A 56,386-nucleotide genomic window follows, 5' to 3' on the forward strand; every position below is an offset into this window, starting at 1 on the left:
AGGATGTGCTGGTGGGGCTGGAGGCTCTGGAGAGTTACAGCACGTTGTCGCTGGATGCGCAGTTGCCGGGGTCGGATGACGGGTATTCGCTGGCGGACACGCTGGGGCGCAGTGAGCCGGGGTTCGATCATGTGATCTACCGGGAGTCGGTCAAGCCGCGGTTGGAGCGGCTGCCGGAGCGGGAGCGCCGCATTCTGTACATGCGGTTCTTCTGCGACATGACGCAGACGAGGATCGCTGATCAGCTGGGTATCTCGCAGATGCATGTCTCGCGTCTGATCAGCCGGACGTGTGAGCGGATCCAGCAGGAGGTCGACGCCGGCACGGACCGCGAAGACGACACCGGCGAACGCCGGCCCGAACTCACCGCCGCCTGACCCCGGCAACGGCACCGTCGGGCCCGGCGGCCCGTCACATCCCCGGTTTCGGGGTGATGTGGCGGGCCGCACGCACGGGAGACGCCCCTGCACAGCGGGAGAAGCGGGCGATGACACCCCGACAGCCCGCATGCGTCTCACGGGCCCGGCCAGATCTCCGGGCCGCCACCGCCAGGGCACCCCTGATGTTCACGAAGCCCTCCGGAACTGCACACATGCGGCCGTTTCCGTTCTGCCCGCCCGGGCAGCCGACCGCATGTGGAAGACCAGCAACCGCCCGGCGCCTACGACCGCCCCCCGGCCCCCCAGAGCCAGGCCCTCCGCTCCGCGACGCCGCTCACGCCGCCGGACGAGCGGGGGACGGCTCAGGCGGCAGAGTCGGCAGAAGCGGCAGAGGGGTCCTTCTGCCGCGGGTTCACCGAACTCGCGGAGCACGCCGCCGTCTCCACCTCCGGCAGCTGCGCGGCCGCCGTCACGCTGACCGATCCCGCGGGCGGCCCTCTGGCGGAGGCCCCTGGCGGGCGGGCCTCCGCCGTCACGCACCCCGAGGTCTCCGAACTGGTCGCCGTCCAGTGGGAGTCCGAGGAAGGACCGGTGCCCGCCGCGCTGGAGAGCGGCCGGCCCGTGCTCGTCCGCGACGTGCGGCACGAGACGCGGTGGCCCCGCTACCGGGCCATGGCACTGCAGCGGGGCCTGCGCGCGTGCGCGACGCTTCCCTTCCGCCACGAGGGCGCCGTGCTGACCGTGTCCGTCTACGCCTTCCACCCCGACGGGCTGACCGGGGTCGTCGAGGAGAAGCGCGCGGAGCTCGCCGGCCTGGCCGAGAAGGTCGTGCGCAGCCGCGGGCAGGGCGCGCAGTAGCCACAGCCGGACGACCACACCCCTCCATCGAGCGCCTACGTGTCGTCACACGCCGCCCTCCGAACTCTGCGAAGGTGGACGCACTGTGTATTTGTCCTATTTTATTCTCTGAGGGTGGCAGCGGCGGCACGACGGCGGAGGCGTGAGCGATGGAGGGCAGCGACGGCTACCGGCGAACACGGTCCGCCACCGCCGTCGCCGCCTGCGGCTACTGGCACCGCCGCGGCATGGAGACCCGTCCCGGCCAGGTCGTCGCCGCCCCCGGGGCCGAACTTCTGCTCCTCGCGGTGCTGGCCGCCACGGGCCCCGGCACCGTCCTGACGCCGAGGCCCTGCGAGACCTGGTACGCACGGCCCGCCCGGCTGCTCGGCCGTCCCGTGCGCACCGTGCCCGTGCCCGTCGAGTGCGGGGGAGTGCCCGACCCGGTGGCCCTGCGGGAGACGGCCGGCCGTGTGCGGGCCGAGGAACCCGAACCGCCCCGCGTGCTGGTGCTGTCCGTGGCGGACGACTGCACCGGCACCGCCGTGCCCCCCGAACTGCTGCACGAGGTGGTCGAAGCCGCGGGTGACGAGCGGCTGCTGGTCGTCAGCGACGAGACGTGGCGCGAGACGGCGCACGCGCCGCACAGCACGGTCGTCGTCAGCCCCGCCGAAATGGTCCAGGGCGGCCGGGAGACCGACGAGGTCGTCGTGCTCGCGGAACTGGGGGAGACGCTGCTGCCCCACGGCCCGGCCGCCGGGATCGCCCGCTTCCCCGACAGCGGACGCGGGCAGGGCCTCGCCGAGGCCGTACGAGGGGTGCTCACGTCGCTGCTGACGGGGCCGGCCGGTCCGGACGACACCGCCGTCGCCGACGCTCTCACCGAACCCGAGTCGCTGCGGGCACGCCGGGTGAGCACCGCGCGCGCCCACGGCTCGGTCCTCGCCGGACTGCACCGCGTCCTCACCGGGGCCGGAGCGCTGTGCCGCCCGCCGCGGGTGGGGCGCCACCTCTATGCGGACTTCGAGCCGGTGCGGGCCTCTCTCGAAGCTCACGGCATCCGGGACTCGCCCGGTCTGGAGGCACAACTGGTGCGGATGTTCGGGCCGTTCGCGTGCGGCGGGCACCGCTTCGGCGACGATCCGAAAGCGCTGCGGGTGCGGCTGGCCGGCGGCCTCGTCGCAGATCCGGACCTGCCCGCACCGGCATCGGCCGCGGGCGGCCGGGCACTCGAGTCCGTGGAATCGGCCCTTACCGAACTGACGGCCCTGCGGGGGTGACTGTGGAAGCGGACCGGACGCTGAGCGAACAGGAGACGGAGACAGCCACGAAGGCGCCCCCGCATGCGCCGTCCGCGCCCGCCCCGCCGGCACCCGCGAAGGCTCCGGCGCTGGTTCCCGTCGGGGCCAGGAGGCTCTGGCCACGGACCTTCGCCAACCGGCTGACCGCACCGCTTCCCGGCGTGCAGGCCCTGCTCCGCGTCGCACGAGAAAGGTCGATGCGTCCGGCGCCCGAGACCCTCGGCGACGTCGCGCGGCTTCCGTACGCACCGGGCCCGCTGCCCGCGGCACGGCCCGGGACCCTCGCCGTGACGTGGGTGGGGCACGCGAGCTGGGTCGTGCGCATCGGCGGTCTGACGGTGCTGACCGACCCGGTGTGGTCACGCCGCATCCTCGGCACGCCCGCCAGGGTCACGCCTCCCGGCCTGCCGTGGGCGGACCTGCCGCGCGTCGACGCCGTGGTCATCTCGCACAACCACTACGACCACCTCGACGCCCCCACACTGCGCCGGCTCCCGCGCCGCACCCACCTGTTCGTCCCCGCGGGGCTGGGCCGCTGGTGCCGCAGAAAGGGCTTCACCAGCGTGACGGAGCTGGACTGGTGGGAGGCGGCGGAGCTGCCCGCGAGCGACGGCGGCAGGGTCCGCTTCGAGTTCGTCCCCGCGCACCACTGGTCACGCAGGACGCTGACGGACACCTGCCGTTCCCTCTGGGGCGGCTGGGTGCTCACACGTCTGCGCGCCCGACGGGGGGAGCGCATGGGCAGGCGCGTCTACTTCGCGGGGGACACCGGCTACGGACCCTGGTTCACGCAGATCGGCCGCCGCTGCCCCGGGATCGACGTGGCGCTGCTCCCCGTCGGGGCGTACGAACCGCGGTGGATGCTCCGCCCGGTGCACACCTCGCCGGAGGAAGCGGTGCGGGCCTGCGCGGACGTGGGGGCGCGGGCGATGGCGCCGATGCACTACGGCGCGTTCCTGCTCTCGGCGGAGCCGCCGCTGCAGCCGCTGCAGCGCGTGCGTGCGGCGTGGGCCGCGGAGGGACGGGCGCGCGGCGATCTGTGGGACCTTCCCGTCGGGGCGTCGCGCGCCCTGGAGGAGCAGGAGGAGTAGACGTCCACGGCGGAGGAGGGCCCGGCCGCCGGCCGCCGGGTGGCTGGCCGTCGTGCCGTTCTCGGGAGCCCCGGTCGGCAGCGCCCGGCGGTCCCTCGCGGACGGTGCTCAACTCGCCCGGAACCGCCGCCACACCGCCGGGGCGACGCTGATGATCACGGTGAGGGCGACCGCCGCCGCGATCCCCTCCCACGGTTCGGGGAAGACGGAGCCGCTGAGGAGCCCGATGAGCTGGTAGACCACGGTCCAGGCGAGGCAGGCGGGGAAGTTGCCGTGCACGAATTCGCGCGTGGGCATCCGCGCGAGCAGACAGGCCACCATGACGGGTATGCGTCCCGCGGGTATCAGCCGGGAGACGATCAGCACGGGCACCTCGTGATCGCGGAGCTTGTCCTGGGCCTGGCCGAGCCGTTCCGGAGGCGCGTGCCGCCGCAGCCGCTCCAGCCAGCGCGATCCGCTCTGCGAATCCACGCCGCGCCGTCCGAGCGAGTACAGGGTGAGATCCCCGAGGAACGCGGCGGCGGCACCCGTCACGAACACCAGCGCGAGGCCGGCAACCGGAACGCTCTGATGGAGGGCCAGGACCGCGGCGAGGCTGACGAGCGAGCCCGTCGGCACCACCGGCACCAGCGAGCCGAGCAGCACCAGCACGAACAGAGCGGGGTAGGTGACGGCCTGCTCCGCGGACTCCCCGGGTACGACGGTGCCCCCTGCGGAACCCGCCCCCGCGAGTATGTGCGGAAAGGACATCAGGCCGACTCCAGCGTCATGCTCTCACCGTGCCCGAGCCGGTGGACCGTGACGCCGGGTGCCAGCATGCCCGCCTTGCGTACGAACTCGTCGCCGGGCGCGTGGAATTCGTGCGGCCGCACCGCGTCCATGCCGATCGGCCAGTACGTGCCGTAGTGCACCGGCACCGCCGTGCGCGGGCGCAGACGCACCAGGGCCTCGGCGGCACGCCCGGCGTCCAGGTGCTCCGGGCCCAGCCGGGGGCCCCAGCCGCCGACGGGCAGCAGCGCCACGTCGACGGTGCCGACCGACCGGGCCATGCCGTCGAAGAGGCCGGTGTCGCCGGCGAAGTACGTGCGGGCGGCTCCCTCCACCACGTATCCGAGCGCGGGCGCGCGGTGCGGCCCGTACGGCAGGCGGCGCCCGTCGTGCGCAGCCGGGACCGCGCGCACCGTCACATCCCGCACGGCGACGCGTTCCCCGGGCCCCACCTCCTCCAGGCGCAGCACGGACGCCAGCCTTCGCAGCCGCGGCACGGCGCGAAGGGCCCCGCGGGGCACGACGACGCGTGTGCCGGGCGTCAGCAGCGCCAGTGAGCCGAGGTGCAGATGGTCGGCGTGGAGATGTGAGACGAGCACCACGTCGGCGTGGGCGGCGGACCGCGGCGGCAGACTGCCGCGCCGTCTGCGCAGATGGGCCATGCGCCGCACCAGCAGCGGATCGGTGAGAACCGTCACCCCGGAGTCCCGCACCGTGGCGGTGGCGTGCCCCCACCATGTGACTTCCACCGGCACCTGTGTTCCTCCTCGTTGCTGGCCGCGTACTCCGAGCCTATGCGCCGGCGCACAGGGACGGGTCGGGCGCTGTGTCACGAGCCGGGCGCAACGTGGAGAATCGGAGAATATCCCGCGCATCGGGTGGGTTTCTCGTGTCTGTGGATGTGCGAGCGGAGCCGGGAGAGTTGGGAGGCGGTATGCGGGTGCGGATCTTTCCGCCCGCCCTGCTGGGGGGAACCCCTTGGCGCTGGCGGTCCTCCGGGGCCGCCGTGCTGCGGGTGCTGGCCGTGTGGCTGGTGAGCACTCTGACGCTGCTGGCGCTCGCCGGCATCCTGCCCGATTTCCGGCTGCAGTCACCCGGCGGCGACAGCGCCACGTTCATCGCCACGACCGCCGCCATAGGAGCCGGGGTCTTCGGCCTGCTCTCCGTGCTGGTGTGGCCGGTGCTGGTGCGGGCCCTGCTGCTGGTGCCGGCCCTCGTCCTGGGCACGCTCGTCTTCTTCCTCAACGGCTCACTGCTGTGGCTCGCGCTCTCCCTCGTCCCGTACGGACGCGGCTCGGCCGAGCCGGGCACCGCGGTGGTCGTGGCCGCGGTGATGTCCGCCGCCTCCTCGGCCACCGGCACGGCCCTGGCCGTGCGCGACGACGGTGCCTACCGCCGCCGTCTGGCCCGCCTCGCCGGGCGCAGGCGCCGCCGGGAGGGCCTGGGCCCGGCGCCGCGCACACCCGGCACCGTCTTCCTGCAACTCGACGGCGTCGGACACGACTTGCTGCGCGAAGCCGTGAGCGGACCGCCGAGCGGGCCCCCGCTGATGCCGGCCGTCGCCGAGATGTACGCCTGCACTCACCGCCTGACGCGCTGGCGCACCGACTGGCCGTCCCAGACCGGGGCCAGCCAGCTCGGCATCCTCCACGGCACCAACAAGGACGTGCCCGCCTTCCGCTGGTACGAGAAGGACTCCGGGGAGGTGCTGGTCAGCAACCGCCCGTCCGGAGCCGCCGAACTCCAGCGCCGCGCCGTCGAGGAGACCGGCGACCGCGGCCTGCTCGCCCTCGACGGCGCCAGCCGCGGCAACCTCTTCAGCGGCGGCGCCGGCCAGGTCGCGCTGGTGGTCTCGGTGGCCGCCCGCCGCGGCCGTGAGAACCGGTCCCGCGCGGGCTACTTCGCGTACTTCTCCGACCCGGCCAACGCCACCCGCACCGCCGTGTCCTTCGTCGCCGAGGTGGTGCGGGAGCTCGTCCAGGCGACGCGGTCGCGGCTGCGCGGCGACCGGCCGCGGGTGCCGCGGGGCGGCCTGTACCCGCTCATCCGGGCGTTCGCCACGGTCGTCCAGCGCGACGTGGTGGTCGCCGCCGTGCTCGGTGACGTCTTCAGCGGACGCACCGCCGTCTTCGCCGATCTGGTGGGCTACGACGAGGTCGCCCACCACTCCGGGCCGCGCGGCGGCGACGCCCGGCAGGTGCTGCGCCGGCTGGACAGGTCCGTGGCACTGATCGCCAAGGCGGCGCGCCGCGCGCCGCGCCCGTACCGCATCGTGCTGCTCTCCGACCACGGGCAGAGCGCCGGGGAGACCTTCCGTGCGACCTACGGCCTCACCCTGGAGGACCTCGTACGGGCGGGCTGCGGGCTGCCCGTCTCCCGCCGCGTGGGGCGTACACCCAGCGGGGCGGAGGCGCGCGCCGCCGCGCGCGCCGCGCTGCACAGACCGGAGGACGGGGCGCAGGACGAGGAGCGCAAACCGTCCAGGAACGAGGGCCCGGTGGTGCTGGCCTCCGGCAACCTGGGGCTCGTCTCCTTCCCCGACGTGCCCGGACGGATGTCGAGGGAGCAGGTGGACAAGCGGCACCCGGCGCTGCTGCGTACGCTCGCCGACCATCCCGGCATCGGCTTCCTGCTGGTGCACAGCGACCGGCACGGCCCGGTCGTGCTCGGCGGCGGCGGAGCCGAACACCGCCTGGAGACCGGTGAGATCACCGGCGGCGCGGACCCGCTGGCCCCGTTCGGGCCGGGCGCCGCGGAGGCCGTGCGGCGCAGTGCGGGGTTCCGCAACGTGCCCGACATCGTGATCAATTCGGTGGTCGATCCGGGCACCGGCGCCGTCCACGCCTTCGAGCAGCAGATCGGCTCGCACGGCGGCCTCGGAGGGGAGCAGAACGAGGCGTTCCTGCTCTGGCCGCGCGAGCTGTCCGCGCCGACGGATGGAGAGGAACTGGCCGGTGCGGAGAGGGTCCACCTCGTCCTGCGCCGCTGGCTGAACGAGGCCGCGGGCCCCCCGGTGCCGGCGACGCGCCCAGGGGGCGCGATCGAGGAGACCGGCCGGGAACTCCCGCACTCCCGCCCGCCGGCGGCCCGCCCCGCCTGACCGCGAGCAGGCCCACGGCCGGGCAGGGGAGCGGCACTTCAGCCGCGCAGCGGCCTGCCCACGTCGTGCAGATGCCTCAGCGCCTCGCGCCACGACTCGATCAGGCCCGTCTCGTGGTAGTCGATGCCCAGCTCGGCGCAGTGGTCGCGGACGATGACGCGGGCACGGCGCAGATGAGGTGAGGGCATGCTCGGGAAGAGGTGGTGCTCGATCTGGTGGTTGAGCCCGCCCAGCATCACGTCGGTCAGCGGGCCGCCCCGCACGTTGCGCGAGGTGAGGACCTGCCGCCGCAGGAAGTCCGGCCGGTCCGCCCCGGTTAGCATCGGCATGCCCTTGTGGTTGGGGGCGAATATCGACCCGAGGTAGACGCCGAAGACGGCCTGGTGGAGGAAGAGGAAGGCGAACGCCGTGCTGGGCGGCAGGACGAGGAAGAGCGCCGAGAGGTACGCCCCGAAGTGCGCGAAGAGCAGCGAACCCTCCAGCACGCGCCGCTTCATGTGCCTCTCGCGCAGCGCACGGACGCCGGCGACGTGCAGGTTGAACCCTTCGAGGGTGAGCAGCGGGAAGAACAGCCACGCCTGGTGGCGCCCGATGAGGCGGGGCAGTCCCTCGGCGCCGCGTGCCTGGCGCCGGGACCACACGAGGATGTCCGGACGGACGTCCGGGTCGAGCTCCTCGTGGTTGGGGTTGGCGTGGTGGCGCGTGTGCTTGTTCATCCACCAGCCGTAGGACATGCCGATGCCGAGGTTGCCGACGATACGACCGCCGATCTCGCTCGGCCGGCGCCGGCTGAAGACCTGACGGTGTGCGAGGTCGTGCGCGGCCAGGGCGAGCTGGCCGAAGACCAGCCCGAGGAAGCCGGCCACCGCGAGCTGCCACCAGCTCTCGCCCAGCGCGAAGAAGGCCGTCCAGCCGCCCGCGGCGGCCAGGCCGACCAGTGTCAGCCGGAGCGTGTAGTAGCCGGGGCGGCGCCGCATCAGTCCCGCCTCGTCGATCCGCGCGTACAGCCGCGCGAAGTCACTGCCGCGCGCGTGTGGTCCGTCCTCGTGCCCGCGCCGCGGAGCTGCCGTCCCTGTCGTCGTGCGTGCCGCGGTGTCCGTCGTGGTCCTCGTTCTGGGTGCTGCCGGTGTCGTCATGCACCGAAGCCTCCCGGCGCGGGGGTGGGTGCCGACAGCCGCGCAGCCCGCCTCTCACCAGGGGTGTCCGCCGCAGCAGCGGGGTGTCGCCAGGTGCACCCCCGGCGCGGGGGCGGGCCCGTGGCGCAGCCGGAGCCGGCCGTGACGGAGCGGCGGTCTCAGAAGTCCTGAGAGGACTCGTGGGCGGCGTAGGTTCCGCCGCGAACCGACCGCAGGTGGAAGTGGCGGACCAGCCGGATGACGGGCCTCACCAGCAGCTCCACGCTGCCGAATACGAAACACCAGGTGCCCGTCCTCTCCCAGCGCTCGGAGAAGAACATGAAGCTGCCGACGAGGAACCACACCGCGATGAAGATGTCGTTGACGATGCTCGCCACTTCGTACCGCTGCCGCAGCATCACCTCCGCGCCTTTCAGGCGGATCGTCAGTGGCTCTTTGCTCTCGCCGCGATGAGACCGTCTAGGGCTCGGATCGGACACCCTGGTCCTCCTGTCACGTCACGCTTCCCGGGAACCGTGCGTCCAGCTCAGCAGCTTGGCGGCGGTCCAGGTGTTGATGACGCGCTCCGCGGGCACGCCGCACTCCGCCGCACGGACGCACCCGTTGATCTGCCAGTCGAGCTGGCCGGGCGCGTGGGCGTCGGTGTCGATGGAGAAGTGGACTCCCGCGTCGACGGCCTGACGCAGCAGACGGCGCGGCGGATCGAGCCTTTCCGGACGGCAGTTGATCTCGACGGCGGTGCCCGACTCGGCGCACGCCGCGAAGACGGCCTCCGCGTCGAACCGGGACTCCGGGCGGCTGGAGCGCAGCCGGCCCGTGCAGTGGCCCAGCACGTCCACGAGCGGATGGCGCACGGCGGCGACCATGCGGCGCGTCATCTCCGCAGCGGGCATCCGCAGTTTCGAATGCACGGAAGCCACGACGACATCGAGCCGGGCCAGCAGATCCTCCTCCTGGTCGAGAGACCCGTCCAGGAGGATGTCGCACTCGATGCCGGTCAGCAGCCTGAACGGGGCGATCTGCTCGTTGACTTCCGCCACCACGTCCAGCTGCTCCCGGAGACGGTCGGCGGACAGGCCCCGCGCCACCGTCAGACGGGGCGAATGGTCCGTCAGCGCAGCCCATTCGTGGCCGAGCCCGGCGGCGGTACGGGCCATCGTCGCGATGGGGCTGCCGCCGTCGGACCAGTCGGAGTGCATGTGGCAGTCGCCCCGCAGAGCCGAACGCAGGCTCCGCGCCTCGTCGGTGACCGGGGCGTCGTCCACGGTCGTCGCCTCCGGCCGGGACTCCTCCTCGCTCTCCAGCTTCGCCAGATAGCCCGGGACCTCGCCGCCCAGCGCCTCCCTGACGACCTGCGCGGTCTTGGGCCCCACCCCTTTGAGGGACTCGAGCTGCCCCGCGGCCGCTCGCCGCTGCACCTCCTGCGCTCCCAGGCCGGCCAGCACCTCGGACGCGTTGCGGAAGGCCCGCACCCGGTAGGTGGGGGCCAGCGCGCGTTCCAGCAGGAAAGCGATCCGGTCCAGTGCCGTGATGGGGTCCACCGGGTGCCCTCCTGTGCGTGTCGTCCTGCCGGGCCCCGTCCGCGCCGTCGGCGTGTGCCCGCGGGGCCCCGCGTCGCCGTCCTCATCTTCCACGGTGCCGCACTTCGGCGGGCAGGGGCGCGCGCCCGGAGGGGGAACGAGAGCCGGACCGCTGACGACGGACCGGGAGCCGGTGCCGGGCCCGGGAGCGGACCCGGACCGGCCGCCGGGGTCAGCCCGTCCGCTCCAGCCGGGCGACGCCGATGTGCGCGTCGGCCATGCCGTAGAAGACGTAACGGACGCCGCCGATCTCCTCGACCGCCGTGGGGAAGACGACGTTGGGGACGGTGCCGGAGCGCTCCTCCTCCGTCTCGGGGGCCATCATCGGCTCGTCGGAACGGGCCAGCACCTTCGACGGGTCGGCGGGGTCGAGGATCATCGCCCCGGCCGCGTAACTGACGTGCTGCTGCTGGTCCATGAAGGCCTTGTCCAATTTCCCGGACACCCCGTGGTGGATGAGCAGCCAGCCTTCGTCGACGCGGAGCGGGGCGGGGCCGGCGCCGATCTTCAGCGCTTCCCAGGGGTGTTCGGACAGGGCGACCAGGCGGTGCTGCCGGGGGCGCACCAGGGCGCGGATGTCCTGTTCGGCCTCGGCGGCCGGGACGTAGGAGATCCAGATGCCGGGGCGTTCGTCGGTGACGCCGGCGGGCAGGTGGGTGCCCTCGCCGGGACGGAACCAGCCCAGGTCCCACATGGGGCGGTGCAGCATCGCGTATGCGGGCTCGCCGTCCGGGCCGGGGACGGGTTCGGGGAAGTGGACGACGTCCTTGTTGGGGAAGAGGTTGAGGTCGGTGTCGAGGCCGGGCTGGTACTCGAACCGGAGCGGGCCGATGCGGTGCCACTCCCGCAGGTCCGTGGAGACCGCGAGGGCCGCCCTCGGGCCGAGCGGGCCGTATGCGACGTACGACATCACGTGGTGCCCGAGGCTCGCTATCCACGTCACGCGCGGGTCCTCCACGCCCGCGTTGTTCATGCCGCGCTCCCAGCCCTCGTCGGGTGCCAGCACGACGCCGCGACGGTCGACGCCGGTGGGCACGCCGTCCGTCAGCGTCACCTCGGCGAGACCGACGCGCGAGACGTTGCCCTCGGCGACGAGGCGGGGGAGCAGATACAGGGTGCCGTCCTCGGTACGTCCGGACGCGGGGTTGAGCACGCCCTCGGCCTCCATCGGGTCGCCCGGGGACGGCGACATCACAACGCCCTCGCGCACGAGGCGGTAAGGGATGTGGGAGGAGGAGGGGGCGGCGGTCGAGCAGTCGAGCACGGTGGGATCAGCCCTTTGTCGCGGAGTGGATGTGTGCGGTCTCGCGCCGGCCGGCGGTGCGGGCCGGAGGCGCGGCCGCACCGGCGGCCGGCCCCATCGAGGCACGCGGCAGCAACTCGGCCGGTGCCAGCTCGACGTCGTCGGCGCGGCCCGCCGCGATGACCTCGTCGAGCGCGCGGGCCGCCGCGGCACCCCAGCCCAGGGCGTCGGCGCGTGCGGAGGCCAGCGGGGGGTGGGTGTAGGCGGCGAGAGGAGTGTCGTCGTAGCCGACGACGGAGAGGTCCTCCGGTACGGCCAGGCCCAGTTGGTGCGCGACGGCGAGGCCCGCGGTCGCCGACAGATCGTTCGCGTAGACGATCGCCGTGGGCCGCTCGCCCTCGCCGAGAGCGATCAGTTCGCGGGTCGCGGCCGCCCCGCCGTCGGCGGTGAACCCGCCGGGCAGGACGGGCCCCGGGGTGAGCCCTGCCGCCCGTACGGCCTGCTCCCACGACTCCCGCCGGCGCCGCGCGTGCCGGAACTCCTCGGGGCCCGCCACGTGTGCGATGCGGCGGTGTCCCAGCTCGGCAAGGCGCTCGACCGCCGCGGCGAACGCGGGCCTGTCGTCGAGGCTCACCGAGCACAGCCCCTGTGCGCAGTCGGGGTCGCCCACCACCACGGCGGGAAGGCGGAGTCCGGTGACCAGGGCGGGGCGGGTGTCGTCGACACGCATGTCCGTCAGCAGTACGCCGTCGACGCGGCGGTCCGCCGCGAGGCGGTGGTACACGGCTGCCTCGTCGCCGGGGCTCGTCACGTGCAGTACGAGGGAGTCGCCGCGGGGTGAGAGCACCGACTCGACTCCCGCGATGAAGGCGGGGAAGAAGGGGTCGGCGCCGATCGCGTCGGTGTCCCGCGTCAGTACGAGGCCCAGCGCGCCGGCCCTGCCCTTCGAGAGGGCCTGCGCGGGCCGGCTGGGGCGCCAGCCCAGTTCGGCGGCGGCCGCCAGGATGCGCGACTTGGTCGCCTTGGCCAGTCCGGGGCGGCCGTTGAGCGCGAAGGAGACGGCGCTGGGGGAGACCCCGGCGAGCCGCGCCACGTCCGCGATGGTGGGACGTCTCTCCCGTTCTGCTGCCATGCGTCAACCCTGTTCATCGAGGGGTGTGTTGGGGTTCGGCCGTGAATGCGGCGCATCGGATGCCATCGGATGGTTGAACCGCTTTAACAACTGCGCGATGCGAGCACTCAACCGGAACCCTGCGCCGGGTGTCAACAAGTGCGCCGGTGACGAATCCCGCCCGCGGCCTGCGGCCTTACCCGGGAGGTAATCGACCGCCGCCCCGAAGCAGCCGAAGGTGGTCCCACCGAGGAAACACCGTCCTGGGAGGACATCGCATGAACCGCTACGAGACCGCCGTGAAGCGCTACTTCGACGCGTGGAACGCCGGCGGGGCCGACAGCCGCAAGAGCGCCGTCGCCGCCGCGTGGACCGCGGACGGCTCCTACACCGACCCCCTCGCCGACGCACGGGGCCACGACGAGCTCGCCGGCGTGATCGCCGCCGTACGGGAGCAGTTCCCCGGATTCAGCTTCGTGCAGACCGGCACCGTCGACGGCCACCACGACACCGCCCGCTTCAGCTGGGAACTGCGGGCCGACGAGGCGCCGCCCGGCGCCGCAGCACCCGTGGCCGGGTCCGACGTGATCACGCTCGCCGAGGACGGCCGCATCCGCGCGGTGCTCGGCTTCCTCGACCGGATGCCCGAGGCCGCGGCTACGGCATGAGCAGCTGAAGGTCCTTTGCCGTCTCCGGGCCGGCGGGCAGGAACGTTTCCACCGCCAGCTCGGAGACCGTCACGTCCACCGGTGTGTTGAACGTCGTGACGGCGGAGAGGAAGGCGAGTCTGCGCCCCGCGTGCTCGATGACCAGAGGAAGCGCGAACGGACTGGCCCCGCCGGCCGACTCCTCGCCGCCCGCCGGCAGCGGATAGGCCGACACCTCCTCGTACAGGGCACGCAGCGGCTCGGACCGCAGCAGCGCGAGCTGCCGCTCCATCTGGTGCAGCAGATGGCTGCGCCACTCGCGGAAGTTGACGATCCGCCGGGCGAGCCCGTCCGGGTGCAGCGTGATGCGCATGGCGTTCAGCGGCGGCTCCAGCAGCCAGGAGGCGACACCGTCGAGCAGCATCGCGATGCCGCGGTTGGCGGCGAGGACCTGATAGGTGCCGTCCACCACGAGAGCCGGATAGGGCTCGTACGCGGTGACCATGCGCTCCAGGTCCGCCCGCAGGGACTCCAGGGCGGGGGAGTCGAGCGGCGTCTCCGGATAGTGCGGCGCGTGACCGGCGGACACCAGCAGGGCGTTGCGCTCCCGCACGGGCACGCCCAGCTCTTCCGCCAGCTTCAGCACCATCTCGCGACTGGGCCGGGAGCGGCCCGTCTCGATGAAGCTGATGTGCCGTGACGAGGAGCCGGCCCGCAGGGCGAGATCGAGCTGGCTCAGCCCGGCACGCTCGCGCCAGCTCCGCAGCATGGGCCCTGCCGTGTTGCCGGCCGCCGAGGTGGTCATGGGCCAAGAGTAGGCCGCCCGCCGGGACCGGCGGCCCGCCGCAGGGGAGGGCCCGGGGGTCCGTCCGCGGCGCGGGGCTGCGCCTAGGCTGGTGGGACCCCGTCAAGCACGCCGTCGAGCACGCCGCAACAGAAAGCGAGAGAGACCCTCATGGCTCCCGAACCCCTGACCCGGCAGCAGACCGACGAAGCCCTCGCCGCGCTTCCCGGCTGGAGCACCGACGGCGACAGCATCACTCGCACGTACTCCTTCGCCAAGCACCTCCCGGCCGCCGCGATGGTGGTCCATGTCGCCACCATCCAGGAGGAGCTGAACCACCATTCGGAGATGTCGCTGGGCTACAACAAGCTGTCCGTCACGGTGAACACGCACAGCGTCGGCGGGCAGGTCACCGCGAAGGACATCGAACTGGCCCGCCGCGTCGAGGAGATCGCGGCGGGACACGGCGCGAGCTAGGTTCCGGTTCCTTCACAGCGCGACCAGAGCGCGACGGCGCCGGGTGGTGACCTGACTGGTGACCTAACTGGTGCTCAGTTTCAGGCCGTACGCGGAGAGCGGGGCGGCGACCGGCTGGTAGTAGGTCGTGCCGCCGGTCGAGCAGTCGCCCGAGCCGCCCGACGTCGTTCCCTGCGCCTGGTCGCCGGAGACGAACGGCCCGCCGGAGTCGCCCGGTTCGGCGCACACGGACGTGCGCCCCAGGCCCCGCACCGTGCCCTGCTCGTAGGCGACGGTGGCGTCGTGCTGCTCGATGGTGCCGCAGCGCCAGCCGCTGGTCGACCCGGAGCGGCAGACCGACGAACCGGACGGCACCCGCTTGGCGCCGGCGACCGACAGATTCACCGAGCCGGGGCCCTTCACATACGGCTTCGCCCGCCAGCCGCTGTTCACCGCGACCCAGCCGTAGTCGTGACCCGGGAAGGACCGTGCCTGGACGGTGCCCTGCGCGGCCCTGTTGTGGCCCGTCGTCTTCGCCCCCTCCTTCCCGCAGTGCCCGGCGGTGAGGAACCCGTCGGTGCTGCCCTTGGTGACGGAGAAGCCGATGGAGCAGCGGGTGGAGCCGTTGGTGTAGTAGGCGTCGCCACCGCGCAGGTCCTCCGCGTACGGGCGGGGTTTCTCGGTGGACTGCGTCACCCGGACCAGTGAGGCGGACGCACCGCTGCGGGTGAGGAAGTCCTTCGCGCCCGCTGGTTCGTTCGCGCGCACGACGACGCTGTTGCTCGGGACGTCCACCGCCCACACCGAGGTACCGCGCGGTGCGCGCCTGAGCGCCGAGGTGTCGAGGGCGGCCTTCGCCGTCTCCAGGGCGTCGAGGCTGTGCTCGACCACCTTCGGCTCGGCGCCTGCGGCCTTGATGGCGGCGGTGTCCTCCCGGTCGGTGGTCGCCACGACGAGCTTCGAAGTCGCTCCCGTGACCCAGGCGCCGCCGTAGCGCCGCCCCAGCTTCGTGCGCATCTGCTGTTCGACGGTGACGGCCCGCTGCTCGTTCGCGATCCTCTTGACGGCTTCGGCGGTGGTGATGCCGAGGTCCTTGCTGATGCTCTTGAGCATCCCCGGCGCGATCTCCGGGGCGGGCGTCGCGTCACCGGTGGCGGCGGGGTCGGCGCCGGCGCGGCCGGGAGGGGAGGGCTCGTCCGCGGTCGCGGGCATCACGGCGATGCCGAGGGCGCCGACGGCCATGACCGTGGCGGCGAGGACCGGGAGCTTTCGGGGCATTGGCGCTCTCCTCGTGTCGCTGGTGGACGGGCGTACTCGGGCCATGCCTCAGCGTCCGGCCGCCGACGGGGGCGCACCACCCGTGGCGCGACCAGATGGACGTACGCTCCCTCAGGCTCCGCCACCCCCGGGTCCGCGGATGCGTCACCCGGCGGCCCGTGCCGCACGGACCCCGTGAATCCGCGCGGCACGGGCCTGTCTCCGCGGCGCCGCCCGGCGCCTGCCGTGCCCCTACTTCGGAGGCATCAGGACCGAGTCGATGATGTGCACCGTGGCATTGGCGGTCCTGACGTTGCCGCAGCCCACCGCGGCCTCGTCGTTGACCTTGTAGGAGTCACCGGAGCCGGCCGTGGTGAGGTCTTCCTTCGCCAGGGTCGGGAAGGAGCCGCCGGCCAGCTTCTCCTTCGGCAGCTTCTCGCCCACCACGTGGTAGGTGAGGACCTTCGTGAGCATCTTCTTGTCGCTGATGACCTTCTTCAGGTCGGCTTCCGGGATCTTCTCGAACGCCTCGTTCGTCGGGGCGAACACCGTGATGTCCTGCGAGCTGTTGAGGGTGTCGGCCAGGCCGGCCTTCTTCACCGCGCCGACCAGCGTGGACAGTTCGGGGTTGTTGCTTGCGGCGGTGGCGACGGGGTCCTGCGCCATGCCCTCGAAGCTGCCCTTGCCGGTCTCGGGCACGGCCTTGCAGGCCGGTCCGAACTCGCCGCTCGCCGCCTCCGGCTTCTGCCCCTTCTCCTCCTTCTCCTTGTTCCGGGACTCGGAGGGCTTGCTGTCCGAGCTCTTGCTGCCGCTGCCGCTGCCGCTGTCGCTGGAGCAGGCGGAGACGCCCAGCGGCAGCAGTGCCACTGCGGTGACGGCGACGGCGGTCCTGCGGATGCGTGAGGTGTTCATCGTTGTCTCTCTTCTGTGTTCGGAGGCCTGAAGTCCGGTCGGGAATGCGGGAGCCGGGGTCGCGTCACGTCACGTCGACCACCACCGAATGCCGTCCCGTGGCGCCGTCGGGCACGGTCCCGACGCGCTCGGCGGTCTGTGTCCGCCCGTCCTTGCCGGTGGCCCGCACCTGAAGCCGGTGGCTTCCCGGTGCGGCGGGCCACTCCCACACCCACTGGCGCCAGGTGTCGGGGCTGTCCTCCTCGGCCAGCCGCGCCCGCTTCCAGGGGCCGTCGTCGACCCGTACCTCGACGCGGCCGATGCCCCGGTGCTGGGCCCAGGCCACGCCGGCGACGCGCACCGTGCCCGCCTTGAGGGAGGAGAGCGGCCGGGGGGTGTCGATGCGGGACTGGGTCTTGACCGGTGCCTCGCGCGCCCAGTCCCGCCGCACCCAGTAGACGTCGTAGTCGTCGAAGGTGGTCAGCTCCAGATCCCGCAGCCACTTGCACGCCGAGACGTAGCCGTAGAGGCCGGGAACGACCATGCGGACCGGGAAACCGTGGGCGAAGGGCAGGGGTTCGCCGTTCATGCCGACGGCGAGCAGGGCGTCCCGCCCGTCCATGACCGTCTCCACCGGGCTGCCCAGCGTCATGCCGTCCACGGAACGGGCCACGAGCTGGTCGGCGCCGCCGCCCTGCGAGGGCGGGCGCACCCCGGCGTCGCGGAGCAGCGCCGCCAGCGGCACACCCAGCCAGGACGCGTTGCCCGTGTATGAGCCGCCGACCTGGTTCGAGACGCAGGTGAGCGTGATGTGCCGCTCGACGAGGCCGCGCTCCAGCAGGTCCGCGAAGCCGAGCGTCAACGGCTCGCGTACGCCCCTGCCGTGGATGCGCAGCGTCCAGTCGTCCACGTCGACGCGGGGGACGGTCAGGGCGGTGTCCACGCGGTAGAAGTCCTTGCTGGGCGTCAGGAACGGGGGCACCCCGTCGATCCCGAGGTCGGCACCCCGGGGGACGGGCGCGGCCCGGGAGCGGGGAGCGGGCAGAAGGACGGCGGCGCGGGAGGCGGCGGCCCGCGCACCGCGTGAGGCGCCCAGCCGGTGGCCGAGCAGTGCCGCACCGGCCGAGCCCGCTGCCACGGCAGCCGCAGCCAGGGTGAAGCCGCGCCGGCGCAGGGCCTCCGGCGCGGCGGGCCGCGCGGCAGTTCCGGGAGGTGTCTCCCCGTCGGCCGGTGCCGCGTTCCGCCGTGCGGGCGGCGGCAGTTGAGCGAGCCGGCCCGCCAGCAGGTACAGCACGACGGCCCCGGCGAGGGCGCTCACGATGGAGGGGACGGCGTCCAGCGGGCCCCCGCCGGGACGCTCCACCGCCGCCGACGCTCCGACGAGGCCGAAGACGACGACCCCGGCCGATCCCGTACGCCGACGGCGCAGGGCGAGCAGCCCGAGTGCGAGGGCGAAGAGCACCAGCAGCGCCCCGATGCCCAGTTGGAGGACGAGCTTGTCCTGGCTGCCGAAGGTGCGGACGGCGAAGTCCTTCACCGCTGCCGGGGTCCGGTCGATCACCGCACCGCCGACGGCCGTGACCGGACTCGCCTCGGGGCGCACTGCCACCGACACCGGTTCGGCGAGCGCGAGCGCCGCGACACCGGCGAGCAGACCGCTGAGCATGCCTGCCCCGGCGAGCAGCAGGCGTCGTCCCCTCCGGACGGTCCCCGCATCCGCGAGGGGTGTCCGGCGCTTCGTCCCCGGGATCGCTTCTCGGTCCGTGTTCACATCCCGGATTCGGCGTACCGGTGCCGCGGGATTGGTCCGGTGGAGAAAAAAACCGCAGCTCAGAAAGGATCGAAGAAAGTCAGCTCCCCGACCAAGCCACCCCCCTTCCGGCTCCGAATGCGGTCCAAGAGGGCAGTGTTCGCCCCCGTACGGAAGGAGCGGCATGGCAGAGCGCAGTGGCAGTGGCAGGCGGCGCCGGGTGGCCGTTGTCGGCAGTGGTGTGGCAGGCCTGACAGCCGCCTACGTGCTCCAGCAGTCGGACTCGGTGTCCCTGTACGAGGCGGACGCCCGGCTCGGCGGCCACGCCCACACCCACGACGTCCCGTCGGCGAACGGCCGGCTTCAGCGGATCGACTCCGGCTTCATCGTGCACAACGAGCGCACGTACCCGATGCTGCTGCGCCTCTTCCGTGAACTCGGCGTGCGGACGCAGCCGTCCGAGATGAGCATGTCCGTGCGGTGCGAGGGCTGCGGCCTGGAGTACGCGGGCGCGCGGGGTGCACGCGGCGTGTTCGCCCAGCCCCGCAGCCTCGCGCGGCCCCGCTTCCTGCGCATGGTCGCCGAGGTCCCGCGCTTCCACCGGCAGGCGCAGAACCTGCTGGACGAGACCGACGGAAGCAGCGGTGGGGGCGACGGGCGTGGCCAAGGCGCCCTCACGGTCGGGGAGTTCCTCGCCCGCGGCCGCTACTCGGCCTATTTCGTCACGCACTTCATGACGCCGCTCGTCTCCGCCGTGTGGTCCTGCGACGCGACGACGGCGCTGCGCTACCCGGCCGCCTACCTGTTCCGCTTCCTTGGGCATCACGGGATGCTCAGCGTCCGGGGATCGCCTCAGTGGCGGACGGTCGCGGGCGGCTCGCGCGAATACGTCGAGCGGATCGCCAAGCAGCTGGCGGCAGTTCACACCGCGACGCCCGTACGCACGGTGCGGCGCCCCGGCGACCGCGCGGAGATCGTCACCGAGGACGGGACGACTCACGAGTACGACGCCGTCGTCCTGGCCACGCACGCCGACACGGCCCTGAAGCTGCTGGAGGAACCCACGCGGGCGGAACGCGAAGTCCTCGGAGCCTTCCGCTACTCGCGCAACCCCACGCAGATGCACACCGACAGCTCGGTGCTGCCGCGTGCGGGGGCGGCCCGCGCATCCTGGAACTACCTGATGCCTTCCTGCCGCACCGACGCCGCGTCCGTGCGCATCACCTACGACATGAACCGGCTGCAACGGCTCGACGCGCCGGAGGACTTCCTCGTCACCCTCGGGGCCGGGGACCGGGTGGAGGCCAATTCCGTGCTGGCCAGGATGGTCTACGAACACCCCGTCTACACGGCGGAGTCGGTCGCCGCCCAGCAGCGGCTGCCCGAACTCGCCTCCGCAACAACGGCGTTCGCGGGCGCATACCACGGCTGGGGCTTCCACGAGGACGGCTGCCGTTCGGGCGTCGACGCGGCCGCCGCACTGGGGGTGCGATGGTGACCGCCGAGCCACGGGAGGCGCACGGGCACCGGGGAGGCACCGGCGAACCGGCCCTGTACGAGTGCCTGGTGACGCATGTGCGGACCCGGCCGCTGCGCCACACCGTCCGGCACCGCACGTACATGTGGCTCGTCGACGTGGACCGTCTGCCGCGGCTGCCCCGCATGCTGCGTCCCCTCGCCCGCTTCGAGAGCCGCGACCACTTCGGCGGCACCGCGCCGACGATCCGCGCCGGTCTGGAACGGTTCCTCGCCGCCAGAGGCTTCGGCCCGCCCGCCGGGCAGGTGCTGATGCTCGCCAACGCCCGAGTCCTCGGGCACGTCTTCAACCCCCTCACCCTCTACTGGTGCCACGACCGCGGGGGCGAAGAGACCTGCGTGGTCGCCGAGGTGCACAACACCTACGGCGAGCGGCACTGCTACCTCCTGCACCCCGACGAGAGCGGATCGGCCACCACAGGCAAGGAGTTCTACGTCTCGCCGTTCTTCCCCGTCGACGGCGCCTACCGGATGCGGCTGCCCCGCCCCGGCACCGCGCTGAGCCTGTCCGTCCGGCTGGTGCGCGCCGGAGGCAGTCCCTTCATCGCGACCCTGCGCGGACGGCGCCGCCCCGCGACCACCGCGGGCTTGCTGCGGGCCGCGCTCCGCCACCCCTGGCCCACGGCCGCCGTGACCGCCGCCGTCCGGCTGCACGGCGTCCGCCTGTATCTGCGCGGTCTGCCCGTGCGTCCCCGTCCCCGCCACCGGGTCCAGGAGGGTCTGGAGTGAGCCTGCACATGCCGTCCGAGTCCGCACGCCGCACCGCGGTCGACGCCGCCCGCTGGCCCGACGTGGCCCGTGCTCCACAGCGCGCGCCCCTGCGCACAGCCCTCGCCGCGCGCCTGGTGCGGCGCACCCTGGAACGTCTGCCCCTGCGGGTACGCACCGCCGGCGGAGAGGACCTCGGCCGGGGCGGGCCGCTGCTCGAACTCCACGACCCCGAGGCGTTCTTCGCAAGGATCGGACGGTCGGGCCTGATCGGCTTCGGCGAGTCGTACATGGCGGGGGAGTGGGACGCGCCCGATCTGGCGGGGGTGCTCACCGTCCTCGCCGAGAACGTCACCGCGCTCGTGCCGGAGCCTCTGCAGCGGCTGCGCACCCTGTGGGCGGCACGGCAGCCGGAGAGCGGACGCAACACCGAGGACCACTCGCGCGAGAACATCCACCATCACTACGACCTGTCCAACGAGCTGTTCGCCCTCTTCCTCGACGACACCCTCACCTACTCCTCCGCGCTCTTCGACGGGCTTCCGGCGCAGTGGCCCGACCTCGCGGCCGCGCAGCGACGCAAGATCGACCGGCTGCTCGACATGGCCGGAGTGGGCCCCGGCACCCGCCTGCTGGAGATAGGAACCGGCTGGGGAGAGCTGGCGCTGCGCGCCGCCGGCCGCGGCGCCCGGGTCGTCACGGCCACCCTCTCCGAGGAGCAGCTGAAGCTGGCCCGCGAGCGCGTGCGCACAGCCGGGCACGAGGAGCGCGTGACGCTGCTGCTGCGGGACTACCGGCAGCTGACCGGCACCTACGACGCCGTCGTCAGCGTCGAGATGATCGAAGCGGTCGGAGCGGAGTTCTGGGCGGGCTACTTCCGCTGCATCGACCGGCTGCTGGCGCCCGGCGGCCGCGCGGCCCTCCAGGCCATCACCATGCCGCACGAACGGATGCTGGCCACCAGGAAGACCTACACGTGGATCCAGAAGTACATCTTCCCCGGCGGGCTGCTGCCCTCTCTCGAAGCCGTCGACCGCACCACCCGCGAGGCCACCGCGCTGCGGGTGACCCACCGGGAGCTGTTCGGGCCCCACTACGCGGAGACGCTGCGCCTGTGGCGCGAACGCTTCACCGAAAGGGCCCCCGAGACCGTCGCCCTCGGTTTCGACGCGACGTTCCGGCGGATGTGGACGTTCTATCTGGCCTACTCCGAGGCGGGATTCCGCGCCGGATACCTGGACGTCGGGCAGCTGCTGCTGACCCGGCCGGGAGACCCCGCCCGTCCCGGCGGGCCCGAGAGGAACAAGGAGAACCACGCATGAAGCCAGACGGCGCGGCACAGCGACTCACCCCACTGCTCGAGGAGTTCGCCGGAAGTCCGCTCCCCGTGCGGCTGCGCGCCTGGGACGGCAGCGAGACGGCCCCCGGCGACTCCGCCGAGGACGCGCCCCTGCTGGTGCTGCGCTCCCGCCGTGCGCTGCGCCGGCTGCTGTGGCAGCCCGGCGAACTCGGCCTGGCCGAGGCGTACATCACCGGTGACCTCGACGTCGAGGGCGATCTCGCCGAAGCGCTGCGCACCGTGTGGCGCACCGCCCGCGCCGGCGGTCTGCGCCCGCCGCGGCCCACTCCGCGCGCCGCGGCCCGCGCGTTCCGGGTGCTGCTGGGGCTGGGCGCGGTCGGGCCGCGTCCGCCGGCGCCCGCACTGCGGTCCCGTCCCAAGGGGCGGCTGCACAGCCGTGACCGCGACCGGGAGGCCGTCAGCCACCACTACGACTTCTCCAACGACTTCTACGCCCTGCTCCTGGACGAGTCGATGGCGTACTCGTGCGGCTACTGGCGCCGACCCGGGGACCGGGCCTACTCGCTGGCCGACGCCCAGCACGACAAGCTCGAACTCGTGTGCCGCAAGCTGGATCTGCACCCCGGTGCCCGCTTCCTCGACGTCGGCTGCGGCTGGGGGTCGCTCACCCTGCACGCCGCACGGCACTACAAGGCCCGCGTCACGGCCGTCACCCTGGCGCGTGAGCAGGCGGCGGCCGTCACGCGCCGCGTCCGGGAGGAGGGGCTGGAGGACCTCGTCGACGTGCAGCTGCGGGACTACCGCGACATCGAGCCGGGCACCTACGACGCCGTCAGCTCCATCGAAATGGGTGAGCACGTCGGCGACGCCGGATACCCGGCGTTCGCGGCCTCGCTGCACCAGCGGCTGCGGCCCCGCGGACGGCTGCTCGTCCAGCAGATGTCCCGCGGCCGGAACGCGCCGGGAGGCGGCGCCTTCATCGAGACCTACATCGCCCCGGACATGCACATGCGTCCCCTCGGCGAGACCGTCTCGCTGCTGGAAGGCGCGTCGCTGGAGGTGCGTGGCGTGGAATCGCTCCGGGAGGACTACGTCCGTACGATCGCAGCCTGGCGCCGCACCCTCGAGGAGCGCTGGAGCGAGGTGACGGCGCTGATCGGTACGGAGGCGGCGCGCGTGTGGCGCCTGTATCTGGTGGGCGGAATGCTCGCCTTCGAGGAGGGACGCATGGGCGTGGACCAGATCCTGGCCGTCCGTCCCGACGCGGAGGGCCGCAGCGGAATGTCCGGCGGCGGCCGGTGAACGGCTACCCCTGGGGCGCCTTCGGGACCGGCCTCGCCGCGTGTGCCGGTGCCGCCCTCGCGGTGATGCTCGTGACCTTCGCCGTCGCCCTGGTCAAGGGCGTGCACCGCATCGTCGACGTGGCCTGGGGGCTGGGCTTCACCGCCGTCGCCGCTGTCTCCTTCGCGCTCTCCTCCGGCCACGGCGACGAGGGGCGGCGACTGCTGGTCACGCTGCTGACCGCCGTGTGGGGCCTGCGGCTCTCCGGGCACATCGCGCTGCGCGGACGGGGACACGGCGAGGACCCGCGCTACGAGCGCCTGTTGGCGCGGGCCCCCGGCAACCCGCGGCTGTACGCGCTGCGTACCGTGTATCTGCTGCAGGGCGCACTGGTGTGGCTCGTCTCCCTGCCCGTGCAGGCGGCCCAGTACGCGCCCGGACCGGTGTCCGCCGCCGAGGCTGCGCTGCTGGCGGCCGCGGTGGCGGTGTGGCTGACCGGTTTCCTCTTCGAGACCGTCGGGGACGCCCAGCTCGCCCGCTTCAAGGCCGATCCGGACCTCCGCGACCGCACGGGCGCCCGGATCATGGACCGCGGGCTGTGGCGCTACACGCGGCACCCCAACTACTTCGGCGACTTCCTCGTGTGGTGGGGCCTGTATCTGACGGCGTGCGCGGACCCCGCCGTCGCGGCGGCGACACTGGTCTCACCCGTGGTGATGAGTCTGCTGCTGACGAAGGGCAGCGGAAAGAGGCTGCTGGAGCAGCAGATGGCGCAGCGCCCCGGATACGCGGAGTACACGGCACGCACCAGCGGCTTCTTCCCCCTGCCGCCCAAGCCAGGCGGGGACGACCGGGCCGGGGCCGGCTGAGCCGGACGGGGCCGCACCTCCGGGCCCGGGCCGCCCCGCGGACTGACAACGCAGCGTGGGGGCACCCCCGGCCGAAGGCTGGGGGAGTGCGTGCCGGCCACCGGGGAGGGATTCGTCAGACACCCCTACGCCCGCGGCAGCTTCATCAGGGCCAGCGGCTCGGTCGTCGGCTGCGGCGAGCCGCCCGCCGGCTCGACGGTGACGCCCATCGCGGACGCCCCGCCCACCCTGCCCTCCATCAGGACGGCCTTGCTGTCACCGGGGGAGTCCACCAGCCCCGCCGAGCGCATCTTCTGCCCGTCGGCGAACCACAGTTGGTACACCTTGCCGGCGGGGGGCTCGGCCAGCCCGGAGGCGAGGAAGGCGGCACGGTCGCGGTCGCGGGAGACGACGACGCTGCCCGACGCCCCGCCCGGCAGCTCGCTGCGCCCGGTCGTCCTCGCGTCCGGCGCCGCCAGCACCCGCGCCAGCTCCGCCTCACGCTGACGTGACTGCTGTGCCTGCTCGCGTGCTTCCTGTGCCTCCCCGTACTGCCACACCGCGGCACCGCCGGAGACGGCCGTAACCGCCGCCAGGCACGCCGCGAGCGCGAAGCGCGGCAGGGAGCGCAGCCTGCGGCTCCCGCCCGGGCGCCTCCGCCCGCGCGCCTCCCGGACCGGGGCGGGCTCCCCCGTGACCCTCGGAGGCTCCTGGCGCACACCGGCGATCTGCCGCAGCACTCTCTCCCGCATCTGCGGCGAGGTGGCCTCGGAGACGGCCAGGCCCAACCGGCCGGCGGTGGCCCGCAGTTCGGCGACCTCCTGTTCGCAGGAGGGGCAGGCGGCCAGGTGGCGCTCGAACGTCTCGCGCTCCGCGGCGGGCAGCGCGTGCACGGCGTACGCGCCGGTCAGCGTGTGCAGTTCGGCCCCGGCCCCGCCGCCGGTCATGGCGCCGTCCGGCACGCCGTCGTCCGTCACGCCGTCACCCCCAGGCAGTCGCGCAGCCGGATCAGACCGTCGCGCAGCCGGGTCTTCACGGTTCCGAGGGGCTGGGCGAGGAGCTCGGCGACCTCCCTGTACGTCAGCCCCCGGTAGTAGGCCAGGGTCACCGACTGGCGCTGGAGCTCGGTCAGGGTGCGCATGCAGCGGCGTACCTGCTCACGCTCCAGCCGGGCCTCCACCGCCTCGGTGACCTCGTCGAACGCGGGCGTGCGGTTCAGCAGGGCCGCACGGTGCTCACGGTCCGCCGAGGCCTGCACCGAGCGCACCCGGTCCACGGCGCGACGGTGCGCGAACGTGAGCACCCACGACATGGCACTGCCCTTCTCGGGACGGAAGTGCGCCGCGGTGCGCCACACCTCCACCAGCACTTCCTGCGCGACCTCTTCGGACTGCGCGGGGTCGCGCAGCACGCTCCGGACGAGGCCCAGGACGGGGCCTGCGATGCGGTCGTAGACGTCGGCGAAGGCGTCCTGGTCCCCGCGTGCCACCTGGGAGAGAAGCTGGGCCAGATCGGGCGGAGCCGTGCCGCCCGGGTCCGCGATCTGCACGGTCTCGTTCACGCCACGGCACCTCCCCCCGATTCGCGTACGCATGCGGGCGGCGCGGGTCGCGCCCCGCCGCCCCGCGGTGCCCGCCGCGAGATCCGGTGTGCGGGACGCCGTGCGGTCGTGCCCATGTTTCCTCCCGGGAGATCTGCTCACAGAGCCTTCGTGGCGGACCGCCCGGCGGATTGGTCCACTCTCCGCCGCGTGCACGGGATCACGCACGACCACGTGCCCGTGTACGTACACGCACGACCGCGCGACCGTGTACGAACACGAACGACTGCGCGCGGCCGGGAGGTCCGGCCGCGCGCGGCGCGGAAGCCGGGCGCCGGACGGGCGGGAGACAAGCCCGGGCCCGCCGCGCGCCGTGCCGTCGCTCAGCCCAGGAAGTTCATGGTGTCGGGGTCGGGGCCGAGACGGGAGTCCGAGTTGAGCCCGGCGATCTCCTCCATCTCGGAGGTGTCGAGCTCGAAGTCGAAGACGTCGATGTTCTCCCTGATGCGGGACGGCGTCACCGACTTGGGGATCACCACGTTCCCCGTCTGCAGATGCCACCGCAGCACGACCTGCGCGGGCGACTTGCCGTACTTGCCGGCCAGCGACGTCAGCGCGGGCTCCGCCAGCAGGTCCTTGCCCTGCCCGAGCGGCGACCACGCCTCCGTCGCGATGCCGTGCTCGGCGTGGAAGGCGCGCGACTCGCCCTGCTGGAGGTGCGGGTGCAGCTCGATCTGGTTGAGGGCGGGCACCGTGCCGGTCTCGTCCAGCAGCCGCCGCAGGTGGGAGGGCTTGAAGTTCGAGACGCCGACGGCCCTGGCGCGGCCCTCAGCGTTGATCTTCTCGAAGGCCTTCCAGGTGTCGACGTACTTGTCGGCCTCCGGCACGGGCCAGTGGATGAGGTAGAGGTCCACGTACTCCAGGCCGAGCCTGTCCAGGGACGCGTCGAAGGCGCGCAGCGTGGAGTCGTAGCCCTGCTCGGAGTTCCACAGCTTGGTGGTGACGAAGAGTTCTTCGCGCGGCACGCCCGAAGAGGCAAGGCCGCTGCCCGTTCCCCGCTCGTTCTCGTAGATGGCGGCCGTGTCGATGCTGCGGTAGCCCGCCTCGATGGCGGTGCCCACGGCGCGGGCCGCCTCGTCGTCCGGCACCTGCCAGACGCCGAAGCCCAGCTGGGGCATGACGCTGCCGTTGTTGAGGGTGATGGTGGGAACGCTGCTCACGAACGATCGGTCCTCACATGTCGACGAACTGTTCCACTTCGGTACCCCTCAACGATCAGGGGAATCGCGGCATTCCTCGGCCCGGACCGGGCACCGGCCGGGGCGCAGGCGCGGCGAGGGTCTGCCCGTCGCACGGTGTTCCGCGGCACACCGCTGCGAGGAGCGCGGCACGACGGCTGCGCTCACGTGACGGCTGTGCTCACGTCACTGGTGGTACAGCGCCTCGATCTCCACGGCGTAGGCCGACTCGATCGCCTTCCGCTTCAGCTTCAGTGAGGGGGTCACGTAGCCCGCCTCCTCGGTGAACTGCGCCGCGAGTATGCGGAACGTACGTATCGACTCGGCCTGTGAGACCTGGGTGTTGGCGGCCACGACGGCCCGCCGCACCTCCGTCTCCAGGTCCGGGTCGCGCACCAGTTCCGTCGGCTTCAGCTCGGGCTTCTCGCGCATCTGGAGCCAGTGGGAGACGGCGTCCGGATCGAGGGTGACCAGCGCCGAGACGTACGGACGGTCGTTGCCGACCACGATGCACTGCGCCACCAGCGGGTGCGCGCGCACCCGCTCCTCCAGGACACCGGGCGAGACGCTCTTGCCGCCGGAGGTGACGAGGATCTCCTTCTTCCGCCCGGTGATGGTGAGATAGCCGTCCTCGTCCAGCGCGCCGAGGTCGCCCGTCGCCAGCCAGCCGTCGTGCAGCGCCTCGTCGGTGCCCTTGGGGTTGTTGAGATAGCCCTGGAAAATCTGGGGTCCGCGCAGCCAGATCTCGCCGTCGTCGGCGATGTGCACCGTCGTGCCGGGCACGGGGTGCCCGACGGTGCCGAAGCGGATGCGCTCCGGCGGGTTGCAGGTGGCGCCCGCGCTCGTCTCGGTCAGCCCGTAGCCCTCGTAGATGCGCATGCCGACGCCCTCGAAGAAGAGCCCGAGGCGCCGCTCCATGGCGCTGCCGCCGGAGATGGCGCCGCGGCACAGGCCGCCCATGGCCTCCCGCATCTTGCTGTAGACGAGGCTGTCGAAGACCTGGTGCTTCAGGCGCAGCGATGCGCTCGGGCCGGGGCCGCTGCGGAACGCCTTGTTCTCCATCGCCTCGGCGTAGCGCACCGCCACATCCACGGCCTTCTCGAACGGGCCGAGCTTTCCTTCCAGTTCGGCCTTGCGGCGGGCGGACTGGAAGATCTTCTCGAAGAGGTACGGCACCGCCAGCATGAACGTCGGCCTGAACGTCCTCAGGTCCGGCAGCAGCGACTCGGCGGCCATGACCGGCTGGTGGCCAAGCCGCACCTTGGACCGTATGCACACCAGTTGCACCATGCGCCCGAAGACGTGCGCGAGCGGCAGGAAGAGGAGCAGGGACGGCGGTTCGCTCGGCTTGTGGCTGAAGACGTGCTCGTACCTGCCCTGCATGGCGGTGGCGTCCGCGATGAAGTTGGCGTGTGTGAGCACGCAGCCCTTGGGGCGGCCCGTCGTGCCCGAGGTGTAGATGATGGTGGCCGTGGAGTCCGGCGTGACCGCGAGCCGGTGCCGGTGGACGATGTCGTCCTCCAAGTGGGCGCCGGCGGCCATGAGTTCCTTCTCGGCCTGGGCGTCGAGCTGCCACAGCCGCTTGAGCTGCGGCAGACGGTCGATGACGGAGCCGACCGTCATCGCGTGGTCCTCGTGCTCGACGATGGCCGCCGTGACCTCGGAGTCGTGCATCATCCAGCAGACCTGCTCGGCGGAGGAGGTCGGGTAGATGGGCACCACATGTGCGCCGATGGTCCACAGTGCGAAGTCGAGCAGCGTCCACTCGTAGCGCGTGCGCGACATGATGGCGACCCGGTCACCGAAGCGGATGCCTTCCGCCAGCAGCCCCTTGGCCATGGCCATGACCTGGTCACGGAATTCGGCGGCGGTCACGTCCTGCCACTCGCCCGCGGCGTCCTTGCGGGACAGCGCGACCCTGTCCGGGTCTTCCGTGGCATGGTCGAAAACAGTGTCAGCCAGCCCGCCAACCTGCGGTGTGGGCGCCAGAGCCGGGACCGTGAACTCGCGCAATGGGAATGCTCCTCGACGTGCAGTGCACAGCTGTGAAAAAAAGCACAGCGCGCGGCGACGGTATCCGATGTAAAAGCTGGTGGGGAGAGTCCCCGAATCCGGTCAGTCCGTCATATCGGGGCACATCGGAAGGGCGTCGTGGGGTTGTTGCAGATCGTACGGGTTTTCGGCACCGAACCTCCCCGAGTAAAGCAGCTGCAGGCCCCGCGAGAGAATGGCCCGGAGGACATTCAACGGCACCGTTCGTGGAATCCGGCCCCTGCCCGTGTTCCACGGGAGTCAACAGCACCGCACCGAGGGAGACATGCGCCGACTGGCACAACTGGCCGACCCGTACATCGCTCTGCTACTGGGCACCGTCCTGCTCGCCGTGTTCCTCCCGGCGAGCGGGGAAGCGGCCGCCGGTCTCGGGTGGGGCACCAAGGCGGCCGTCGGACTGATCTTCTTCCTCTACGGCGCCCGCCTCTCCACGCGGGAAGCCTTCGAGGGCCTGCGGCACTGGCGGCTCCAAGTGCTCGTCCTGTTGTGTACGTTCGCTGTCTTCCCACTGATCGGGCTGGCCACACGGGCACTCGTCCCGTACGTGCTCACACCTGGGCTCCAGGCCGGGCTGCTCTTCCTGTGCCTGGTCCCCTCGACCGTCCAGTCGTCGATCGCCTTCACCTCCGTGGCGCGGGGCAACGTGCCCGCAGCGATCTGCGCGGGCACCTACTCCAGCCTGCTCGGGATGGTGGCCACGCCGCTGCTCGCGGCCTGGCTCATCGGCGGGCACGCGGCGCTCGGCGCGGAAGGGATCGTCGGGATCGTCTGCCAGCTGCTCGCGCCGTTCGTGGCCGGGCAGCTGCTGCGCCGGTGGATCGGAGGCTTCATCACACGGCATCACCGTGTCCTCGGTCACGTCGACAGGGGAGCGGTGCTGCTCGTCGTCTACACGGCCTTCAGCCAGGGCATGACCGAGGGAATCTGGGGCCGGGTCACGCCTCTGCGGCTGGTGGCGCTGCTCGGGGTGGAGGCCGCGCTGCTCGCACTGATGCTGACGCTGACGTGGTACGGGGCGTCCCGGCTCGGCTTCACGCGTGCCGACCGCGTCGTCACCGTCTTCGCCGGGTCCAACAAGTCGCTCGCGGCCGGACTGCCCATGGCCAGCGTGCTGTTCGGAGCGCAGGCGAGTCTCGCGGTGCTGCCGCTGATGCTCTTCCACCAGATGCAGCTCATCGTCTGCGCGTTCCTCTCCCGGCGCTGGGCCGCGAAGGCACCGGAGGCGAGCACCACCGAGGGCAGCACCCGCGCCGTGGCGGCGGGAGGGTCGTCGCCCGGCCGGAAGCCGGGCCGGAAGGTGACTGCGGGGACCGCTCGGCGAAGGTGACCGCAACGGTGACGGTGAACCGCAACGGTGACGGTCAACCGCGCGGTGACGGGGAACCTCGGCGAGGGTGAACGGCCCTGCGCACGGGTGCGGCCCGGGGGTCGGCCCGGCGAACGGGTGCGGCCGTCGTCACCGAGCCGGGCCGGCCCTCTCCAGCGGCAGGTCCAGCACCGAGCGGCCCCCGGCGCTGACGCGCACCTCGTCCAGAGCGCCGGTGAGGTGCGCCCGGCTGTCCACCCTCTGACCCAGGTGCACGCCGAACGGTGAGGTGACGCTCACCGAACCCGGCACGTCCGGCGCGGTCACGCTCTCGCCGTCCACCTCCAGCCGCAACTGACCGTCCCCGCGGCGCAGTTCGGCACGATGCCACCGCCCGTCGTTGTACGCGCCCGCGGTGGACACCTGTGCCGTGGCGGCCGGCGCCGGAACCCGCCGTGCGGTCACCGCCGCCGTGACGCGGCCGCCCGCCCCGTCGGCCGTGAGCCGCACCTGCGGCTGCGCCTCGCCGACGCCGCCCATCCACAGCAGCGGCTGCTCACCCGCGCCGCCGGTGCAGCGGAACCACAGGCCGGCCGTGAAGTCCGCTTCGCCCAGAGGAAGTCCGCGCCGGAAGGGCAGCCGCACGGCGTCGTCACGCCCGTCGAAGGCCAGGGCCTGCCCATGGTGACCGGTCACCTGCCGCGCGCCGCCCAGCACCGCGGCGTCACCGGCGCCGGGGGCGCGGTCGGCCGTCACCGGGTCCGGACCCCTGCGGGGACCGAGCCAGTCCTGCGTGAAGGCGGCGAAGCGGATCTCGTCGCGGGCGTCGGCCGCGCCGCCCTCGTAGAGCAGGCCGACGCGGTCGCCACTCGCCCGGACCATGTCGGAGTAGCCGGACCAGTCGGTGGTCACCGTGCGGCCGCGGTCCACGCCCTCCCAGGTCGCACCCTCGTCGTAGGAGGAGCGGACCGTCATCGTGCGGCGCCGGTCGGGGTCGGCGGGCGCGGACAGCAGCAGCCTGTCCGTGCCGCCGCCCAGCGGCAGCACGGAACCCTGGACCTGCGGCGTGTAGAGGCCGGGCATCGCGCGGAAGGAGGAGGTGAAGAACTCGCCGCCGCCGCGGGCGACCGCCGTCGACCTGTGCCCGAGGTCGGTGCCCTGGGTCTCCCTGGCACTCGCGAGGACCGAGCCGTCGCGGCGTTCGTGGAGGGTCAGCTCCTGCGGCTTCTGCCGGAAGGTCCCTTCGGGCGAGTGCGCACGGCTGTCCCTGGCCCCGAGCCGCCAGTTGCGTCCGCCGTCGTCGCTGATGGCCAGCGCCGCGTGGTTCCTGACGGTCCTCCCGCCGCGCCACGTCTCACCGTTGACGCCGAGGACGAGGCGGCCGGCGTGGCGTCCGTGGCGCAGCTGCAGACCGTGCCCCGGGCCTGTCGCGTACCAGGAGTTCCAGTCCGGGGGCCGCAGTTGCGCGCTCAGGTCCCGCGGCGGGGACCATGTGGCGCCGTCGTCGTCGCTGTACTGCAGGTGGGGGGTGCGGTCGCAGGGGGACTCGCAGCTCTTCCCGTCCGCACGGCCGGAGTTGAACGTCTGCGCGAGCAGAATGCGCCCGGTTCGGCTGTCCACGACGGGCTGCGGGTTGCCGTGGGTGTCGCCGCCGCCGCTGCTGACCACCTTCAGCGGCCCCCAGGTGCGGCCTCCGTCGGACGACCGCCTGAGAACGATGTCGATGTCGCCCGCGTCGCCGCAGTCGTTCACCCGTCCCTCGGCGAAGGCCAGAAGCGTGCCCTTCACCGTCCGTACGACGGCGGGGATGCGGAAGCACGCGTAGCCCTGGTCCGGCGTCCCCCTGAAGAGCACCTGCTGGGTGAAGGGCGGTTCGGTGCTGCCGGCGGACTGCCCCGCGCCCACGGCGGGCTGCGGAACGGCCAGCAAGGAGGCGCACAGGGCGACGAGCAGTCCGGTTCTGAGGGTTGCTCCGTGACGTAAGGCTGAGAGACGAGGACTCATGTACGCCCCTTCCGCGGCCCGCGCGGCACGGGCCCGTGATCGCGGTTCACGGGATGTCCGGATGCACTGGGGGTAACCCTGCCCCGCTCTGCCCCGGGCTACGTCGGGGCGAAAGTGAACAATGCGCGTACGGGCGCGCCGAGGAGCGCACACGGACTCGCAGGCGCGGCACCGGAGATAGGGACGCGGACGCGCAGGAGCGCCCGCGGGAAGGCCCGGGCATGGGGAAGGCCCGGGCAGGGGGAAGCCCCCGGGACACGGGGAAGGGCCCGGCCGGCGCAGGGGGCGCCTCCCGCCGACCGAGCCCCTATCCCGTGCAGCAGGCGAGGCCGTCAGGCCCGGCCGGCCGTGGTGCGCAGGGCGAGCCGGTGCTCACCTGCGTACACGTTCATCGAGGTACCGCGGAGGAAGCCGACCAGGGTCAGCCCCGTCTCCGCGGCCAGATCCACCGCCAGTGACGAGGGCGCCGAGACGGCGGCGAGCACGGGAATGCCCGCCATCACCGCCTTCTGCGCCAGCTCGAACGACGCACGTCCCGAGACCATCAGCACCGCCTCCCGCAGGGGGAGCCCGCCCTGCTGGAGTGCCCGTCCCACGAGCTTGTCGACGGCGTTGTGGCGGCCCACGTCCTCCCGTACGTCCAGGAGTTCGCCCTCGGAGGTGAAGAGGGCCGCGGCGTGGAGGCCGCCGGTGCGTTCGAAGACCCGCTGGGACGCGCGCAACGTGTCGGGCAGCGAGGAGAGCACGGACGGTTCGAGGCGGACGCGCGGCCCGGCGGGGTCGTCCGGGTCCTGCGGGTTCTCGATGCTCCAGCGGGCGGTCGTACGGACCGCGTCGAGGCTCGCCTTGCCGCACAGGCCGCACGAGGACGTGGTGTAGACGTTCCGTTCCAGGGCGATGTCCGGGACGGGGACGCCGGGCGCGAGACGGACGTCGACCACGTTGTAGGTGTTCGAACCCTCCTCCGTCGCTCCCGCGCAGTAGACGATGTTCGCCAGTTCCTCCGCCTCGCCCAGCACGCCCTCGCTGACGAGGAACCCCGCGGCCAGCGCGAAGTCGTCACCCGGGGTGCGCATGGTGATGGCGAGCGGCTTGCCGTTCAGCCGGATCTCCAGCGGTTCCTCGGCGACGAGGGTGTCCGGGCGGGTGCTCACCGCACCGTCGCGGATGCGCAGCACACGCCGTCGCTCAGTGACCCGTCCCATTCGGTCCGTCCTGTCGGTGAGTTGTGTGGGCGGTGGCCCCGGACGGCCCCCACGCGGGGAGCCGCCGGGACGCGCCGTCGTCCGTCAAGCGCCTGCCGTGTTGCCTCCGCCGACGTGCTGATAGCCGAAGCGGCCCTTGATGCAGAGGTTTCCGTGCGTCACCGGGTTGTCGAGCGGTGAGCTGACCTTGACGATTTCATTGTCCTGCACGTGGAGCGTCAGGTTGCAGCCCACACCGCAGTACGCGCACACCGTGGTCGTCTGCGTCTGCCGCTCCTCGTCCCAGGTGCCCGCTTCCCGCATGTCGAATTCCGACTTGAAGGACAGCGCGCCCGTGGGGCACACCTCGATGCAGTTGCCGCAGTAGACACAGGCGGAGTCGGTGAGCGGCGCGTCGTGCTCGGTGGAGATGCGCGAGTCGAAACCCCTGCCCGCCATGGAGATCGCGAAGCTGTTCTGCCACTGCTCACCGCAGGCGTCGACGCACTTGTAGCACAGGATGCACTTGTCGTAGTCGCGGACGTACAGGTCGTTGTCGATCTTCGGCTGTTCGTTCATCGTCGCCGCGTCCGCGCCGAAGCGGTCCGGCTTGGCACCGTATTCCTTGATCCACTCGGCCGCGCGCGGGGTCGTGGACAAGTCCGTCGCGGAGGCGAGCAGTTCCAGGACGATCTTGCGGCTGTGCCGGGCCCGTTCGGTGTCCGTGCGCACCGTCATGCCCGCCTCGGCCTTGCGGGAGCAGGCGGGGGCGAGAGTGCGGGAGCCCTCGACCTCGACGACGCAGACGCGGCAGGCGTTCTTCGGTTCGAGCGTCTCGCCCTGGCAGAGCGTCGGTATGTCCTTGCCCGCCGAACGGCAGGCGTCCAGGATCGTGGACCCGTCGGGGACCCGGGTCGGCTCGCCGTCGAGCTCGAACTCGACGAGGCGGCGCGGGGGATCCAGCGGTACGGAGGTCATGCGTAGGCTCCCAGTCGGTCGATGGCGGACTCCACGGCGTTCCAGGCGGTCTGTCCCAGACCGCAGATCGAGGCGTCGCGCATCGCCTCTCCCACCTCGCGGAGCAGCGCGATGTCATCGGCGGTGCCCTCGGCCCCGCCGGAGGTGCCCACGCGCCCGGCGAGGCGGTGAAGGGCCTCCTCCTGGCGCACGGTGCCGATGCGGCACGGCACGCACTGGCCGCAGGACTCGTCGCGGAAGAACTCGGCGATGCGAAGCAGGATCCGCGGCAGCGGCACCGACGAGTCCAGCGCCAGCACCACGCCGGAGCCGAGCGTCGTCCCGGCTTCTCTCGTTCCCTCGAAGGTGAGCGGGATGTCCAGCTCGTCCCCTCGTACGAAACCGCCCGCGGCGCCGCCCAGCAGCACCGCCCGCAGGTCCTCGGTCACGCCCGCGAGTTCGAGCAGGTCACCGAGGGTGGCACCGAAGGGCAGTTCGTAGATGCCGGGACGCTCCACGCTGCCGGAGACGCAGAAGAGCTTCGGCCCCGTCGACTTCCCGGTGCCGATCGCGGCGTACGCCTCGGCGCCCATCTCCAGCACCGGCAGGACGTTCACGAGCGTCTCGACGTTGTTGGCGGCGGTCGGCTTGCCGAACAGGCCCTTCTCCACCGGGAAGGGCGGTTTGGAGCGGGGCTCTCCCCGGTTGCCCTCCAGGGAGTTGAACAGAGCCGTCTCCTCGCCGCAGATGTAGGCGCCGGCGCCGCGCCGGATCTCGATGTCGAAGGCGTAGCCCATGCCGAGCACGTCGTCGCCGAGCAGGCCGCGGGCGCGTGCCTGCGTGATGGCGTTCGTCAGCACCCGCAGCGCGCGCGGGTATTCGCCGCGCAGATACAGGTAGCCCTTGTGCGCGCCGGTGGCGTAGCCGGCGATGGTCATGGACTCGATCAGCGCGAACGGGTCGCCCTCCATCAGGACCCGGTCCTTGAAGGTGCCCGGTTCGCTCTCGTCGGCGTTGCACACGACGTAGTGCGGCTGGTCCGGCTGCGACGCCGTGGCCTGCCACTTGCGGCCCGTGGGGAAGGCGGCGCCGCCGCGTCCCACCAGCCCGGAGTCGGTGACCTCGCGCAGCACCCCGGCCGGTCCGAGGGCGAAGGCGCGGCGCAGCGCCCGGTAGCCGCCGTGGGCGCGGTAGTCGTCGAGGGACTCGGGGTCGGCGACGCCGATGCGGGAGAGCAGCTTCAGCCCCGGCTCGCCGGCCTGCGGCACGGCGAGAGCGGGAGCGGGCTCCTCGGGTGCGTCCTCGGGGGCGCGTGCGGCCGCCTCCACGTCCTGTGCCGTGGCGGGTGCGACGACGGCGGTCGCGTACGCCGCCACACCGGGGGCGGGAGCGCCCGGCGCCGGTGAACTCCCGTTGGACGACGCTCCCTCGGCAGCGGCTCCCGCTCCCGGCCCGGCCGCCGAGGGGCAGCCCTGCCCGGCACGTATCGACAGGACGGCCGGGGCGCGTTCGCACAGGCCCAGGCAGGGGCTGGGCTGCCAGACCGCGCCGTCGCGGGCCTCGCCCGCGGGGCCGAGGCGGCGCTCCACCTCGGCCTGGAAGGCGTCCGCGCCCGGCGCCGCCGCGCATGCGATGTCCGTGCAGACATGCACGACGGTGGCCGGACGCGGACGCATGGAGAACATCGAGTAGAACGTCGCCACGCCGTAGGCCTCGGCCGGCGGCACCGTCAGCCTCCGGCACAGGTAGGTGAGCGCTCCCTCGCTGATCCATCCCACGCGGTCGTTGACCGCGTGGAGCCCCGGCAACAGCAGGTCACGCCGCTCCCGTGCGTCCCGGCCGCCGACTGCCCAGCGCAGGTCGCCCGTGGTGCGGTCGTCCGCCCCTTCCCAGGCGCTGGGCGGAGGCCCGAGCAGGTCGTCGACGGCCGCCTTCTCCTCGTCCGTCGGCTTGCTGTCACCGAAGCGCAGATCCATTGCAGGTCTCAGCTCCTCACGGCTGCCGCGACAGGCAGCTTCTCGATCCGTATCGCGGATGCCTTGAACTCGGCGGTACCTGCGATGGGGCAGTTGGACTCGATGGTCAGCTGGTTGGTGTCCACCTCGTCCGGGAAGTGCATGGTCATGAACGCGAGGCCCGGGCGCAGACCCGGGTCGATCCACACCGGAGCGACCACGGAGCCGCGCCGCGAGGTCACCCGCACCTCTTCGCCGACGCCGACCCCGTACGTCTCTGCGTCCTCCGGGCACAGCTCCACGTACTCACCGCGCCGCAGCGGCGAGGCGAAACTGCCGCTCTGCACACCGGTGTTGTACGAGTCCAGGCGGCGGCCGGTGGTCAGCCTCAGCGGGTACTCCTCGTCGGTGAGGTCCACCGGAGGGTCGTGCTTGACGATGCCGAACGGCGCGAGCGGTCCGCGCTTGGCCGGGTCCGCCTCCCACAGCCGCCCGTGCATGTACGTCGGTTCGAGCTTCTCCGTGCTGGGGCAGGGCCACTGGATGCCCTGGTGCTCGGTGAGCCTGTCGTACGTCATGCCGTAGTGGTTGGGCGAGACGGAGCGCAGTTCGTTCCAGACCGCCTCCGAGTCCGCGAACTTCCACTCGTGGCCGAGGCGTCCGGCGATGTCGCAGATGATGTCGATGTCCTCGCGGGCCTCACCCGGCGGGTCGACCGCCTTGCGCACGCGCTGCACGCGCCGTTCGCTGTTGGTGGTGGTGCCGTCGGTCTCGCACCATGCGGCGGTCGCGGGCAGCACCACGTCGGCCAGTTCGGCCGTCTTCGTCAGGAAGATGTCCTGCACCACGAGGTGTTCGAGCTTCTGCATCCGCTCGACGGCCTGGCCGGAGTCGGCCTCGGACTGCGCCGGGTTCTCGCCGATGCAGTAGACGGCCTTCAACTCGCCCGTCTCCATGGCCTCGAACATCATCGTGAGGTTGCGTCCGTGCCGCGGCTCCAGCTCGACGCCCCAGGCGGCCTCGAACTTCTCCCGGGTCTCGGGGTCGAGGACGTTCTGGAACCCGGGCAGCCGGTCCGGGATGGCACCCATGTCGCCGCCGCCCTGCACGTTGTTCTGGCCGCGCAGCGGCTGGAGGCCGGCGCCGTAGCGGCCCACGTGCCCGGTCAGCAGGGACAGGTTGATCAGCGCCCGCACGTTGTCGGTGCCGTTGTGGTGCTCGGTGATGCCCAGCGTCCAGCACAGCTGGGCGCGTTCGGCGGTGGCGTAGGCGTGCGCGAGGTCGCGGATGGCGTCGGCGGGTACGCCGGTCACCTTCTCCGCGGCGCTCAGCGTCCACGGCTCGACCTCGGCCTTGTACTCCTCGAAGCCGGTGGTGGCCCGCTCGATGAAGGCGTGGTTGGCCAGCCCCGAGTGGATGATCTCCCGGCCGATCGCGTGCGCCAGCGGGATGTCCGTGCCGACGTTCAGCCCGAGCCAGCTCTCCGCCCACTCGGCCGTGGACGTACGGCGCGGGTCGACGGCGTACATCCTCGCGCCGTTGCGGATGCCGCGCAGCACGTGCTGGAAGAAGATCGGGTGCGCGAAGCGGGCGTTGGAGCCCCACATCACGATCAGGTCGGTCGACTCGACCTCCTCGTAGGAGGAGGTGCCGCCGCCCGACCCGAACGCGGCGGAGAGCCCGGCCACGCTGGGCGCGTGACAGGTGCGGTTGCACGAGTCGACGTTGTGCGTGCCCATGATGACGCGGGTGAACTTCTGCGCCACGTAGTTCATCTCGTTCGTCGCGCGGGCGCAGGAGAACATGCCGAAGGCGTCCGGACCGTGCTCCGCCTTGATCCGGCGGAACCCCTCGGTCGCCTTCTCCAGCGCCTCCTCCCACGTCGCCCTGCGCAGCGGGCCGCCCTTCTCGTCCCGCACCAGGGGATGGGTGAGGCGGGTGTACTCCTTCGACGACGGTTTCCCGCGGTCGCGTTTCATGCTGCGCTCCTTACGGTCTGTGCCAGCAGGTCGGTGACGGCGTGGATGGCGCAGAGCTTCGGAACGCGCGTGCCGGTCAGCGCGGCGAGTTCGACCACGGCTGCCAGGAGCACATCCAGCTCCATGGGCTTGCCGCTCTCCAGGTCCTGGAGGGTGGAGGTCTTGTGCTCGCCGACGCGTTCGGCTCCGGCCAGTCGCTTCTCGACGGAGATCTCGGGACGGCAGCCGACGGCCTCGGCCACCGCGAGCGTCTCGCGCATCATCGTCGCCACCAGGGCCCGTGTGTCCTGGTGGCGGCAGATCTGCGCCATGGTCGCCCGGGAGAGCGCGCTGAGCGGATTGAACGCGATGTTCCCGAGCAGCTTGATCCAGATGTCGTTCCGGATGTCCGCCTCGACGGGGCACTTGAGGCCCCCGGCCTTCATGGCTTCGCTGAACTCCTCGCAGCGCGCGGAGTCGGTGGTGTCCGGCTCGCCGATGGAGAAGCGGGTGCCTTCCATGTGCTGTACGACGCCGGGGCCCTTGAGCTGGGTCGCGGCGTAGACGACGCAGCCGATGGCTCGTTCGGGCGGCAGCACGGCACTGACGGCGCCGTCGGGGTCGACGCTCTCGATGCGCCTGCCCTTGTAGGGGCCTTCCAGACCGTGGAAGTACCACCAGGGAATGCCGTTCTGCGCGGCCACGACGGCCGTCTTCTCGCCCAGCAGGGGGTGGACCAGCGGCCCGCACGCCGCGTAGGAGTTGGCCTTCAGCCCCAGGAAGACGTAGTCGACCGGCCCGATGGCGGACGGGTCGTCCGTGGCGTGCACCCGTGCGGTGAAGTCACCGCGCGGGCTGAGGACCTGGACGCCGTTGTCCTTCATGGCGGCCAGGTGAGGTCCACGGGCTATGAGGTGTACCTCGGCGCCCGCCCTGTGCAGCGCTGCTCCGACATAGGCGCCGATTGCTCCGGCGCCGACGACTGCAACTTTCATATCCGCTCTCCGTTCGGTTGAGGGGACCGAGCGTGGGATGGAACCTGAGATAGTCGACAGAATATTGTATACACTCGCGAACGGACAATACTTGTGCGGCGATTGCGCCGCACAGGACTGCGTCCGAATTATCCCCTCGCGGTGGCCCCGAAGGAACCCGTCAGCCGCCGGTGAAGAGCTGCACGGCCTTGAGGAGCAGTTCGTAGAGTCCGTACGCCATCGGCGCGCCCACCCAGAGCCAGGCGAGCGCGAACAGTGCCGCCGGGGGTCCGCCGGCGGCCGCCGGTGCGTCGGGTGTGCTGTTCTCGCCGGTGCTCATCGCCCCGTCGCCTCCTCGTGCTCTTCGTCGCCGGCGGGACCGGCGGCGGCCGCCGGTGCGGGCTCGTGGAACTTCGAACTCACCGGCCGGATCAGCTCGTTCGCGATGAACCCGACGGCCAGCAGTCCGATCATGATGGACAGCGCCAGCCCGTAGAGGCCCGGGCCGGAGCGGCCCGCCGCCTCCTGCGAGTCGGCGACCCAGTTGACGATGAGCGGGCCGAGTACGCCCGCCGTGGACCACGCGGTCAGCAGCCGCCCGTGGATGGCGCCCACCTGGTAGGTGCCGAACAGGTCCTTCAGATAGGCCGGCACGGTTGCGAAACCGCCGCCGTAGAAGGAGATGATCACCAGCGCGCACCCGATGAACAGCGGCTTGGAGGAGTCGCCGAGCAGCACGATCCCCAGGTACATCAGCGCGCCCACGCCGAGATAGCACCGGTACATGTTCTTGCGGCCGATCACGTCCGACGTGGACGACCACAGAAAGCGCCCGCCCATGTTGGCCAGCGAGAGCAGGGCGACGAAGCCCGCCGCGGCGGAGGCGGAGACGGGAGTGGAGGTGTCGGCGAAGAAGTCGCCGATCATCGGCGCGGCCTTCTCCAGGATGCCGATCCCGGCTGTCACGTTCATCGTCAGAACGACCCACAGGCACCAGAACTGCGGCGTGCGCACTGCGTTGCGCGCGGAGACGTTCGCTGTGGTCACCAGCGGCTTGCTCGCCAACTGCTCCTGCGGCGGCTTCCCGCCCGGCGGCTGCCAGCCCTCGGCCGGCACGCGGACCAGCAGCACCCCCAGCGACATGAAGACCGCGTAGACCAGTCCGTGTACGAGGAAGGCCGAGGCGACTCCGCCCTTGTCGCTGCCGAAGCTCTCCAGCATCTGAGCGGACCACGGCGAGGCGATGAGCGCCCCGCCGCCGAACCCCATGATCGCGATGCCGGTCGCCATGCCGGGACGGTCGGGAAACCACTTGATGAGCGTGGAGACGGGGGAGATGTAACCGATGCCGAGGCCGATGCCGCCGACGAACCCGTAGCCGAAGACCACCAGCCAGTACTGCCCGGCGGCGGCGCCCAGCGCGGAGATCAGGAAGCCCGAGCAGAAGCACAGCAGCGAGACCGTCATCGCCCAGCGCGGCCCGTTGCGCTCCACGAGGGTGCCGCCGAAGGCCGCGGAGAGACCGAGCATGACGATGCCCAGCTGGAAGGGGAGGGCGCTGGCCGTCCCGGACAGGCCCATGGACGACTCGAGCGCGGGTTTGAAGACGCTCCACGCATAGGCCTGGCCGATCGAGAGGTGGACCGACAGTGCGGCCGGGGGGATCAGCCAGCGGCTCCAGCCGGGCGGTGCCACGGTGCGGGAGCGATCAAGGAACCCGAGTGCCATGGCGACGAACTGTAGGTAGTTGAAAGGGAGATGACCAGAGCGGCGGCAGATTTTGTCGACTGTATGTGGCCCGGCCGCTGCCACTACGTGACCTCTGCACCGACCTCCAGTACCTGACCGGGAGCGGCGACGGCGAGTGGCCCCCGGAACGTTGCGCGCGCCGCACGCAACGCCTCTTCGGGCGGAGTGCCGGGCCACAGATGGGTCAGCAGGAGCCCGGCGGCGCCCGCCTGCTGCGCGTACCGGCCCGCCAGACGGGCGCTGAGCAGATGCTCCGCGTCCTCGCGCGGGACGGTTTCGGGGTATGTGGCCTCGCAGAGGAAGATGTCGGCCCCCTGGGCGAGGAGTGGCACCTGAGGGCTCGGACCGGTGTCACCGGTGTAGGCGAGCACGGTGCCCCGCGGACTGGTGAGGCGGATACCGGCGTTCGGCACGAAGTGCGGAAGCAGCACGGTGTCGACCGTGAAGGGGCCGATCTCGAAGCGTGCTCCGGCGGTGAACTCGTGCAGGGTCCAGGCATCGGCGAGCATGCCGTGCCGGTCGAGGGCGAGCACCGCGTCCAGCGCTCCCGGCAGCGCGTACAAGGGGAGGCGTGCAGGACCGGCGCCGCCGAGGGCCCGTGCGCGCAGCAGCGGGTTGAGGTCCGCGCAGTGGTCCGGATGTCCGTGGCTGACGAGGACCGCGTCGATCTGCTCCGCTCCGGCGTGCCCCAGGAGCGCCGGCAGCGTGGCGTACCCCGGGTCGATCAGCAGCCGGAATCCTTCACAGGTGACCAGGTAGCCGCTGCATCCCTGGGTGCTCGTCGGCCACGCTCCGCAGCCCCCGAGCACGGTCAGCTCCATCCGGAGACCCTTCTTCTCATCCGCGGGTTCTGCGGGTTCTGCGGGTTGTGCCGGACTCCGGCTGTGCCCCTTGCCGGGGGCCCGGTTCCCGTCATCGTCGTACGCAGGTGTACGAGGCGTACACGGAGCCGCGGAACGAGGCGTCGGCGATCTCGAAACCCGTGGCCGTCAGCATCGGCTCCAGCAGCCACCGGAACGTGCTGTGTTCGGTGCGGATGTGTTCCGCGAGGTCCTCGCGGGTGTACCCCGTGGCCGGGTCCTCCGGGGCGTCCTCCAGCCAGCTCTCCACGAACTCCTCGATCCGCTGTGCGGGGACGTCGTAGACCAGGTCGTGGATGCGGAGGATGCCGCCGGGTCTCAGCATGCCCGCGATGCGGTGCAGAGCCAGCACTTTCCAGAAGTCGGGCAGCTGATGCAGCGCGTGCCGGGTGAAGACCGCGTCGGCCGGCGGACCGGAGTGCTCGTAGGTCAGGAAGCCGCCCCGCACGCATTCCAGGGTGGCCAGTCCTTCCGCGGCGGCACGCTCACGCAGTACGTCGCGCATCGCGGGGGAGACCTCCACGGCGACGACGCGCCCGAAGGCCCGTGCCGCGGGGACGGCGAACTGGCCGGTGCCCGCGCCGAGATCGACGACGACGGAGTCGGCCGAGAGCCCGTGCGAGCGGAGCAGGTCAAGGTCTCCGGCGGGGTCGGGATGCCCCTGCTTGCGGTCGAATCGGCTGACGAAGCCGGGGTCGAGGTGCTCGGGGCCCGCGTGGGCCAGTTCGTCGGGTGTCCAGTCGCGCTCCATGGGAGCAGAGACTGGCACGGCAAGGGGCGGGACGCGCGCCAATATCCGGTTGGGGCAGGGGAGTTCGGGATCCGGGCCCGTGTCCGGAATGCGGGGTGTGACGTGTCACAGTGAGCAGAAGATGGCCCCTGTGCGCGCCGCGGAGCCAGTGCACTCCGTAGACTGTATTCAATAGCCAAGAGTTTCAGGGTTCCCGTCGCTGACGGTTCTCTCATCTTTCAGGGTCCAGGGCCCCCGAAGGTCAGGAGTCGCCGAATGTTGTCCGCCGGACTGCCGGAAGGCACCATGCCCAAGCTGGAGCGTCCGGGCCCGCTCCGCGAGCGGGTCTACGAAGCGCTGCTGGAGCTCATCACCACCCGCTCGCTCAGGCCCGGGCAGCATCTTGTCGAGAGCGAGCTCGCCCAGCATCTCGGAGTCTCCCGGCAGCCCGTGCGGGAGGCGCTGCAGCGGCTGAACACCGACGGATGGGTGGACCTGCGCCCCGCACAGGGCGCGTTCGTGCACGAGCCGACGGAGGAGGAGGCCGACCAGCTGCTGACCGTGCGCACGCTGCTGGAGGCCGAGGCCGCCCGGCTCGCCGCCGCGAACGCGGACGCCGGCGGCGTCGCGGAGCTGGAGGACCTGTGCGCCCGCGGTGAGGCGGCCGTCGGCGGTGCTGAGGTGGAGACGGTCGTGGAGGCGAACGCGGCCTTCCACGCCCGCGTGATGGCACTGGCCGGCAACTCCGTCCTCGCCGAACTCGCCCGGCAGGTCGACCGCCGGGTGCGCTGGTACTACACGCCGGTCGCGCGGCAGCGCGGTGCGCAGTCCTGGATCGAGCACCGCGAGCTGATCAGCGCCATCGCCGACGGGGACGGGCAGCGCGCCGCCGACGTCATGCGGCAGCACACCGAGCACACACGCCGCTCCTACCACGAGCGCGAACGCGGCTGACGCCTCCGCTTCCCGGCGGGCGCCGCGGCTTTTCCCGCCCTGGCTCCGCGATTCCCCCCGGGGAGCCGGGCGTCCCGTGCGCCCTTGCAGGCCACCGTGCACTCCGGTCCCGCGGGCCCGCCCCGGCCCGGGGGCCGGCCGTTGTTCCTGCGGCCACGAGGGCGGTGAACCCGCAGCACGACCACCGTGGGACGCGGTGCCTCACAGGCGGCCGCCCGTGAAACGCGGGCGCATCACCACCGGGCGATGAGCGGCGGGGCCGGTTCGTGCTGCCGCCAGGCCTCGACGAGGCGGGCGAGGCGTGCGGGGGCTGCGATGCCGCGCACGGCCGCGATCCCGCCGTCGGTGATGTCGAACGTCACGGCGCCGATGACCTGGTCGCCGACCACGAAGAGGACGGCGGGCGCGCCGTTGACGAGCGCGTAGTGGATGGCGGGCGTGCCGCCGGCCAGTCGCCGTTTCGCGGGTGTGGGTTTGAAGCCGGCCCGTACGAAGGTGGCGACGCGCTGCGGAGTTTCGTACCGCAGCAGCTTCCCGGCCTGACCGGCACCGTCGGAGATCGCTGTCGCGTCGTCGGTGAGCAGCGCCACCAGCCGTTCGGTGCGGCCCGAGGAGGCGGCGGCGAGGAACTCCTCGACGATCCTGCGTGCGGCGGCGGGGTCGACTCCTCCGCCGCCGCGGCGTGCGGCGGTGATGCGGCGTCGGGCCCGGTGGAGGTGCTGCTGGCTCGCGGACTCGGTGATGTCCAGGATCTCGGCGATCTCGGCGTGGCTGTTGGAGAAGGCCTCGCGCAGGACGTAGACGGCCCGCTCGTGGGGTGAGAGGCGCTCCATGAGAGTGAGCACGGCCAGGGAGACCGATTCGCGCTGCTCGAACGTATCGGCAGGGCCGAGCATCGGGTCCCCGTCGAGAAGCGGTTCGGGCAGCCAGGCGCCGACGGCGCGTTCGCGGCGGGCCTGTGCGGAGCGCAGCCGGTCGAGGCACAGGTTGGTGACGACCTTTGTCAGCCATGCCTCCGGCACCTCGATCCGCTGCCGGTCGGCGGACTGCCACTGCAGGAACGCGTCCTGCACGGCGTCTTCGGCGTCGGCGGCGGAGCCCAGCAGCCGGTACGCCAGCGAGGCCAGCCGGTTACGGCCGGCCTCGAACCGGCTGGTGTCGAAGCGATCGGGGACGCTGCTGTCCACGCGGATCACCCTACGGCCACGCAATCGCCTTCTCGGCGGACGGATTCGCGGAGGTGTCCGGGGCGGCGGCCAGGCGGCGCCTGCGCCTGGGCAGGCCGAAGGTCGGGTGGGAGGTGGCCCACAGCGAGCCCTTGAGGATGCCCGCCTTGATCCGGGCGGCCTTCCGGCCGGCCACGTACTTCGGCTTCGCCCGTGCTTCGTCGTCGACCATCTGCAGGAGCCCGTCCCGCCGCCCGAGGCTGATGTGGTTGCCCACGTACCCGAGCCTGGTGCGGGCGATCTTGCGGCCGGTGAGGTGTCCCGTGATCGCGGCGATCGCCTGCATGCTGGTGCAGCCGGCCGAAGCGCAGGACATCGGCAGCGGCCGGCCGTTGTCGCCGATGGCGTGGACGCTGTCGCCGGCGGCGTAGACGTTCGGGTGCGAGACGGACCGCATGGTGCGGTCGACGACGATGCGACCGTCCTCGGTGACCTCCAGCCCGCCGGCGGCGGCGACGGGGCTGACCGCGAACCCGGCTGCCCACACCGTCGCGTCGGACGCCAAGGTGGAACCGTCGGCGCACAGCACCCGCGTCGCTTCGACCGTCTCGACGCCGGTGTGCTCCAGGACCGTGATGCCCAGCCGGTCGCAGGCCCGGCGCAGGTGGCTGCGGGCTCCGCCGGAGAGCCGAGCGCCGAGCTCGCCGCGGGCGACCAGCGTCACCGACAGGCCGGGCCGGGATTCGGCGAGCTCGGTGGCGGTCTCGATGCCGGTCAGCCCGTCGCCGACGACCAGCACCCTGCGGCCTTCGCCCCGCGCCTCCAGGCTGTCCAGGCGCTCGCGCAGGCGCAGCGCCGAGGACCGGCCGGTGACGTCGAAGGCGTGCTCGGTCACGCCCGGGACGCCGCTGGTGTCGACGTGGCTGCCGAGCGCGTAGACAAGCGTGTCGTAGCCGAGTTCGCCGGCGCCCTCGGCGTCCGCCACGGCGACGACCTGACGCTCGGGGTCGACGGCGGTGACACGGGCCAGGCGCAGCCGTATCCCCGTGCCTGCGAAGACGTCGGCGAGTCTCGGAGCCTCGATCTCCTGGCCGGCCGCGAGCTGGTGCAGCCGCAGCCGCTGGACGAAGTCCGGCTCAGCGCTGACCACGGTGATCTCGGTGTCCGCCGGGGACAGCCGGCGGGCCAGGTTCCCGGCCGTGTGGGCCCCGGCATAGCCGGCGCCGAGCACGAGGATGCGGTGCTTCATGGGGCGCTCCTGTCTGTTCGCTTGCTCCCTCGTGGGTTGAGCGGGACAGCGGGCCGATTGCTGACAGGAACTGAATGTGACGTGTGTCACGTAGTGTTGGAATCCGTGCGCGACCTGCTCGGGGCCGCCCCCTGCTCTGGTCCGCCGCCAGGTCGCGGTCCCCGTCCGCCGGTGCGCGAGCGGGGCCGGCGGCGGGACGCGGAAAGGCTTTGTCCAGTCCATGGAAAAAGTCGAAGGGGTTTCTGCAGAACTTCTTCCCCAGGGCGCAGAGCGCTGGTACGTTCCCAGTCAATCCCCGGGGAGCGACCCACGCTTCCGCGGGAGAGGTCGACGAGAAGTCCGGCCGCATGCAGGGGAGTTGAGCATTGCACCCTGCCCGCCGGCCGGGTGGCTTCCCAGAGCCGGCTGACGGTTGTCAGGGGAGGGAGGGTGACGGTGAGGCGCATGACAGCTCGGCCCGCGAACGCGCACCAGGCGCGACTGCTCCGCCTGCTGCGTGACGGTGGTCCGAACTCCCGCGCCGAGCTGGGCGACCGCGTCGACCTCTCCCGTTCCAAGCTCGCCGTGGAGATCGACCGGCTGCTGGAGACGGGGCTCGTCGTCGCCGACGGGCTCGCCGCCTCCCGCGGCGGCCGCCGCTCGCACAACGTCCGGCTCGCCCCCGAACTCCGCTTCCTCGGCGTCGACATCGGCGCCACGTCCGTCGATGTGGCTGTGACCAACCCCGAGTTGGAGATTCTGGGGCACGTCAATCAGCCGATGGACGTGCGTGAGGGCCCCGTCGCAGTCTTCGACGAGGTGCTCGCGCTCGTCGGCAAGCTCCGTGACTCCGGCGTCGCCGACGGCTTCGCCGGCGCGGGAATCGGCGTCCCCGGGCCGGTGCGCTTCCCGGAGGGTGTCCCGGTGGCTCCGCCGATCATGCCCGGCTGGGACGGCTTCCCCGTACGGGAGGCACTCAGCCAGGAACTCGGCTGCCCCGTCATGGTCGACAACGACGTGAACCTGATGGCCATGGGCGAGATGCAGGCCGGAGTCGCCCGCTCCGTACGGGACTTCTTCTGCGTGAAGATCGGCACCGGCATCGGTTGCGGTGTCGTCGCCGGCGGTGAGGTGCACCGCGGGACCACGGGAAGCGCCGGAGACATCGGGCACATACAGGTCGAGCTGGAGGGCCGCCCCTGCCCGTGCGGCAACCGCGGCTGTCTGGAGGCCTACTTCGGAGGAGCCGCCCTCGCACGAGACGCGGAGGCCGCCGCGCGCGACGGGGTGTCGCCCGAACTGTCGGCCCGGCTGGAGGCCGCGGGGCGGCTGAGCGCCGAGGACGTCGCCAACGCGGCCGCCGCCGGCGACGGCACATCCCTGGACCTCATCCGCGAGGGCGGCGCCCGGGTCGGCCAGGTCATCGCCGGTCTCGTCAGCTTCTTCAACCCCGGACTCGTCGTCATCGGCGGCGGCGTGACCGGACTCGGGCACACGCTGCTCGCAAGCATCCGCACACAGGTCTACCGCCAGTCGCTGCCCCTGGCGACCGGCAATCTCCCCATCGTCCTGGGCGAGTTGGGCCCCGTCGCCGGCGTGACCGGAGCCGCCCGCCTCATCAGCGACCACCTCTTCTCACCGGCCTGACCCGGCTCCCGGGGCCCGGCTCGCGCCGGGCTCCCGGTCCGCCCGCAAGGCCCCGTCGTACAGCGCGCGCACCGCCCCGCACCAACGGCACCCGCTCCACCGCACAGGCACCACACCGCACTGCACCGCACACAGCACGGCCGGCACCACAGCCCCGCAAGACGGCACCGAGCACGGTCCCGCCTGCCCGTACGCAGTACGCACGGAGGCCCGCCATGGCTCCAGACGATCCACAGGCTCCACTGCTGACGATGTCCCGCATCACCAAGACCTTCCCCGGCGTGAGGGCGCTGGACGGCGTCGACCTGGACGTTCAGGCCGGCGAAGTGCACTGCCTGCTCGGGCAGAACGGCGCGGGCAAATCCACCCTGATCAAGATCCTGGCAGGCGCCCACCAGCCGGACGAGGGAGACATCCACTGGCAGGGCGAGCCCGTACGGCTGCCCACGCCGATGGCCGCCATGCGGCTCGGCATCGCCACCATCTACCAGGAACTCGACCTGGTGGAGCACCTGTCGGTCACCGAGAACATCTTCCTCGGCAACGAGGTGTCCGCCCGCGGCTTCATCCGCGCACGCGACGCCCGCACCCGCGCAGCCTCGCTCCTGCGCCGCCTCGGGCATCCCGAGATCGACCCGGACGTGACCGTCGGCGCGCTCCCCGCCGCCGCGCAGCAGATTGTCTCCATGGCCCGCGCCCTCTCGCACGACGTGCGCCTCATCGTCATGGACGAGCCCTCCGCCGCACTCGACCCGGACGAGGTCTCCAACCTGTTCCGCATCGTCGCCGCGCTGACGGCGGACGGCGTCGCCGTCGTCTACATCTCCCACCGGCTGGAAGAGATACGCCGCATCGGTGACCGCGTCTGCGTGCTCAAGGACGGGCGCGTCGCCGCCCGCGGACTGCCGGCCCGCACCACCGGGACACGGGAGTTCGTCGCCCTGATGACCGGCCGCGAGGTGCAGTACGCCTTCCCCGAACGCCCGGCTGTCATCGAACCGTTGGAGGACCGCGTCCTCCACGCCGCGCCCCCGCCGCCGGTGCTGCGCGCCGAAGGCCTCACGCGCAAGGGGGAGTTCGCGCCGCTCGACCTCGAACTGCGCGCCGGTGAGATCACCGGCCTCGCCGGGCTCGTCGGCTCCGGGCGCTCGGAGATCCTGGAGACCCTCGCCGGAGCCCGCAGGCCCACCGCAGGACGCGTCCTCGTCGACGGCAGGCCGCTGCGTCCCGGCGACGTCACCGCGGCGGTACGGGCGGGCATCGGTCTGGCGCCCGAAGAGCGCAAGTCCCAGGCGCTGTTGATGCTGGAGCCCGTCTCCAGCAACGTCTCCGTCTCGGCGCTGCCCCGCTTCTCCACCGGCGGCTGGCTCGACCGTTCCCGCGAGCGGGCCGAGACCCGCGCCCGCACCCGCGATCTCGCCCTGCACCCCGATGATCCCGACAGGGCCGTTCGCACCCTCTCCGGCGGCAACCAGCAGAAAGTCGTCCTCGCCCGCTGGCTGCTGCGCGAGTGCCGCGTTCTGCTGCTGGACGAGCCCACCCGCGGCGTCGACGTGGGGGCACGCGCCGAGCTCTACACCGTCATCCGCCGGCTCGCCGACTCCGGCGTCGCCGTCCTTCTCGTCTCCAGCGAACTGCCCGAAGTGCTCGGCCTGGCCGACCGGGTGCTGGTGCTCAGGGAGGGCCGCGTCGTGCACACCGCACCCGCCCGGGAGCTCGACGAGCACCGGGTGCTCGACCTCGTCATGGAAGGGAGCCCGTCGTGCTGAGCCCAACCGGTGCCGAGACGGTCAAGGAGCCCGCGTCGCAGCCGTCCGCTCCGCCGTCCCGGCGCGGCATCAGCGCACCCCGTTCCGGGCTGCGTCACCTCTCACTCGCCGGGGTGCTTCTCGCGCTGGTCGTCGTCGGCGCGTTCACCAAGCCGGAGCAGTTCCTGACCGGCGACAACCTTCAGCTGATCCTCACCCAGTCCTCGGTCATCGGGGTCGTCACCGTGGGCGTCACGTTCGTGATCATCGGCGGCGGCATCGACCTGTCCGTCGGAGCGATCGTGGCGCTCGCGTCCGTGTGGGCGACGACCGTGGCCACGCAGGAGTTCGGGCTGGGCGGCGTGCTGCTGTGCGCGCTGTGCGTGGGGCTGGGCTGCGGACTCGTCAACGGCGTGCTCATCGCCTACGGGCCGATGGTGCCCTTCATCGCGACCCTGGCCATGCTCGCCTCGGCGCGGGGGCTGGCGCTGCTGATCAGCGACGGCAAGACGCAGGTGGTGACGGTGGAGTCCGTTCTCGACCTCGGCGTCTCCGACAGCTACGTGCTGGGCGTGCCGCCGCTCGTCCTGGTCTTCGCCGCCGTCGCAGTGCTCGGCTGGCTCGTCCTGGGGCGCACCACGTTCGGACGGCGCACCGTCGCCGTCGGCGGCAACGCCGAGGCCTCGCGTCTGGCCGGCATCGCCGTGCGGCGGCAGCGGCTGCTGCTGTACCTGCTCTCCGGCCTGTGCTGCGGCATCGCCGCGTTCATGCTCATCGTCCTGACCGGCTCGGGCCAGAACACCAACGGCAACCTCTACGAACTCGACGCCATCGCCGCCGCGATCATCGGCGGCACCCTGCTGAGCGGAGGCCGCGGCACCATCACCGGCTCCGTGCTCGGAGTGCTCGTCTTCACCACGATCACCAACCTGTTCGCTCTCAACAACCTCCAGACGGACGTCCAGCAGATCGCCAAGGGAGCGATCATCGTCGCCGCAGTCCTGGTCCAGAAGGGTCGGAAGACGTCATGACCGAATCGCCCGAGAACCCGAATCCGAACAACCCCGTACCCGGCTCGCCCCGTTCCGAGGCCTCTTCGCGCTCGTCCTCGTCCTCGCCCCGTGCGTTCGGCGCCTCGCGCAGGAACATCCTCTTCGGCGCCGCCGCCGGTGCCGCCTTTCTCTCCGCCGGATGCACCAGCAACAAGAGCAACGACGACAAGGACGCCGAGGCCGGGCAGGCCAACGTCGCCGACGACAAGCCCGGCAAGCAGGTCACCATCGGCTTCGCCGGGCCGCAGGCCGACCACGGCTGGCTCAACGCCATCAACGAGCAGGCCAAGAAGCGGGCGAAGCAGTACAAGGACGTCACCCTGGAGGCCACCGAGGGGTCCAACGACAACGCCCAGCAGGTGGGGCAGATCGAGACGCTGATCAACAAGAAGGTCGACGTCCTCGTCATCCTTCCCGCCGACGGGAAGGCGCTCACGCAGGTCGGTCTCAAGGCGATGCGTGCGGGCATCCCCGTCGTCAACCTCGACCGGGTCTTCGCCTCGCAGCAGGCCTACCGGTGCTGGATCGGCGGCGACAACTACGGCATGGGGCTCAACGCCGGCCGCTACATCGGGGAGAAGCTCAAGGACAAGAAGAACGCGAAAGTCGTGGAACTCGCGGGCATCGACAACCTCGAGCTGACCCGGGAGCGCACGAAGGGCTTCGACGACGCCCTGAAGAACTACCCGGGCATCGACAAGGTCGCGCGGCAGGCCGCCGAGTTCACCGTGGAGTCCGGTCAGTCGAAGATGGCCCAACTGCTGCGTGCTGAACCGAAGTTCGACGCGCTGTGGAACCACGACGACGATCAGGGCGTCGGCGCCGAGCGGGCCATCAAGCAGGCCGGCCGCGACGACTTCCTCATGGTCGGCGGCGCCGGATCACGGCGCGTGATGGAGACCATCAAGGCCGACGACAGCGTCATCAAGGCCACCGTTCTCTATCCGCCGACGATGGCGGCCTCGGCGATCGACCTCGCACGCGCACTGGGGCAGGGCAAGGGGGTCGGCGGTCTCGCCGAATTCGAGATCCCCGCGTCCATCACGCTCTACTCGGCCGTCGTCACGAAGTCCAACGTCGACGAATACCTGCCGACGGGCTTCAAGTAGGCCCGCCCCGGGCCCCGTCACCGGGCTCTCCGGTCCGCTCCGGCCCGACCCGGACGACCCGGACGGCCCGGACCCGCGACGGGACCCGCTTCGGGCCGAGCACCGCGCCGCGCACCACGCCAGGGCCGTGCCCGCCCCCCACTCGTATCCCCGACAGGGAGGAGCCCCATGTCCGACGACACAGCGCCCGCACCCGCACCCGCCCACTCCCGACAGGGCGGATCGGCGCCACCGCTCGGCGTGGGCATGGTCGGTTACGCCTTCATGGGAGCCGCCCACTCCCAGGGGTGGCGCACCGTCGGCCGGGTCTTCGACCTGCCGCTCGCGCCCGCCATGACCGCCGTGTGCGGACGGGACCCGGAGGCCGTGCGCGCGGCGGCCGGCAAGCTCGGCTGGGCGGCGGCCGAAACCGACTGGCGGGCGCTGATCGCGCGCAGCGACATCCAGCTCGTCGACATCTGCACACCGGGCGAGAGCCATGCCGAGATCGCCGTCGCCGCACTGGAGGCGGGCAAGCACGTGCTGTGCGAGAAGCCCCTCGCCAACTCGGTGGCCGAGGCCGAAGCGATGGCCACCGCGGCGCAAGCAGCCCGCGAGCGGGGCCAGTTGACGATGGTCGGCTTCAACTACCGCCGCACGCCCGCCCTCGCCCTCGCCCGGCGCATGGTCGCCGAGGGCCGGCTGGGCGAACTGCGCCACGTGCGCGTGCACTACCTGCAGGACTGGCTCGTCGACCCGGCCTTCCCGCTGGCGTGGCGGCTGCGCAGGGAAGCCGCCGGCTCCGGGGCACTGGGGGACCTCGGCGCGCACGCCGTCGACATCGCACAGCACCTGGCGGGTTCACCCGTCGCCGGGATCTCCGCCCAGACGGAGACCTTCGTGACGGAGCGTCCGCTGCCCGGCGAGGCACCCGGCGGCGCGCTCGGCGCCGTCACCGTCGACGACGCGGCCATCTTCAACGGGCGCCTGCAATCGGGGGCGTTGGCGTCCTTCGAGGTCAGCCGCGTGGCCTCCGGACGCAAGAACGCACTGCGCGTCGAGCTCAACGGGACACTCGGATCACTCGAGTTCGACCTGGAACGCCTCAACGAACTCCATTTCCACGACCACACCGACACCGCATCCGAATCGGGGTTCCGGCGCATCCTCGTCACCGAGGGCGAGCACCCCTACCTGGAGGCGTGGTGGCCGCCCGGGCACGGCCTGGGCTACGAGCACACCTTCGTGCACCAGGCGCGCGACCTGCTGCACGCGATCGCCACCGGCACCGACGCAGAACCGTCCTTCGCCGACGGGCTCCAGGTCCAGCGGGTCCTGGCCGCCGTCGAGGAGAGCGCGGCGAAGCAGAGCACCTGCGTCACCGTCGACGCCGGCTGACGAGCCGGCCACTGCCGCCGGACCGGACCCGGACACCCAGCCCAGCACGGATCAGGAGGCTGCGCCAATGCCCCGACAGTTCACCCTCTTCACCGGCCAGTGGGCGGACCTGCCGCTGGAGGAAGTCTGCCGCCACGCCCGCGACTTCGGCTACGACGGTCTCGAACTCGCCTGCTGGGGCGACCACTTCGAAGTCGACCGCGCCCTCGCCGAACCCGGCTACGTCGAGGGACGGCATGCCCTGCTGGAGAAGTACGGCCTGAAGTGCTGGGCGATCTCCAACCACCTTGTGGGGCAGGCCGTCTGCGACGATCCCGTCGACGAGCGGCACCAGGCCATCCTGCCCGCCCGCATCTGGGGCGACGGCGACCCGGAGGGCGTGCGGCAGCGCGCCGCGGCGGCGATGAAGGACACCGCGCGAGCCGCGGCTGCGTTCGGCGTGCGCACCGTCGTCGGCTTCACCGGGTCCTCCATCTGGCATCTGGTCGCCATGTTCCCGCCGGTCCCGCCGCACATGGTCGAACGCGGCTACGAGGACTTCGCGCAGCGGTGGCACCCGATCCTGGACGTCTTCGACGCCGAGGGCGTGCGTTTCGCGCACGAGGTGCACCCGAGCGAGATCGCCTACGACTACTGGACGACGCACCGTGCGCTGGAAGCCATCGGCCACCGCCCGGCATTCGGACTCAACTTCGACCCCAGCCACTTCGTCTGGCAGGACCTGGACCCCACCGGGTTCCTCTACGACTACCGGGAGCGGATCTACCACGTCGACTGCAAGGAGGCCCGCAAGCGGCTCGACGGGCGCAACGGGCGGCTCGGCTCCCACCTGCCGTGGGGCGACCCGCGGCGCGGCTGGGACTTCGTCTCCGCCGGGCACGGCGACGTGGCCTGGGAGGACGTGTTCAGGATGCTGCACTCCATCGGCTACGACGGGCCCGTCTCCGTCGAGTGGGAGGACGCCGGCATGGACCGGCTGGCGGGAGCGCCGGAGGCCCTGCGCCGGCTCAAGGCCTACGACTACGACCCCCCGTCCTCCTCCTTCGACGCGGCGTTCAGCAGCTGAACGGGGCGCCGGGCCGGGCCGGTTGCCGCCGGACCACCACCCCCCACCGCCGCGCCCCCGGGCAACCCGCCTGCCCGGGGGCGCGGTTTCCCCCGGGCGTCAGCCCTGCGCGCGTCAGCCCTGCGCCGCGTACGGGACGACGGACCGGGCGACGGGGGGAAGAGGGTGAGTTGGGGTTCGGCGTCCGGTCCTCGTCCGTCCGCGCCGCCGTGACGTCCGTCATCTCCTGCCGCTCCCGGCTCATTTCGCCTCGCCGCACGCTCAGAACCCGGTCACGGTCACGGAACGTCATAACCGCTGTCCACCGCTCCGAGTCGTACGCCTCGTCCGCGTACGGGCGGCGCCGAGGGCGGAAGCGCAGCCGCGCAAATGACTGCCTTCAGCAGGAACTTCAGGAAATCTGCCGAATATTTGCCTGTTCTTGACGCGAACGGCGATCGGCGGGACTGTCAGCCTCTCCAGCCCGGCAACCCAACCCAGGAAGGCAACGTCTCCCATGACTTCACGTTCTGTCAGAGCGCTGGTCTCGGTTCTGACCGGTGCGGGCCTGGCGCTGGCCGCCCCCGCGGCCGTGCCCGCGGTGGCAAGCCCGGCGCCGGCCGCCGCAGCGACGGCCACAGCCGCCGACGCGTGCTACAGCTGGAGCGGAACGCTCAGCGAGGGCGCGTCCGGCGAAGCCGTGCGGCAGCTGCAGATCCGCGTCGCCGGATATCCGGGCTCCGGCAGCCAGTTGGCCATCGACGGCCAGTTCGGCCCCGCCACCAAGGCCGCGGTGCAGCGCTTCCAGTCGGCCTACGGCCTCTCCGCCGACGGAGTCGCGGGCCCCCAGACCTTCAACAAGATCTACGAGCTGCAGGACGACGACTGCACACCGGCCAACTTCAGCTACGACGAGCTGAACAACTGCAACTCCGACTGGTCCGGCGGCAAGGTCGGCGCGGCCACCGCCCGCGCCAACGCCCTGGTCACCATGTGGAAACTCCAGGCCATGCGGCACGCCATGGGCGACCGGCCGATCACCGTCAACGGCGGCTTCCGCAGCGTCTCCTGCAACAGCGCCGTCGGCGGCGCGGCCAACAGCCGCCACATGTACGGCCACGCGGCCGACCTGGGCGCGGGTTCCCAGGGCTTCTGCGCCCTGGCCCGGGCGGCACGCGACCACGGCTTCACCGAGATCCTCGGCCCCGGCTACCCGGGCCACGACGACCACACTCACGTCGCGGGCGGTGACGGACGCTTCTGGTCGGCCCCCAGCTGCGGGATCTGACACTCCACTTCGCCTTCGGCAGCACGACGCCCGCCCCGGATCGCCGATGACCCGGGGCGGGCGTCGTGCTCCGGCGCGGCTCCGCCCGGCGACCGCAAAACGCGGATGTGATCACGGCCTCTTCCCCTCGCCCTCACCGGCGGCGCAACGCCCGCGCTGTGTACGGTGACGGGACTGCCCGCGGGACGTGCGCGGGCAGCCGTTCGGACGTCGGGGGAGGCGCGGGCAGCGCCGCACGGGGGCCGGGTCGCAGCGCCGAAGTGGCCGCCGCCGTGGGGGAGTTCTGCGCGCGGTCCGCGGCCGGCCGGTCCGCGTACCGTTGCACGGCCGGAGCCGGTGCAGTGCCGCGGTCGGTGCCGGTGGAGGATCTGTCGCGGGTCCGCTTTCTCCCCTAGGGTCGGAATGCCTGAGCGAGCGGGGGTGTGATGCCTACGGAGGAGTCCGAGGACGGCGGGAACCTTGACGAGGTACAAGAGCAAGTGCGGGCCATGCTGGGGGAGTTCCGCAGATCGCTGGTGCTCGTCCCGATCCGGGACGGCGGGATCCTCGCCGGGGACCAGGGGGGCCTGCGATGGATCTACGCGTTCACCGACACCGACACGCTGACGGCGTTCGCGCGGGGGCGGGGCGAGGGCGGGGAGTGGGAGTTCCGGCGGGTCTACGGGGCCCGGCTGCTGGACGAGACCCTGGCCGAGGTCGGCGTCCCCTGCGGTATTGCGGTCGATGTGGGCAGTGAGGGCGCGTTCCTGCTGCCGCCGGCGAAGGGGATCGTGCCCGACGAGGTGGCCGTGACCGAGGAGTCGGAGGGGGCGGCGTGAGCGGCGGTTACAAGTTCGATCCCGCGGCGGCGAAGCAGGTAGAGCAGGGCCTGAAGGCTGCGACGGCGGAACTGGAGGAGACCGGCTTCTTCTCCATCACCGCGCAGCAGGGCCAGGGCTTCCAGTTCCTGATGATGTCCGGCATGGAGATGGGCAACGGTGAACTGGCCGACGTGTTCGGCCAGTTCTGCGGCCTGTGGGGAATGGCGATCCACGAGAAGATGCAGCACCTGAACGACATCGCGGAGAAGCTGGACCTGTCCGCCGGTCTGTACCACGAGCAGGAGCAGTACGTGAACGACACCCTCAAGGAGGTCGTCGTCACCGCAGGCTCGTACAACCCGCAACAGGGCGTCGCCGAGGGGGACAAGGCGGGCGAGAAGTCCTGGGGCGAGGTGTGGGACGGCGTGAAGCCGCGCGTGCCGGAGGTGGACACCTCCGT

The 56,386-nt window shown here is 72.1% G+C and carries 50 protein-coding genes (1 of these 50 cut by a window edge); 23 read left to right on the plus strand and 27 right to left on the minus strand.

Annotated elements, in window-relative coordinates:
• The 4 genes from H180DRAFT_RS14565 to H180DRAFT_RS14580 all read left to right on the plus strand — a co-directional run.
• On the plus strand, nt 1-377 hold a 377-nt coding region (locus H180DRAFT_RS14565; RefSeq protein ID WP_139151389.1), incomplete at its 5' end, for a sigma-70 family RNA polymerase sigma factor.
• A gap of 258 nt (nt 378-635) precedes the next feature.
• A complete protein-coding gene (locus H180DRAFT_RS14570; protein WP_055486498.1) occupies nt 636-1,238 on the plus strand; it encodes a GAF domain-containing protein in 603 nt (200 codons plus the stop codon).
• Nucleotides 1,239-1,387: 149 nt separating this feature from the next.
• Nucleotides 1,388-2,497, plus strand: coding sequence for an aminotransferase class I/II-fold pyridoxal phosphate-dependent enzyme (locus H180DRAFT_RS14575; protein WP_055486499.1), 1,110 nt, complete (start codon nt 1,388-1,390; stop codon nt 2,495-2,497).
• A 2-nt stretch (nt 2,498-2,499) separates the two neighbouring features.
• A complete protein-coding gene (locus H180DRAFT_RS14580; protein ID WP_368073128.1) occupies nt 2,500-3,609 on the plus strand; it encodes an MBL fold metallo-hydrolase in 1,110 nt (369 codons plus the stop codon).
• A 108-nt stretch (nt 3,610-3,717) separates the two neighbouring features.
• Here the strand turns inward: H180DRAFT_RS14580 and H180DRAFT_RS14585 are convergent, their stop codons facing one another.
• A complete protein-coding gene (locus H180DRAFT_RS14585; protein ID WP_055486500.1) occupies nt 3,718-4,359 on the minus strand; it encodes a DedA family protein in 642 nt (213 codons plus the stop codon).
• Complete coding sequence (locus H180DRAFT_RS14590; protein WP_055486501.1) at nt 4,359-5,132, minus strand: MBL fold metallo-hydrolase; 774 nt, start codon at nt 5,130-5,132, stop codon at nt 4,359-4,361. The genes H180DRAFT_RS14585 and H180DRAFT_RS14590 overlap by 1 nt, the downstream gene beginning before the upstream one ends.
• 179 nt (nt 5,133-5,311) lie before the next feature.
• Here H180DRAFT_RS14590 and H180DRAFT_RS14595 point away from each other — a divergent pair, with 179 nt between their 5' ends.
• Entirely contained in the window at nt 5,312-7,477 is a 2,166-nt protein-coding gene (locus H180DRAFT_RS14595) for a phage holin family protein (RefSeq protein ID WP_055486502.1), read from the plus strand.
• A gap of 38 nt (nt 7,478-7,515) precedes the next feature.
• Here the strand turns inward: H180DRAFT_RS14595 and H180DRAFT_RS14600 are convergent, their stop codons facing one another.
• From H180DRAFT_RS14600 to H180DRAFT_RS14620, 5 genes are all read right to left on the minus strand, one after another.
• Nucleotides 7,516-8,613 carry a fatty acid desaturase family protein gene (locus H180DRAFT_RS14600; protein WP_079100118.1) on the minus strand — a complete coding sequence of 366 codons (1,098 nt, stop codon included), beginning with the start codon at nt 8,611-8,613 and terminating at the stop codon, nt 7,516-7,518.
• Between the two features lie 158 nt (nt 8,614-8,771).
• Entirely contained in the window at nt 8,772-9,011 is a 240-nt protein-coding gene (locus tag H180DRAFT_RS14605) for a YrhK family protein (protein WP_055486503.1), read from the minus strand.
• A gap of 99 nt (nt 9,012-9,110) precedes the next feature.
• Nucleotides 9,111-10,154, minus strand: coding sequence for a PHP domain-containing protein (locus tag H180DRAFT_RS14610; protein ID WP_055486504.1), 1,044 nt, complete (start codon nt 10,152-10,154; stop codon nt 9,111-9,113).
• Nucleotides 10,155-10,365: 211 nt separating this feature from the next.
• Nucleotides 10,366-11,385, minus strand: coding sequence for a glycoside hydrolase family 130 protein (locus H180DRAFT_RS14615; RefSeq protein ID WP_055486681.1), 1,020 nt, complete (start codon nt 11,383-11,385; stop codon nt 10,366-10,368).
• Nucleotides 11,386-11,464: 79 nt separating this feature from the next.
• A complete protein-coding gene (locus tag H180DRAFT_RS14620) occupies nt 11,465-12,568 on the minus strand; it encodes a LacI family DNA-binding transcriptional regulator (RefSeq protein ID WP_074466819.1) in 1,104 nt (367 codons plus the stop codon).
• 257 nt (nt 12,569-12,825) lie between these two features.
• Between H180DRAFT_RS14620 and H180DRAFT_RS14625 the strand changes: the two genes are divergently transcribed.
• On the plus strand, nt 12,826-13,215 hold the full coding sequence (locus tag H180DRAFT_RS14625; RefSeq protein WP_055486505.1) for a nuclear transport factor 2 family protein: 390 nt from the start codon (nt 12,826-12,828) through the stop codon (nt 13,213-13,215).
• Here H180DRAFT_RS14625 and H180DRAFT_RS14630 read toward each other — a convergent pair.
• Nucleotides 13,205-13,999, minus strand: a complete 795-nt coding sequence (locus H180DRAFT_RS14630) for a helix-turn-helix domain-containing protein (RefSeq protein ID WP_055486506.1) — start codon at nt 13,997-13,999, stop codon at nt 13,205-13,207. The two genes, H180DRAFT_RS14625 and H180DRAFT_RS14630, sit on opposite strands and share 11 nt — an antisense overlap.
• 150 nt (nt 14,000-14,149) lie before the next feature.
• Between H180DRAFT_RS14630 and H180DRAFT_RS14635 the strand changes: the two genes are divergently transcribed.
• On the plus strand, nt 14,150-14,455 hold the full coding sequence (locus tag H180DRAFT_RS14635) for a 4a-hydroxytetrahydrobiopterin dehydratase (RefSeq protein ID WP_055486507.1): 306 nt from the start codon (nt 14,150-14,152) through the stop codon (nt 14,453-14,455).
• A 63-nt stretch (nt 14,456-14,518) separates the two neighbouring features.
• Here H180DRAFT_RS14635 and H180DRAFT_RS14640 read toward each other — a convergent pair whose 3' ends face one another.
• From H180DRAFT_RS14640 to H180DRAFT_RS14650, 3 genes are all read right to left on the minus strand, one after another.
• Nucleotides 14,519-15,712: a S1 family peptidase gene (locus H180DRAFT_RS14640; RefSeq protein ID WP_055486508.1), complete on the minus strand. Its 1,194-nt coding sequence runs from the start codon at nt 15,710-15,712 to the stop codon at nt 14,519-14,521.
• Nucleotides 15,713-15,943: 231 nt separating this feature from the next.
• Complete coding sequence (locus tag H180DRAFT_RS14645) at nt 15,944-16,603, minus strand: fasciclin domain-containing protein (protein ID WP_055486509.1); 660 nt, start codon at nt 16,601-16,603, stop codon at nt 15,944-15,946.
• A gap of 64 nt (nt 16,604-16,667) precedes the next feature.
• The gene (locus tag H180DRAFT_RS14650; protein WP_055486510.1) at nt 16,668-18,248 is read right to left on the minus strand and encodes a molybdopterin-dependent oxidoreductase; all 1,581 of its coding nucleotides are present in this window, start codon (nt 18,246-18,248) and stop codon (nt 16,668-16,670) included.
• 268 nt (nt 18,249-18,516) lie between these two features.
• On the opposite strand from H180DRAFT_RS14650, the gene H180DRAFT_RS14655 reads away from it, so the two are divergent.
• The 5 genes from H180DRAFT_RS14655 to H180DRAFT_RS14675 are packed head-to-tail and all read left to right on the plus strand — an operon-like array spanning nt 18,517 to nt 24,026.
• Entirely contained in the window at nt 18,517-19,830 is a 1,314-nt protein-coding gene (locus tag H180DRAFT_RS14655; protein ID WP_055486511.1) for an NAD(P)/FAD-dependent oxidoreductase, read from the plus strand.
• Nucleotides 19,824-20,597, plus strand: coding sequence for a DUF1365 domain-containing protein (locus H180DRAFT_RS14660; RefSeq protein WP_055486512.1), 774 nt, complete (start codon nt 19,824-19,826; stop codon nt 20,595-20,597). The genes H180DRAFT_RS14655 and H180DRAFT_RS14660 overlap by 7 nt, the downstream gene beginning before the upstream one ends.
• A gap of 8 nt (nt 20,598-20,605) precedes the next feature.
• A complete protein-coding gene (locus H180DRAFT_RS14665; protein WP_055486682.1) occupies nt 20,606-21,898 on the plus strand; it encodes an SAM-dependent methyltransferase in 1,293 nt (430 codons plus the stop codon).
• On the plus strand, nt 21,895-23,178 hold the full coding sequence (locus H180DRAFT_RS14670; protein WP_055486513.1) for an SAM-dependent methyltransferase: 1,284 nt from the start codon (nt 21,895-21,897) through the stop codon (nt 23,176-23,178). Before H180DRAFT_RS14665 ends, H180DRAFT_RS14670 begins: the two co-directional genes overlap by 4 nt.
• On the plus strand, nt 23,175-24,026 hold the full coding sequence (locus H180DRAFT_RS14675; protein ID WP_055486514.1) for a DUF1295 domain-containing protein: 852 nt from the start codon (nt 23,175-23,177) through the stop codon (nt 24,024-24,026). The genes H180DRAFT_RS14670 and H180DRAFT_RS14675 overlap by 4 nt, the downstream gene beginning before the upstream one ends.
• A 125-nt stretch (nt 24,027-24,151) precedes the next feature.
• Here the strand turns inward: H180DRAFT_RS14675 and H180DRAFT_RS14680 are convergent, their stop codons facing one another.
• The 4 genes from H180DRAFT_RS14680 to H180DRAFT_RS14695 all read right to left on the minus strand — a co-directional run bounded on the left by H180DRAFT_RS14680 (nt 24,152) and on the right by H180DRAFT_RS14695 (nt 28,796).
• A complete protein-coding gene (locus tag H180DRAFT_RS14680; RefSeq protein WP_055486683.1) occupies nt 24,152-24,952 on the minus strand; it encodes an anti-sigma factor in 801 nt (266 codons plus the stop codon).
• 26 nt (nt 24,953-24,978) lie between these two features.
• Nucleotides 24,979-25,566 (minus strand): sigma-70 family RNA polymerase sigma factor, encoded by a 588-nt coding sequence (locus H180DRAFT_RS14685; protein WP_055486515.1) that lies wholly within the window; start codon nt 25,564-25,566, stop codon nt 24,979-24,981.
• Nucleotides 25,567-25,928: 362 nt separating this feature from the next.
• Nucleotides 25,929-26,765 carry an aldo/keto reductase gene (locus H180DRAFT_RS14690; RefSeq protein WP_055486516.1) on the minus strand — a complete coding sequence of 279 codons (837 nt, stop codon included), beginning with the start codon at nt 26,763-26,765 and terminating at the stop codon, nt 25,929-25,931.
• A 204-nt stretch (nt 26,766-26,969) separates the two neighbouring features.
• On the minus strand, nt 26,970-28,796 hold the full coding sequence (locus H180DRAFT_RS14695) for an AMP-dependent synthetase/ligase (RefSeq protein ID WP_055486517.1): 1,827 nt from the start codon (nt 28,794-28,796) through the stop codon (nt 26,970-26,972).
• Between the two features lie 304 nt (nt 28,797-29,100).
• On the opposite strand from H180DRAFT_RS14695, the gene H180DRAFT_RS14700 reads away from it, so the two are divergent.
• Complete coding sequence (locus tag H180DRAFT_RS14700) at nt 29,101-30,162, plus strand: bile acid:sodium symporter family protein (protein ID WP_079100120.1); 1,062 nt, start codon at nt 29,101-29,103, stop codon at nt 30,160-30,162.
• 129 nt (nt 30,163-30,291) lie between these two features.
• Here the strand turns inward: H180DRAFT_RS14700 and H180DRAFT_RS14705 are convergent, their stop codons facing one another.
• The 10 genes from H180DRAFT_RS14705 to H180DRAFT_RS14745 all read right to left on the minus strand — a co-directional run bounded on the left by H180DRAFT_RS14705 (nt 30,292) and on the right by H180DRAFT_RS14745 (nt 42,533).
• On the minus strand, nt 30,292-32,145 hold the full coding sequence (locus H180DRAFT_RS14705) for an exo-alpha-sialidase (RefSeq protein WP_074466820.1): 1,854 nt from the start codon (nt 32,143-32,145) through the stop codon (nt 30,292-30,294).
• 332 nt (nt 32,146-32,477) lie between these two features.
• Complete coding sequence (gene fdhD / locus H180DRAFT_RS14710) at nt 32,478-33,350, minus strand: formate dehydrogenase accessory sulfurtransferase FdhD (protein ID WP_055486519.1); 873 nt, start codon at nt 33,348-33,350, stop codon at nt 32,478-32,480.
• A gap of 84 nt (nt 33,351-33,434) precedes the next feature.
• On the minus strand, nt 33,435-34,307 hold the full coding sequence (locus H180DRAFT_RS14715) for a 2Fe-2S iron-sulfur cluster-binding protein (protein ID WP_055486520.1): 873 nt from the start codon (nt 34,305-34,307) through the stop codon (nt 33,435-33,437).
• Nucleotides 34,304-36,262 carry an NAD(P)H-dependent oxidoreductase subunit E gene (locus tag H180DRAFT_RS14720; protein WP_055486521.1) on the minus strand — a complete coding sequence of 653 codons (1,959 nt, stop codon included), beginning with the start codon at nt 36,260-36,262 and terminating at the stop codon, nt 34,304-34,306. The genes H180DRAFT_RS14715 and H180DRAFT_RS14720 overlap by 4 nt, the downstream gene beginning before the upstream one ends.
• 8 nt (nt 36,263-36,270) lie before the next feature.
• Complete coding sequence (locus H180DRAFT_RS14725) at nt 36,271-38,220, minus strand: molybdopterin oxidoreductase family protein (protein WP_055486522.1); 1,950 nt, start codon at nt 38,218-38,220, stop codon at nt 36,271-36,273.
• On the minus strand, nt 38,217-39,194 hold the full coding sequence (locus tag H180DRAFT_RS14730) for a 2-dehydropantoate 2-reductase (RefSeq protein ID WP_055486523.1): 978 nt from the start codon (nt 39,192-39,194) through the stop codon (nt 38,217-38,219). Before H180DRAFT_RS14730 ends, H180DRAFT_RS14725 begins: the two co-directional genes overlap by 4 nt.
• A gap of 160 nt (nt 39,195-39,354) precedes the next feature.
• Entirely contained in the window at nt 39,355-39,513 is a 159-nt protein-coding gene (locus H180DRAFT_RS29835; protein ID WP_159033579.1) for an MFS transporter small subunit, read from the minus strand.
• On the minus strand, nt 39,510-40,901 hold the full coding sequence (locus H180DRAFT_RS14735) for an OFA family MFS transporter (RefSeq protein ID WP_055486524.1): 1,392 nt from the start codon (nt 40,899-40,901) through the stop codon (nt 39,510-39,512). Before H180DRAFT_RS14735 ends, H180DRAFT_RS29835 begins: the two co-directional genes overlap by 4 nt.
• A gap of 83 nt (nt 40,902-40,984) precedes the next feature.
• Nucleotides 40,985-41,743, minus strand: coding sequence for an MBL fold metallo-hydrolase (locus tag H180DRAFT_RS14740; protein WP_055486525.1), 759 nt, complete (start codon nt 41,741-41,743; stop codon nt 40,985-40,987).
• A 91-nt stretch (nt 41,744-41,834) separates the two neighbouring features.
• Nucleotides 41,835-42,533, minus strand: a complete 699-nt coding sequence (locus H180DRAFT_RS14745; RefSeq protein WP_055486526.1) for a class I SAM-dependent methyltransferase — start codon at nt 42,531-42,533, stop codon at nt 41,835-41,837.
• Between the two features lie 255 nt (nt 42,534-42,788).
• On the opposite strand from H180DRAFT_RS14745, the gene H180DRAFT_RS14750 reads away from it, so the two are divergent.
• On the plus strand, nt 42,789-43,466 hold the full coding sequence (locus H180DRAFT_RS14750) for a GntR family transcriptional regulator (protein ID WP_055486527.1): 678 nt from the start codon (nt 42,789-42,791) through the stop codon (nt 43,464-43,466).
• 233 nt (nt 43,467-43,699) lie between these two features.
• Here the strand turns inward: H180DRAFT_RS14750 and H180DRAFT_RS14755 are convergent, their stop codons facing one another.
• Together H180DRAFT_RS14755 and H180DRAFT_RS14760 are read right to left on the minus strand one after the other, a co-directional pair.
• On the minus strand, nt 43,700-44,653 hold the full coding sequence (locus tag H180DRAFT_RS14755; RefSeq protein ID WP_055486684.1) for a sigma-70 family RNA polymerase sigma factor: 954 nt from the start codon (nt 44,651-44,653) through the stop codon (nt 43,700-43,702).
• A gap of 10 nt (nt 44,654-44,663) precedes the next feature.
• Nucleotides 44,664-45,881: an NAD(P)/FAD-dependent oxidoreductase gene (locus H180DRAFT_RS14760; RefSeq protein ID WP_055486528.1), complete on the minus strand. Its 1,218-nt coding sequence runs from the start codon at nt 45,879-45,881 to the stop codon at nt 44,664-44,666.
• 444 nt (nt 45,882-46,325) lie between these two features.
• Between H180DRAFT_RS14760 and H180DRAFT_RS14765 the strand changes: the two genes are divergently transcribed.
• From H180DRAFT_RS14765 to H180DRAFT_RS14805, 9 genes are all read left to right on the plus strand, one after another.
• Nucleotides 46,326-47,507 carry an ROK family transcriptional regulator gene (locus tag H180DRAFT_RS14765; protein WP_055486529.1) on the plus strand — a complete coding sequence of 394 codons (1,182 nt, stop codon included), beginning with the start codon at nt 46,326-46,328 and terminating at the stop codon, nt 47,505-47,507.
• 215 nt (nt 47,508-47,722) lie between these two features.
• Nucleotides 47,723-49,276, plus strand: coding sequence for a sugar ABC transporter ATP-binding protein (locus tag H180DRAFT_RS14770; RefSeq protein WP_055486530.1), 1,554 nt, complete (start codon nt 47,723-47,725; stop codon nt 49,274-49,276).
• Nucleotides 49,277-49,344: 68 nt separating this feature from the next.
• Complete coding sequence (locus tag H180DRAFT_RS14775; protein WP_254666037.1) at nt 49,345-50,286, plus strand: ABC transporter permease; 942 nt, start codon at nt 49,345-49,347, stop codon at nt 50,284-50,286.
• Complete coding sequence (locus H180DRAFT_RS14780; protein WP_079100121.1) at nt 50,283-51,416, plus strand: substrate-binding domain-containing protein; 1,134 nt, start codon at nt 50,283-50,285, stop codon at nt 51,414-51,416. The genes H180DRAFT_RS14775 and H180DRAFT_RS14780 overlap by 4 nt, the downstream gene beginning before the upstream one ends.
• A 168-nt stretch (nt 51,417-51,584) precedes the next feature.
• The gene (locus tag H180DRAFT_RS14785) at nt 51,585-52,793 is read left to right on the plus strand and encodes a Gfo/Idh/MocA family protein (protein ID WP_055486531.1); all 1,209 of its coding nucleotides are present in this window, start codon (nt 51,585-51,587) and stop codon (nt 52,791-52,793) included.
• 67 nt (nt 52,794-52,860) lie between these two features.
• Nucleotides 52,861-53,859 (plus strand): sugar phosphate isomerase/epimerase family protein, encoded by a 999-nt coding sequence (locus tag H180DRAFT_RS14790; protein ID WP_055486532.1) that lies wholly within the window; start codon nt 52,861-52,863, stop codon nt 53,857-53,859.
• A 496-nt stretch (nt 53,860-54,355) separates the two neighbouring features.
• Nucleotides 54,356-55,126 (plus strand): M15 family metallopeptidase, encoded by a 771-nt coding sequence (locus H180DRAFT_RS14795; RefSeq protein ID WP_055486533.1) that lies wholly within the window; start codon nt 54,356-54,358, stop codon nt 55,124-55,126.
• A gap of 425 nt (nt 55,127-55,551) precedes the next feature.
• Nucleotides 55,552-55,944 (plus strand): hypothetical protein, encoded by a 393-nt coding sequence (locus H180DRAFT_RS14800; protein ID WP_055486687.1) that lies wholly within the window; start codon nt 55,552-55,554, stop codon nt 55,942-55,944.
• Nucleotides 55,941-56,386, plus strand: partial view of a hypothetical protein gene (locus tag H180DRAFT_RS14805; RefSeq protein WP_055486534.1) — the 5' portion only. Its footprint extends 178 nt past the window's final position; the window shows 446 of its 624 coding nt (coding positions 1-446); the start codon lies at nt 55,941-55,943; its stop codon lies off the right edge, out of view. Before H180DRAFT_RS14800 ends, H180DRAFT_RS14805 begins: the two co-directional genes overlap by 4 nt.

This window comes from Streptomyces sp. WMMB 322, from assembly GCF_900090145.1.
Lineage (GTDB): Bacteria > Actinomycetota > Actinomycetes > Streptomycetales > Streptomycetaceae > Streptomyces.

Excerpts from the sequence above, each read along its gene's own strand:
- H180DRAFT_RS14575 (WP_055486499.1), top strand. The coding sequence starts at position 1,388 with ATGGAGGGCAGCGACGGCTACCGGCGAACACGGTCCGCCACCGCCGTC.
- H180DRAFT_RS14585 (WP_055486500.1), bottom strand. The coding sequence starts at position 4,359 with ATGTCCTTTCCGCACATACTCGCGGGGGCGGGTTCCGCAGGGGGCACC.
- H180DRAFT_RS14595 (WP_055486502.1), top strand. The coding sequence starts at position 5,312 with ATGCGGGTGCGGATCTTTCCGCCCGCCCTGCTGGGGGGAACCCCTTGG.
- H180DRAFT_RS14600 (WP_079100118.1), bottom strand. The coding sequence starts at position 8,613 with ATGACGACACCGGCAGCACCCAGAACGAGGACCACGACGGACACCGCG.
- H180DRAFT_RS14605 (WP_055486503.1), bottom strand. The coding sequence starts at position 9,011 with ATGCTGCGGCAGCGGTACGAAGTGGCGAGCATCGTCAACGACATCTTC.
- H180DRAFT_RS14615 (WP_055486681.1), bottom strand. The coding sequence starts at position 11,385 with ATGTCGCCGTCCCCGGGCGACCCGATGGAGGCCGAGGGCGTGCTCAAC.
- H180DRAFT_RS14620 (WP_074466819.1), bottom strand. The coding sequence starts at position 12,568 with ATGGCAGCAGAACGGGAGAGACGTCCCACCATCGCGGACGTGGCGCGG.
- H180DRAFT_RS14625 (WP_055486505.1), top strand. The coding sequence starts at position 12,826 with ATGAACCGCTACGAGACCGCCGTGAAGCGCTACTTCGACGCGTGGAAC.
- H180DRAFT_RS14630 (WP_055486506.1), bottom strand. The coding sequence starts at position 13,999 with ATGACCACCTCGGCGGCCGGCAACACGGCAGGGCCCATGCTGCGGAGC.
- H180DRAFT_RS14635 (WP_055486507.1), top strand. The coding sequence starts at position 14,150 with ATGGCTCCCGAACCCCTGACCCGGCAGCAGACCGACGAAGCCCTCGCC.
- H180DRAFT_RS14640 (WP_055486508.1), bottom strand. The coding sequence starts at position 15,712 with ATGCCCCGAAAGCTCCCGGTCCTCGCCGCCACGGTCATGGCCGTCGGC.
- H180DRAFT_RS14645 (WP_055486509.1), bottom strand. The coding sequence starts at position 16,603 with ATGAACACCTCACGCATCCGCAGGACCGCCGTCGCCGTCACCGCAGTG.
- H180DRAFT_RS14650 (WP_055486510.1), bottom strand. The coding sequence starts at position 18,248 with ATGCTCAGCGGTCTGCTCGCCGGTGTCGCGGCGCTCGCGCTCGCCGAA.
- H180DRAFT_RS14655 (WP_055486511.1), top strand. The coding sequence starts at position 18,517 with ATGGCAGAGCGCAGTGGCAGTGGCAGGCGGCGCCGGGTGGCCGTTGTC.
- H180DRAFT_RS14660 (WP_055486512.1), top strand. The coding sequence starts at position 19,824 with ATGGTGACCGCCGAGCCACGGGAGGCGCACGGGCACCGGGGAGGCACC.
- H180DRAFT_RS14665 (WP_055486682.1), top strand. The coding sequence starts at position 20,606 with ATGCCGTCCGAGTCCGCACGCCGCACCGCGGTCGACGCCGCCCGCTGG.
- H180DRAFT_RS14670 (WP_055486513.1), top strand. The coding sequence starts at position 21,895 with ATGAAGCCAGACGGCGCGGCACAGCGACTCACCCCACTGCTCGAGGAG.
- H180DRAFT_RS14680 (WP_055486683.1), bottom strand. The coding sequence starts at position 24,952 with ATGACCGGCGGCGGGGCCGGGGCCGAACTGCACACGCTGACCGGCGCG.
- H180DRAFT_RS14700 (WP_079100120.1), top strand. The coding sequence starts at position 29,101 with ATGCGCCGACTGGCACAACTGGCCGACCCGTACATCGCTCTGCTACTG.
- H180DRAFT_RS14705 (WP_074466820.1), bottom strand. The coding sequence starts at position 32,145 with ATGAGTCCTCGTCTCTCAGCCTTACGTCACGGAGCAACCCTCAGAACC.
- fdhD (WP_055486519.1), bottom strand. The coding sequence starts at position 33,350 with ATGGGACGGGTCACTGAGCGACGGCGTGTGCTGCGCATCCGCGACGGT.
- H180DRAFT_RS14715 (WP_055486520.1), bottom strand. The coding sequence starts at position 34,307 with ATGACCTCCGTACCGCTGGATCCCCCGCGCCGCCTCGTCGAGTTCGAG.
- H180DRAFT_RS14720 (WP_055486521.1), bottom strand. The coding sequence starts at position 36,262 with ATGGATCTGCGCTTCGGTGACAGCAAGCCGACGGACGAGGAGAAGGCG.
- H180DRAFT_RS14725 (WP_055486522.1), bottom strand. The coding sequence starts at position 38,220 with ATGAAACGCGACCGCGGGAAACCGTCGTCGAAGGAGTACACCCGCCTC.
- H180DRAFT_RS14730 (WP_055486523.1), bottom strand. The coding sequence starts at position 39,194 with ATGAAAGTTGCAGTCGTCGGCGCCGGAGCAATCGGCGCCTATGTCGGA.
- H180DRAFT_RS29835 (WP_159033579.1), bottom strand. The coding sequence starts at position 39,513 with ATGAGCACCGGCGAGAACAGCACACCCGACGCACCGGCGGCCGCCGGC.
- H180DRAFT_RS14735 (WP_055486524.1), bottom strand. The coding sequence starts at position 40,901 with ATGGCACTCGGGTTCCTTGATCGCTCCCGCACCGTGGCACCGCCCGGC.
- H180DRAFT_RS14740 (WP_055486525.1), bottom strand. The coding sequence starts at position 41,743 with ATGGAGCTGACCGTGCTCGGGGGCTGCGGAGCGTGGCCGACGAGCACC.
- H180DRAFT_RS14745 (WP_055486526.1), bottom strand. The coding sequence starts at position 42,533 with ATGGAGCGCGACTGGACACCCGACGAACTGGCCCACGCGGGCCCCGAG.
- H180DRAFT_RS14750 (WP_055486527.1), top strand. The coding sequence starts at position 42,789 with ATGTTGTCCGCCGGACTGCCGGAAGGCACCATGCCCAAGCTGGAGCGT.
- H180DRAFT_RS14760 (WP_055486528.1), bottom strand. The coding sequence starts at position 45,881 with ATGAAGCACCGCATCCTCGTGCTCGGCGCCGGCTATGCCGGGGCCCAC.
- H180DRAFT_RS14765 (WP_055486529.1), top strand. The coding sequence starts at position 46,326 with ATGACAGCTCGGCCCGCGAACGCGCACCAGGCGCGACTGCTCCGCCTG.
- H180DRAFT_RS14770 (WP_055486530.1), top strand. The coding sequence starts at position 47,723 with ATGGCTCCAGACGATCCACAGGCTCCACTGCTGACGATGTCCCGCATC.
- H180DRAFT_RS14780 (WP_079100121.1), top strand. The coding sequence starts at position 50,283 with ATGACCGAATCGCCCGAGAACCCGAATCCGAACAACCCCGTACCCGGC.
- H180DRAFT_RS14785 (WP_055486531.1), top strand. The coding sequence starts at position 51,585 with ATGTCCGACGACACAGCGCCCGCACCCGCACCCGCCCACTCCCGACAG.
- H180DRAFT_RS14790 (WP_055486532.1), top strand. The coding sequence starts at position 52,861 with ATGCCCCGACAGTTCACCCTCTTCACCGGCCAGTGGGCGGACCTGCCG.
- H180DRAFT_RS14795 (WP_055486533.1), top strand. The coding sequence starts at position 54,356 with ATGACTTCACGTTCTGTCAGAGCGCTGGTCTCGGTTCTGACCGGTGCG.
- H180DRAFT_RS14800 (WP_055486687.1), top strand. The coding sequence starts at position 55,552 with ATGCCTACGGAGGAGTCCGAGGACGGCGGGAACCTTGACGAGGTACAA.